Origin of the sequence: Oceaniovalibus sp. ACAM 378 (assembly GCF_008085915.1) — a bacterium.
Taxonomy (GTDB): Bacteria; Pseudomonadota; Alphaproteobacteria; order Rhodobacterales; family Rhodobacteraceae; genus Oceaniglobus.
The window spans coordinates 1-57,671 of the sequence record NZ_VSJK01000001.1 but is presented as its reverse complement, the minus strand read 5'-3'; the positions used below and the strand labels follow the sequence as shown (position 1 = coordinate 57,671).

The 57,671-nt window shown below is 61.6% G+C and carries 50 protein-coding genes (1 of these 50 running past the window's edge); 40 read left to right on the top strand and 10 right to left on the bottom strand.

Annotated features, from left to right (window positions below):
• The 4 genes in view from bcsA to FQ320_RS00235 are tightly spaced (each overlapping or abutting the next) and all read left to right on the top strand, a layout consistent with a single transcriptional unit that may run on beyond the window.
• Nucleotides 1-331: the 3' portion of a UDP-forming cellulose synthase catalytic subunit gene (gene bcsA / locus FQ320_RS00250; protein WP_148468879.1), read on the top strand. Its footprint begins 2,006 nt before the window's first position; 331 of the gene's 2,337 nt are visible here — the last part of the coding sequence; the start codon falls outside the window, past its left edge; it ends in the stop codon at nucleotides 329-331.
• Entirely contained in the window at nucleotides 328-2,733 is a 2,406-nt protein-coding gene (locus FQ320_RS00245; protein ID WP_148468877.1) for a cellulose biosynthesis cyclic di-GMP-binding regulatory protein BcsB, read from the top strand. Before bcsA ends, FQ320_RS00245 begins: the two co-directional genes overlap by 4 nt.
• A complete protein-coding gene (locus FQ320_RS00240; RefSeq protein WP_148468875.1) occupies nucleotides 2,730-3,857 on the top strand; it encodes a glycosyl hydrolase family 8 in 1,128 nt (375 codons plus the stop codon). The genes FQ320_RS00245 and FQ320_RS00240 overlap by 4 nt, the downstream gene beginning before the upstream one ends.
• Nucleotides 3,854-5,362 carry a hypothetical protein gene (locus tag FQ320_RS00235; protein ID WP_148468873.1) on the top strand — a complete coding sequence of 503 codons (1,509 nt, stop codon included), beginning with the start codon at nucleotides 3,854-3,856 and terminating at the stop codon, nucleotides 5,360-5,362. The genes FQ320_RS00240 and FQ320_RS00235 overlap by 4 nt, the downstream gene beginning before the upstream one ends.
• A gap of 61 nt (nucleotides 5,363-5,423) precedes the next feature.
• Here FQ320_RS00235 and FQ320_RS00230 read toward each other — a convergent pair whose 3' ends face one another.
• The 5 genes from FQ320_RS00230 to FQ320_RS00210 form a co-directional block, all read right to left on the bottom strand.
• Nucleotides 5,424-5,972 (bottom strand): EF-hand domain-containing protein, encoded by a 549-nt coding sequence (locus FQ320_RS00230; protein WP_148468871.1) that lies wholly within the window; start codon nucleotides 5,970-5,972, stop codon nucleotides 5,424-5,426.
• 217 nt (nucleotides 5,973-6,189) lie between these two features.
• A complete protein-coding gene (gene trpE, locus FQ320_RS00225; protein WP_148468870.1) occupies nucleotides 6,190-7,701 on the bottom strand; it encodes an anthranilate synthase component I in 1,512 nt (503 codons plus the stop codon).
• 11 nt (nucleotides 7,702-7,712) lie between these two features.
• Entirely contained in the window at nucleotides 7,713-9,563 is a 1,851-nt protein-coding gene (locus tag FQ320_RS00220; protein ID WP_187393722.1) for a peptidyl-prolyl cis-trans isomerase, read from the bottom strand.
• Nucleotides 9,564-9,733: 170 nt separating this feature from the next.
• The gene (locus tag FQ320_RS00215) at nucleotides 9,734-10,912 is read right to left on the bottom strand and encodes an aminotransferase (RefSeq protein ID WP_148468866.1); all 1,179 of its coding nucleotides are present in this window, start codon (nucleotides 10,910-10,912) and stop codon (nucleotides 9,734-9,736) included.
• A gap of 120 nt (nucleotides 10,913-11,032) precedes the next feature.
• Nucleotides 11,033-11,593, bottom strand: coding sequence for a YSC84-related protein (locus tag FQ320_RS00210; RefSeq protein WP_148468864.1), 561 nt, complete (start codon nucleotides 11,591-11,593; stop codon nucleotides 11,033-11,035).
• 183 nt (nucleotides 11,594-11,776) lie between these two features.
• Here FQ320_RS00210 and FQ320_RS00205 point away from each other — a divergent pair, with 183 nt between their 5' ends.
• Nucleotides 11,777-12,511 carry a Hint domain-containing protein gene (locus FQ320_RS00205; protein ID WP_187393721.1) on the top strand — a complete coding sequence of 245 codons (735 nt, stop codon included), beginning with the start codon at nucleotides 11,777-11,779 and terminating at the stop codon, nucleotides 12,509-12,511.
• 98 nt (nucleotides 12,512-12,609) lie between these two features.
• Here FQ320_RS00205 and hemB read toward each other — a convergent pair whose 3' ends face one another.
• Complete coding sequence (gene hemB, locus FQ320_RS00200; RefSeq protein WP_148468861.1) at nucleotides 12,610-13,602, bottom strand: porphobilinogen synthase; 993 nt, start codon at nucleotides 13,600-13,602, stop codon at nucleotides 12,610-12,612.
• A 211-nt stretch (nucleotides 13,603-13,813) separates the two neighbouring features.
• On the opposite strand from hemB, the gene FQ320_RS00195 reads away from it, so the two are divergent.
• Both FQ320_RS00195 and mfd read left to right on the top strand, forming a co-directional pair.
• Nucleotides 13,814-14,341 carry a component of SufBCD complex gene (locus FQ320_RS00195; protein WP_187393720.1) on the top strand — a complete coding sequence of 176 codons (528 nt, stop codon included), beginning with the start codon at nucleotides 13,814-13,816 and terminating at the stop codon, nucleotides 14,339-14,341.
• Between the two features lie 287 nt (nucleotides 14,342-14,628).
• Entirely contained in the window at nucleotides 14,629-18,090 is a 3,462-nt protein-coding gene (mfd, locus tag FQ320_RS00190) for a transcription-repair coupling factor (protein ID WP_148468859.1), read from the top strand.
• Between the two features lie 9 nt (nucleotides 18,091-18,099).
• Here mfd and FQ320_RS00185 read toward each other — a convergent pair whose 3' ends face one another.
• Both FQ320_RS00185 and FQ320_RS00180 read right to left on the bottom strand, forming a co-directional pair.
• Nucleotides 18,100-18,498 (bottom strand): plastocyanin/azurin family copper-binding protein, encoded by a 399-nt coding sequence (locus FQ320_RS00185; protein WP_187393719.1) that lies wholly within the window; start codon nucleotides 18,496-18,498, stop codon nucleotides 18,100-18,102.
• A gap of 77 nt (nucleotides 18,499-18,575) precedes the next feature.
• Nucleotides 18,576-19,580 carry a GlxA family transcriptional regulator gene (locus tag FQ320_RS00180; protein ID WP_148468855.1) on the bottom strand — a complete coding sequence of 335 codons (1,005 nt, stop codon included), beginning with the start codon at nucleotides 19,578-19,580 and terminating at the stop codon, nucleotides 18,576-18,578.
• Between the two features lie 198 nt (nucleotides 19,581-19,778).
• Between FQ320_RS00180 and FQ320_RS00175 the strand changes: the two genes are divergently transcribed.
• Nucleotides 19,779-21,146 carry a class II 3-deoxy-7-phosphoheptulonate synthase gene (locus FQ320_RS00175; RefSeq protein ID WP_148469473.1) on the top strand — a complete coding sequence of 456 codons (1,368 nt, stop codon included), beginning with the start codon at nucleotides 19,779-19,781 and terminating at the stop codon, nucleotides 21,144-21,146.
• A 130-nt stretch (nucleotides 21,147-21,276) separates the two neighbouring features.
• Here FQ320_RS00175 and FQ320_RS00170 read toward each other — a convergent pair whose 3' ends face one another.
• Nucleotides 21,277-21,933 (bottom strand): PAS domain-containing protein, encoded by a 657-nt coding sequence (locus FQ320_RS00170; protein ID WP_148468853.1) that lies wholly within the window; start codon nucleotides 21,931-21,933, stop codon nucleotides 21,277-21,279.
• Between the two features lie 207 nt (nucleotides 21,934-22,140).
• On the opposite strand from FQ320_RS00170, the gene FQ320_RS00165 reads away from it, so the two are divergent.
• Genes FQ320_RS00165 through FQ320_RS00150 form a run of 4 tightly spaced genes read left to right on the top strand, consistent with a single transcriptional unit; the run spans nucleotide 22,141 to nucleotide 25,411 of the window.
• Nucleotides 22,141-23,040 carry a YicC/YloC family endoribonuclease gene (locus tag FQ320_RS00165; protein WP_148468851.1) on the top strand — a complete coding sequence of 300 codons (900 nt, stop codon included), beginning with the start codon at nucleotides 22,141-22,143 and terminating at the stop codon, nucleotides 23,038-23,040.
• 4 nt (nucleotides 23,041-23,044) lie between these two features.
• Nucleotides 23,045-23,683 (top strand): guanylate kinase, encoded by a 639-nt coding sequence (gmk, locus tag FQ320_RS00160; protein WP_148468849.1) that lies wholly within the window; start codon nucleotides 23,045-23,047, stop codon nucleotides 23,681-23,683.
• Nucleotides 23,680-24,201: a gamma carbonic anhydrase family protein gene (locus tag FQ320_RS00155; protein ID WP_148468847.1), complete on the top strand. Its 522-nt coding sequence runs from the start codon at nucleotides 23,680-23,682 to the stop codon at nucleotides 24,199-24,201. Before gmk ends, FQ320_RS00155 begins: the two co-directional genes overlap by 4 nt.
• A 25-nt stretch (nucleotides 24,202-24,226) precedes the next feature.
• On the top strand, nucleotides 24,227-25,411 hold the full coding sequence (locus FQ320_RS00150) for a PLP-dependent aspartate aminotransferase family protein (protein WP_148468845.1): 1,185 nt from the start codon (nucleotides 24,227-24,229) through the stop codon (nucleotides 25,409-25,411).
• On the opposite strand, the gene FQ320_RS00145 is transcribed toward FQ320_RS00150, so the two are convergent.
• On the bottom strand, nucleotides 25,377-25,748 hold the full coding sequence (locus tag FQ320_RS00145; RefSeq protein ID WP_148468843.1) for a hypothetical protein: 372 nt from the start codon (nucleotides 25,746-25,748) through the stop codon (nucleotides 25,377-25,379). The genes FQ320_RS00150 and FQ320_RS00145 overlap by 35 nt on opposite strands.
• Before the next feature lie 224 nt (nucleotides 25,749-25,972).
• Between FQ320_RS00145 and FQ320_RS00140 the strand changes: the two genes are divergently transcribed.
• The 28 genes from FQ320_RS00140 to FQ320_RS00005 all read left to right on the top strand — a co-directional run.
• Nucleotides 25,973-27,019: a cell wall metabolism sensor histidine kinase WalK gene (locus FQ320_RS00140; protein WP_255509311.1), complete on the top strand. Its 1,047-nt coding sequence runs from the start codon at nucleotides 25,973-25,975 to the stop codon at nucleotides 27,017-27,019.
• Nucleotides 27,020-27,142: 123 nt separating this feature from the next.
• Nucleotides 27,143-28,180, top strand: coding sequence for a substrate-binding domain-containing protein (locus FQ320_RS00135; RefSeq protein ID WP_148468842.1), 1,038 nt, complete (start codon nucleotides 27,143-27,145; stop codon nucleotides 28,178-28,180).
• A 66-nt stretch (nucleotides 28,181-28,246) separates the two neighbouring features.
• On the top strand, nucleotides 28,247-29,704 hold the full coding sequence (gene pstC / locus FQ320_RS00130) for a phosphate ABC transporter permease subunit PstC (RefSeq protein ID WP_148468840.1): 1,458 nt from the start codon (nucleotides 28,247-28,249) through the stop codon (nucleotides 29,702-29,704).
• Nucleotides 29,701-31,047, top strand: coding sequence for a phosphate ABC transporter permease PstA (gene pstA / locus FQ320_RS00125; protein ID WP_148468838.1), 1,347 nt, complete (start codon nucleotides 29,701-29,703; stop codon nucleotides 31,045-31,047). The genes pstC and pstA overlap by 4 nt, the downstream gene beginning before the upstream one ends.
• Before the next feature lie 47 nt (nucleotides 31,048-31,094).
• Entirely contained in the window at nucleotides 31,095-31,856 is a 762-nt protein-coding gene (gene pstB, locus FQ320_RS00120) for a phosphate ABC transporter ATP-binding protein PstB (protein WP_222861557.1), read from the top strand.
• A 9-nt stretch (nucleotides 31,857-31,865) separates the two neighbouring features.
• Nucleotides 31,866-32,579: a phosphate signaling complex protein PhoU gene (gene phoU / locus FQ320_RS00115; RefSeq protein ID WP_148468835.1), complete on the top strand. Its 714-nt coding sequence runs from the start codon at nucleotides 31,866-31,868 to the stop codon at nucleotides 32,577-32,579.
• Between the two features lie 4 nt (nucleotides 32,580-32,583).
• Nucleotides 32,584-33,273: a phosphate regulon transcriptional regulator PhoB gene (phoB, locus tag FQ320_RS00110; RefSeq protein ID WP_148468834.1), complete on the top strand. Its 690-nt coding sequence runs from the start codon at nucleotides 32,584-32,586 to the stop codon at nucleotides 33,271-33,273.
• A 383-nt stretch (nucleotides 33,274-33,656) separates the two neighbouring features.
• Nucleotides 33,657-34,916, top strand: coding sequence for an ABC transporter substrate-binding protein (locus FQ320_RS00105; RefSeq protein ID WP_148468832.1), 1,260 nt, complete (start codon nucleotides 33,657-33,659; stop codon nucleotides 34,914-34,916).
• A gap of 148 nt (nucleotides 34,917-35,064) precedes the next feature.
• Entirely contained in the window at nucleotides 35,065-36,495 is a 1,431-nt protein-coding gene (locus FQ320_RS00100) for an aldehyde dehydrogenase family protein (protein ID WP_148468830.1), read from the top strand.
• Nucleotides 36,496-36,644: 149 nt separating this feature from the next.
• The gene (locus tag FQ320_RS00095; protein ID WP_148468828.1) at nucleotides 36,645-37,544 is read left to right on the top strand and encodes an AraC family transcriptional regulator; all 900 of its coding nucleotides are present in this window, start codon (nucleotides 36,645-36,647) and stop codon (nucleotides 37,542-37,544) included.
• A gap of 111 nt (nucleotides 37,545-37,655) precedes the next feature.
• Complete coding sequence (locus tag FQ320_RS00090; RefSeq protein WP_148468826.1) at nucleotides 37,656-38,666, top strand: branched-chain amino acid ABC transporter permease; 1,011 nt, start codon at nucleotides 37,656-37,658, stop codon at nucleotides 38,664-38,666.
• A 1-nt stretch (nucleotide 38,667) separates the two neighbouring features.
• Nucleotides 38,668-39,717, top strand: a complete 1,050-nt coding sequence (locus tag FQ320_RS00085; RefSeq protein WP_148468825.1) for a branched-chain amino acid ABC transporter permease — start codon at nucleotides 38,668-38,670, stop codon at nucleotides 39,715-39,717.
• Nucleotides 39,714-40,508 (top strand): ABC transporter ATP-binding protein, encoded by a 795-nt coding sequence (locus FQ320_RS00080; protein WP_148468823.1) that lies wholly within the window; start codon nucleotides 39,714-39,716, stop codon nucleotides 40,506-40,508. The genes FQ320_RS00085 and FQ320_RS00080 overlap by 4 nt, the downstream gene beginning before the upstream one ends.
• Nucleotides 40,501-42,636, top strand: a complete 2,136-nt coding sequence (locus FQ320_RS00075; RefSeq protein WP_148468821.1) for an ABC transporter permease — start codon at nucleotides 40,501-40,503, stop codon at nucleotides 42,634-42,636. Before FQ320_RS00080 ends, FQ320_RS00075 begins: the two co-directional genes overlap by 8 nt.
• 2 nt (nucleotides 42,637-42,638) lie before the next feature.
• Nucleotides 42,639-43,463: a phosphoenolpyruvate hydrolase family protein gene (locus tag FQ320_RS00070; RefSeq protein ID WP_148468819.1), complete on the top strand. Its 825-nt coding sequence runs from the start codon at nucleotides 42,639-42,641 to the stop codon at nucleotides 43,461-43,463.
• Between the two features lie 36 nt (nucleotides 43,464-43,499).
• Nucleotides 43,500-46,703, top strand: coding sequence for a flotillin family protein (locus FQ320_RS00065; protein WP_148468817.1), 3,204 nt, complete (start codon nucleotides 43,500-43,502; stop codon nucleotides 46,701-46,703).
• Entirely contained in the window at nucleotides 46,704-47,141 is a 438-nt protein-coding gene (locus tag FQ320_RS00060) for an SRPBCC family protein (protein WP_148468816.1), read from the top strand.
• 1 nt (nucleotide 47,142) lies between these two features.
• Complete coding sequence (locus FQ320_RS00055) at nucleotides 47,143-47,589, top strand: SRPBCC family protein (protein WP_148468814.1); 447 nt, start codon at nucleotides 47,143-47,145, stop codon at nucleotides 47,587-47,589.
• Entirely contained in the window at nucleotides 47,586-48,377 is a 792-nt protein-coding gene (locus tag FQ320_RS00050) for a xanthine dehydrogenase family protein subunit M (RefSeq protein ID WP_148468812.1), read from the top strand. Before FQ320_RS00055 ends, FQ320_RS00050 begins: the two co-directional genes overlap by 4 nt.
• Nucleotides 48,377-48,859, top strand: coding sequence for a (2Fe-2S)-binding protein (locus FQ320_RS00045; RefSeq protein WP_148468810.1), 483 nt, complete (start codon nucleotides 48,377-48,379; stop codon nucleotides 48,857-48,859). The genes FQ320_RS00050 and FQ320_RS00045 overlap by 1 nt, the downstream gene beginning before the upstream one ends.
• A complete protein-coding gene (locus tag FQ320_RS00040; RefSeq protein ID WP_148468809.1) occupies nucleotides 48,856-50,778 on the top strand; it encodes a xanthine dehydrogenase family protein molybdopterin-binding subunit in 1,923 nt (640 codons plus the stop codon). Before FQ320_RS00045 ends, FQ320_RS00040 begins: the two co-directional genes overlap by 4 nt.
• 1 nt (nucleotide 50,779) lies before the next feature.
• The gene (locus FQ320_RS00035; RefSeq protein ID WP_148468807.1) at nucleotides 50,780-51,844 is read left to right on the top strand and encodes a xanthine dehydrogenase family protein molybdopterin-binding subunit; all 1,065 of its coding nucleotides are present in this window, start codon (nucleotides 50,780-50,782) and stop codon (nucleotides 51,842-51,844) included.
• Nucleotides 51,845-52,726: a MoxR family ATPase gene (locus tag FQ320_RS00030; protein ID WP_148468805.1), complete on the top strand. Its 882-nt coding sequence runs from the start codon at nucleotides 51,845-51,847 to the stop codon at nucleotides 52,724-52,726. It begins immediately after the preceding gene.
• Nucleotides 52,723-53,829: a VWA domain-containing protein gene (locus FQ320_RS00025; protein ID WP_148468804.1), complete on the top strand. Its 1,107-nt coding sequence runs from the start codon at nucleotides 52,723-52,725 to the stop codon at nucleotides 53,827-53,829. The genes FQ320_RS00030 and FQ320_RS00025 overlap by 4 nt, the downstream gene beginning before the upstream one ends.
• The gene (locus tag FQ320_RS00020) at nucleotides 53,826-54,701 is read left to right on the top strand and encodes an amidohydrolase (protein WP_148468802.1); all 876 of its coding nucleotides are present in this window, start codon (nucleotides 53,826-53,828) and stop codon (nucleotides 54,699-54,701) included. The genes FQ320_RS00025 and FQ320_RS00020 overlap by 4 nt, the downstream gene beginning before the upstream one ends.
• Before the next feature lie 11 nt (nucleotides 54,702-54,712).
• The gene (locus FQ320_RS00015) at nucleotides 54,713-55,561 is read left to right on the top strand and encodes an N-acyl homoserine lactonase family protein (RefSeq protein ID WP_148468800.1); all 849 of its coding nucleotides are present in this window, start codon (nucleotides 54,713-54,715) and stop codon (nucleotides 55,559-55,561) included.
• Between the two features lie 27 nt (nucleotides 55,562-55,588).
• The gene (locus FQ320_RS00010; RefSeq protein WP_148468798.1) at nucleotides 55,589-57,193 is read left to right on the top strand and encodes an isochorismatase family protein; all 1,605 of its coding nucleotides are present in this window, start codon (nucleotides 55,589-55,591) and stop codon (nucleotides 57,191-57,193) included.
• Nucleotides 57,194-57,341: 148 nt separating this feature from the next.
• Nucleotides 57,342-57,671, top strand: a 330-nt coding sequence (locus tag FQ320_RS00005; RefSeq protein ID WP_148468796.1) for a helix-turn-helix domain-containing protein, incomplete at its 3' end; no start/stop codon positions are given.

The window sequence follows — 57,671 nt, the reverse complement described above, 5'->3', positions numbered from 1 at the left end:
GATTGTGGCCGAACAGGATCTGTCGGCCCGCGAAACCGTCGCCACCCTGATTTTTGGCGAAAGTGAAAACTGGCGCCGTATCCGGGGCGAAAGCCAGGGGAGCAAAGGGATGATCGCGGGGTTCGGCTATGCCTTCTGGCTGTTCCTGACTGGATTTCCGAAACTGCTGAACGATCTGGCGCGCGAACCCGCCCGCCGCGCCGGTCTGGCAAGCCGCCCGGTGCGCGAAGAGAAACCCGCGCATCTGCTGGCCTTTGGTGTCGATCTGGAGGCGGAAGTGCGCGCTGCGGCCCATGCCGCCCGAACCGCGCCCGTGGAGGTTCAGGGATGACTGACGTGCACAATATGAAGGTTGCAAAGTCCGGAACGTCCGCAAAGGGCAGGGCGTTGTCCGCGACCCTGTGCCGGGTCTGTGTCGCAGGGGGTCTGATGTGGGGCGGACTGCCGCTGTATGGCCAGACGGCGGAGCAGGTCTCACAATCCGCTGACGAGGTGCAATTGATTGATCTCGGGGCGGTTCTGGATGCGCCCGAAACTCTGCAGGCACCAAACGACCGGCCAGAACGCCTGGCTGCACGTCCTGCGGTGGAAATGCCCGATGGTCCGTTGACGGTTCCGGAATATGCCCGTTCGGGCCAGACTGCAGCCAATGATGGCGCCGGTGGCGACACTGGCGCGATCCGGATTCCCGACCACATCCTGTTGCCGATGCGCGCGGTCATTCCAACCATCGACGGCATTCAGCGGTTATCAGGCGAAGTGCAGGGCGAGCGGTTCTTTGTCGATCTGCCTGCCGGTTCGACCTTGGAGTCTGGCGACGGATTGCACGATCTTGTGCTGTCCTATCGCATCGCGATCAACGTGCTGCCCGAGCAATCGGAACTGCGGGTCCGGGTAAACGGCGTTGAAATGCCGCCGATCCAACCGCATGCCTTTGAAGGGTTCGAATCCGTTGTCCTGAGCGACGCGCCGCTGGTCGAGGGGCGCAATGAAATCACGATCACCGTGCACCATTCGCACCGCATCTTCTGCGGCCCCGATGCAACATTCGCCGTCTGGACCGAAATCGACACGGCCACCAGCGGCGTTCGGTTGGCGCGCAATGCGATGCCCGGTGATCAGGCCGGGTTGGCGATGGCGTTGCGCGCTCAACTGGGTGTGCAGGGCATTGTTCCGGTGCGGGTCGTCGATCCCGCCGATGCCGGGCTTCTGGGGGCGCTGACACGGCGTCTGTCTGGGGTGCGCGACGGGGTGCCGGTCGTGCTGACGCCGGAACCGGCCTATGGTGTGGTCGATGGCCCGGCGCAAGGGGCGCGGGTGACCCTGCTGCCCAGTGGCATGTTCGGCGGCTTGCCAACAGCCGAGGTGCGCCACGGCGCTGACGGTGCAATGGTTCTGGCCCTGTCGGCGGGGCTTGACGGGCAACTGCCCGATCTTGACCCGCTGCTGCCACGGATCGCGGCGCCGAAGGATATCGCAACTCTGCTTCCGGGAACCGCGGTGCGATTGGACGATCTGGGGTTTACCGATCGCGCCACTTTCAACCGGTACTCGCAACAGACCCTTGCGTTCCGGATGCCGCGCGACTGGCTGTTGCTGGCCTCGCAAAAGGCAGCTCTGAACCTTGTTTACGGGTTTTCTGCCGGATTGCCCAAAGGCGCGCTGATGCTGGTCAAGGTGAACGACACGACTGTGCGTCTGCTGCCGCTTGACAGCAAGGGCGGCACGATTCAGCCACCGTTGGAAATCGGATTTCCCGCCCGGTTGCTGCATCCGGGTGCCAATGCATTGCGGTTTGAGACGATCGTGCCTGGAGACCCGCCCGATCTGCCATGTCCGCCGGTCACCGCTCCGCTGATGCAGATCGAGCCCGAGTCGACACTGCTGGTGCCCGCATCGCCGCGGATGCGGATCGACGGAGTGGATGCGGCGCTTGTCGATGTCCGGCCCGATCAAATTCGCCCGGTGCCCCGTGACGGAGACGATCCGGTGGCCGAGGCTCTGGTGGTGGCGCTGGCCTCGACCCTGCGACCGATTGACGGCACCGAGCGGCACGAAGCTGCAAGCCTGACCGTGACCGATTCCGCCGGGTTGGACCGGCTGGGGATCGAAAGTCTGGGCGAAGCCGGTATTCCCGGATTGACCCGGCGCGATCTGGACCGGTTGTTTGCCGCCAGCGGACCGGGTGTTGGACCGACGCCCGCGACTGACGATGCAAATCCCACTCCGGCTGAACCCGGCCCCGAAGCGACCGAAGCACCGGGGCTGACAGAACGGGTGCGTACAATTGCGGCCGGAATGACCGGGCGCGTGACGCAGCTGGCCAAACCCGGCGACGGACCCGTTGACCGCTGGCTGGACGGACGCACGGCCAAGGCGGTGCTGATGATGCCCGACGCGGATATGCCGGAATCGCTGTCGCTGATCGTTGCCAAGGGCACGGATCCGCAACAGATTGCTGTGCTGCTGTCACAGGCAAGGATATCGCCGAACGGGCCGCGCGGGCGACTTTCGGTCCTGTCGCCTGACGGGCAGTGGAACAGCTGGAACGACACCACCCACCCGCCGGTTCTGGAAGAGCCGCTGACGGTTTCCAATTTCCGGGCGGTCGCGGGCAACTATGCCTCCTGGTCGCCGGTCCTGTTCGGAGCGGTCTTGTTCGTGCTGACCCTGCTGTCGGTCGCAATGGCCCTGATATTTGTCGTCACGACCAGAGGAAGGCGCAAAAGATGAACCGACGCACGATGTTGCACCGGATGGCCGCCACGGCGGGCGGGCTGGTTCTGACGCAAGCAATGACCGGCGCACCTGTCCGTGCCCAGATGTCGGCGGTCGATCTGGCCGGTCCGCAAAACCCCCTTGCCGCTCCTTGGGCGGCGTGGAAGGCGGCGTTTCTGGCCGAGGATGGGCGGGTTATCGACACGCTGCAACAGGGCGCCAGCCACTCTGAAAGTCAGGGCTATGGGCTGTATCTGGCGGCGCTGTTCGGCGACGACGCAGCGTTTGATGCGATTTTTGGCTGGACCGAGGCAAATCTGGCAATCCGGCCCGATGCGCTTTTGGCCTGGCGATGGCTGCCCGAAGGTACGGGCGAAGTGCCCGATCTGAACAACGCCAGCGACGGCGATCTGTTCTATGCTTGGGGGTTGGTGCTCCGCGGTCAGCGCGATGGCAACGCGGCGATGCAGGGACGTGCAGGCGCCATTGCCCGCGATCTGGTTGCCGCCTGCGTGCGCCCGGCCCCCGACGGCTCGGGCCGGCTTGTCCTCACTCCGGCGGCTTGGGGGTTCGACGATGACGACGGGCTGCTGATCAATCCGTCCTATTACATGCCGCTGGCGATGCGCGACGTGGCGCGGGCCACCGGTACGACTGATTTGGCGATCTGTGCGGCGGATGGTGTGGCGATGATGGCGGATCTGGCGCAGGGAAGTTTGATTCCCGATTGGGTGCGGATTGGGCCGGAGGGATTTTCCGCGCCCACCGACCGCCCTGACCACAACGGATACGAGGCGATGCGCGTGCCGTTGTTCCTGTGCTGGTCCGGCAATCGCGACCATCCTGCCGTCGCACAGCAAGCCCGCGCCTATCAGCGTGCGGCGCCGGAAATGCCCGGATCAACAGCCGGGCAAGACCATGTCACTGTATTTGACCGCGCCACAGGCCAGGCGGTCGAAACCAGCCCTCATGTCGGGTATGGCGCGCTGGCCGCGCTGTTGGACTGTGCCACGACACCCGACCGGGGCGCTCCGATCCCGTTTTATCGAACGGTCGACCAGCCATACTATCCCGCAACTCTTCACCTGATGGTCCTGATCACCCAGATCACCATCGCCCCTGAATGTGTGCCGATATGATCCATATGAAAAATGCCCGCCTTGTGCCCTTTGCCCGAAGCCGTCCCGGTCGTTTTGCCGGGGTTGCGGCGGCCGCGCTGTCCCTGATGCTGACCGCCGCTCCGCTGGCCGCCCAGACCGCGCCGGGCACCGAAGATCTGCGCGCCCTGCGGTTTTACGTCCAGAAGAACGAAACCGCAGCGGTCCAGGCTGAGATCAACCGGTTGAAGGCGGCGTTTCCCGGCTGGGTTCCGCCCACCGACCTCGGCGATCTGAGCCAGCAGGCACAGAGCGGTCCGACAACTGAAATCGCCGACATCTATGCCCGTCTGGGGCGCGGCGATATCGAAGGCATGCGCCGGGTTGTGCAAAAGACCCAAGCGCGGTTTCCCGGCTGGCAGGTGCCGCCGGATCTTGCCCGCGCCATCGAATTGGCCGAGGCGCAGGTGGCCTTTGACCGCGCGGTGAACGCCCGCGACACGGGGCAGGCGGTGCGGCTTGGCAGCCAGACGCCTTCGCTGTTTCGGTGTGACCGGATCAACAACGCCTGGAATCTGGCCGAGCTTCAGTCCGCATCGGGCAATCCGGCGCGTGCGCTGGCTGCGTATCGCCAGATTGTGGCAACCTGCACCACGGTGCCTGATCTGGTCGCCACGATCGAAAAGGCCGAAGCGGTGACCAGCGATGCCGAACTGTCCGGGCTGGTCGGCGTGGCGCGGCAACGATTTACGGCCCATGGCGCGACGTTCACAGCGCTTGAGCGGCGGCTTTTGGCCGGGCGGGGGCGGGGCACGGCACCTGCGACGGCATCCGTGCCCGTCGTGACACCAACGCGCCCCGAGACCCGCAAGGCTGAACCCACCGCGACCACAGCGCAACCGGCGGCACTGGTCGCCACAGCGCAACCAACGCCCGTGGCCGCACCTGCACCACCGGTCAGCGCCGTGACATCGCCCGTTCGTTTGCCGCGTTCGGGCGACAGCCGGGTGGCGCAGACCCGCTCTGCGGCAGGGGCGGGCAACTTTGCCGATTGCCTTGCCCGGTCGGCGAATCCGCAGTCGCTCGACATTGCCTATGAACGGTCGTGGTGCGCATACAATCTTGAGCGGCCGCTGGAATCGCTGGCCTATTTCGCGGCTGCGGCGCAGGGCGGGCTGGGCGGAACGCTAACTCGCGATGCGCGGTTCGGCATGGCGTTGTCGATGCTGAAGTTGTCAATGACCGATGACGCGGCCCGGATCGCCGCCGAGACCGACCTGACGCTGGAACAACGCCGGGATGTCGAGGTGATCATTCTGGATCAGCGCGGCGTGCGCGCCTATGAGGCAAAGGATTATCGCAGCGCCGTTGATTATTTCGATGCGCTGGAAGGATTGCAGGGCGGACTGCGGCGCGATCTGGCGATCCTGCGCGGCTATGCTCACCTGAATCTGGGCGACCGTGAGATGGCCCGGGCAGAATTTCAGGCGCTGCACGACGTCCTTGCGACAGCAGAAACCCGTTCTGCCCTGAACGCGGCGCGCTAATTGCGGGCGCTCTGGTGATGGATGGCTGCGGGCGGTGCGATTTCCGCCCGCAGCCCTGCCTTCAGCGCTTCTTGAGGGTCAGGGCACCGTCGCCGTCGCGGTCCATACGATCCACGATGTTGTTCAGGTTGGTGTCGACTTCCGCGGCATCGATCTGGCCATTGCCATCAGCATCAAGCCGCTGGAACGCCCGCACCATCCGCGTGCGGGTGAATTCGCGGTACAGGGTATCGAATTCTTCGATGGTCAGCGCGCCGTCGCCCGAAGCGTCGGCACCGGTGATCTTGCCCGCGAGATAGCTGTCGATTTCGGCCCGGGTCACTGTTCCGTCATCGTCTGCATCAACCTCGGCAAACAGTGCGCCAAGGCCTTCGTGGCCCCCGAATCCGCCCATCATTCGCTGGCCACGATGGTGCTTTCCGGCGCGATCACCCCGATCGCCCTTTGCGGCGTGATCACCCCGGTCGCCCTTTGCGTGGACCTTGTTCATCGGCGCCTCTGTGGCACCGGGTTCTGCAACGGGCGCAGTCTGGGCAGTGGCGACCATGGCGCCCGACCCGAAAATGATTGAAACGAGAGCCGCTGCGGGCAGGATTTTACTGCTGGTCATTTTTCAGTCCTTTTCCTGATTGTTCCGGGAAACGAGATTGTTTCGACGAAACTGATCCAGACTGTGATCGCAGGGAATGGCCGTCAGCGCGATCCGGGCATTGTCGCCGAATGTCGCCGCCGGGGCTGTTGACACATATTGCGACAAAGTTTCCGCCGGTGCGATGTCAGGGCTTGCCGGGGCGCGTGATCCGCCGCCCTCGCAAGCCCCGCTCCGGTCAGCCGTTCGAATTGCCCGCAAAGCGCCCGGCATCTTCTGCTGCGCGCCGGATGGCATTCGATTTGTTGACGGTTTCGACATATTCGGACTCGGGGTCGCTGTCGTAAACCACGCCGCCACCGGCCTGAATGTACAGGATTTCGTCCTTCAGCACCGCTGTGCGCAGGGCGATGCACATGTCCATGTCGCCCCCGGCGCTGAAATATCCGACGCCGCCCGCATAGACGCCGCGCTTTTCTGGCTCCAGCTCGTCGATGATCTCCATCGCCCGCACCTTGGGCGCGCCGGAAACCGTCCCGGCTGGCAGCCCGGCGAGAAGTGCTGACAGCGCGTCATGCTCGGGTGCCAGTTCGCCCACCACGTTGGAAACGATGTGCATGACGTGGCTGTATTTCTCGACGATGAACTGTTCCGTAGGCCGGACAGTGCCGATCTTGGCGACACGGCCCACATCGTTGCGCCCGAGATCAAGCAACATCAGATGTTCGGCGCGTTCCTTTTCGTCGGATAGCAGATCGGCCTCATAGGCGCGGTCTTCTTCCGGGGTGGCACCGCGCGGACGGGTTCCGGCGATGGGTCGAATGGTGACTTCGCCATCGAACACCCGCACCAGAATCTCGGGCGATGCGCCGATCACCTGAAAATCGCCAAAGTTGAAGTGGAACATGAACGGCGAAGGGTTGGTGCGTCGCAACGACCGATAAAGCGCAAAGGGTGGCAGGGTGAAAGGCACCGACCACCGCTGTGACGGCACCACCTGAAAGATGTCGCCTTGCCGCACATACTCTTTGGCCTTTTCGACCGCCGCCAGATATCCCGCATGGGTAAAGTTCGATGTCAGTTCCGGTGCGGCCAGCTCTTCGCCGAAATCGCGGGATTCGCCGCGCGGACTGCGCTCCAGATCGCGGATCGCATCCATCACCCGCTCGGCCGCCTGCGCATAGGCGGCGCGGGCCGACAGACCGCCACCGGCCCAGGCAGGCGAAACCACCGTCACCTCGCCTTTGACCCCGTCCAGAACGGCCACGACCGAAGGGCGCAGCATTACCGCATCGGGCAGGTTCAGCGGATCGGGGTTCACATTGGGCAGGTGTTCGACCAGTCGGATCATGTCGTATCCGAGATACCCGAACAGCCCGGCAGCCGAGGCGGGCAGGGATTCAGGCAGAGCGATTCGCGATTCCGCGATCAAAGAACGCAGCGCGGTCAGCGGATCACCGTCGCAGGGGGTCCAGCCATCGGGATCGAACCGCGCCGAGCGATTGATCCGGCTGGTCGTTCCGTGACATTCCCAGATCAGATCCGGTTTCAACCCGATGATCGAATAGCGTCCGCGCACTTCGCCGCCCGTAACAGATTCCAGCAGGAAGCTGTCCTTCTTTGCCTCGCCCAGCTTCAGCATCAGCGAAACCGGCGTGTCGAGATCGGCGGCAAGGAGCGCATGCACCACCTGATTCTCTCCGGCCTCATATGCCTTGGCAAAATCTTCGTAACTGGGCGAAAGCTGCATGGTGGATGGCCTCAGGGGAATTGTGCGTGAACCGCGTTGATTGCGGTCTGGTTCATTTCGATTCCGGCTTGCCCCTGAATGGCGATGGTGAAGGCATCGACCATGTCCTGAGCATAGCTTTGCGCCGTCTGGGTCGCAAACCCGGCGCGGATCGTGACCGCTTCGGAGGACTCGATGTCGGGGGCTGTCACCGCGTCAAGCCGGACAAGCACCGCGCCGGTTTCGTCTTCGATCACCCGGGCCTCGCCCGGTTCCATGTCGAAGACGGTGGTGACCAGCGCCTCGGGCGTGTCCTCGATGAAGGTGTCACGCAGGGCATCGGTATGGGTTTCTGGCGCGACGGTACCGGCAAACATTCCTTCGCCACCCTCCACTGCGGTTTTCAATGCCTCGGCCTGAGCGGTCAGCGCCTTTGCAGTCTCGGCGTCCTCCCAGCCTTGGATCACCTGCACCTTTACCTCGTCGAACGGTTGCAGGGTGGGCGGTACGATTTCGTCCAGCCGCAATGCAAAGATGCCGCCATCGTCCAGATCGGTCACCTCGGGGAAATCACCGATCGCAGCAGCGGTGGCCGCCGTGCGGAACGCGAGATAACCGGCGATGGGTTCTTCGCTGGCATCCGACAACAGAACTTCGCCCAGCTCCAGCGGTGTGTCCTGCGCCACCTGTTCCAGTGTCGCGCCTCCGGCCAGCAGATCGTCAACCGGATCAATCTGCGCCTGCACCTCGCGGCGGGCGGCACCGTCGGCGAATTCGATCAACAGATCGTCGCGGGCTTCCTCATAGGTGACTTCTTGCGCCGCCAGTATGGCATTCACCCGGAACAGCGCCGGGCCCAGATCTGTGTCGGCCGGACCGGCAACACCGGGTTCGTCAAGCGCGAACACCGCATCCGCCGCCGAGCCAAGCTGTGCGCGCGACAGATCACCCAGATCGATATCGGCTGGTTTGAGACCGCGTTCGGTCACCAGATCGTCAAAGCTCACAGCGCCGTCATTCAGCCGCGCCAGTGCCGCCTCGGCATCCTCTTGCGTTCCAAACACCAGACGTTCGACCAGCCGCCGCTCGGGCTGAACGAATTCATCGATCCGTTCGTCATAGAGGGCGCGCAGGGCTTTCTCGTCGATCTCGACCATATCGGCCATCATGGTGGGCGTGACCCAAGCATAGGTGACGCGCCGCCGTTCGGGCAGGGTGAACATTTCGGGGTTGTCGGCATAGAACGCCTTGAGCGCCGCGTCGTCGGGCGCGGGCAGGGGCGTCGTCAGATCTTCGGGGCCGAACATGACATAGGTGAAATCGCGGCTTTCGCGGGCATAGGCGTAGAGGGTGTCGGTGAACTCGGCCGGAGTTTCGATCCCGGCCACCACCGCGCCCTGCAACAGGGTGCGTGCGGTTTCGGCGCGGATTGTCGTCTCGAACTCGGCGATCGTCTGGCCGTTCTGACGCAGCGCAAATTCATAGGATTCCCGGTCGAACTCTCCGGACAGACCCTGAAATGCGGGCACCCGCAGAACTTCGCGGCGCACGGCTTCGTCACCGACCGACAGGCCCAGCCGGTCTGCCTCGTTTTCCAGCGCGACGGTGGCCACCACCTGTTGCAATACGGCCTGGTCCAGCCCGAAGGACTGCATCTGTGCGAAGGTAAACCGTTGTCCGGTCTGCGCCTCAAGGGTCCGCAATTCTTGTTGCAGCGCGCGGGAATACCGGTCGATGCTGATCTCGGTGTCGCCGACGCTGCCGATGGTGCGGATCTGTCCGCCGAACCCGCCTGCGCCGAACCCTGCCAGCGCAACGACAAGCAACAGCAGGATCGCCCCCACCGCGATGTTGGAAAACATGCCTTTACCGCGTTTGGCCATGGGGCCCCCCGTTCTGTTCACCCCGCCGGATCGGGGCGTTGCCATCCCTATGACAGGACGCGCGAACGGGCAAGCGCCTGTGCGCCTTTCACCGATCAACCCGGACCTCTTTGGTGGTCAATTATTCCGAAGGGGCGCGTATGCGGTGATTGCCGCGCCCCTGACCGGTCTCAGTACTTCACTGTCTTTAGCCGATCGAACAGAGTTCCGATCCCGGCCCGGTCGATATTGGCAAACGCAATCCGCAATTGCCGCGCCCCGTCGGCATCGCCCTTGGGGGTGAACATCGTTCCGGGCAGCAACAGCACCCCGGCGTCCTTTACCAGTCGCTGCGCCAACACGTCCGAGGTCAGATCGAACGGGTGTTCGACATAGGCAAAAAAGGCACCGCACCCCAGCAAACGCCAACCCTCAAGCGCAGGAAACCCCTGTTCGATGGCCGCGCGCCGGTCCAGTATCTCGTCCCGTTCGCCTGCAAGCCACTGGCGCAGATTTGTCATGCCCCACAGTGCTGCATGCTGGCCCAACTGGTTCGGGCAGATCGTGACCGAATCTAGAAACTTTTCGACCTCGGCCAGACGCGCGGGGGATGCGGTCACCGCGCCCACCCTATGTCCGGTCAGGCGATAGGCCTTGGAGAACGAATAGAGCTGGATCAGAACCTCGTCCCAGTCGGGATCGGTAAACAGATCGTGGGGCGCACCGCTGCGGGAATCGAAATCGCGATAGGTTTCATCGACGATCAGCGACAGACCGCGCGACCGGGCCAGCGTGGCAAAGGCGCGGAGCGTTTCAGCCGGGTATTCCGCCCCGCCCGGGTTGTTCGGCGTGACCAGAACAATGGCCCGTGTGCGTGGAGTGATCAGCGCCGCGCAAGACTCGGCATCGGGGATCAACCCGTCACCCGTGGGCAGCGGCACGGCGCCGATACCGTTCATGTCCAGCCACATCTTGTGGTTGAAATACCAAGGCGTTGGCAGGATCACCTCGTCGCCGGTGGCGGCGAGCGTTGAAATGATCGCCGCGAATGCCTGATTGCAGCCCGAAGTGATGGCCACCTGTGCGGGTGCGATCTTGCCGCCATAGGCCGAGGTCCATTCCTTCGCCACGGCATCGCGCAATGCCGGCAGGCCCAGAACCGGGCCGTACAGGTGTGTTTCGGGCAGGTTGACGATCATGTCGGCCATGGCGGCGCGCATCTCGGCGGTGGGCGGGGCCGTGGGGGCCGCCTGCGAGACGTTGATCATCGGGCGATCGGGGGGGAATTCAACGCCGTCCAGCCATCGCCGCGCCTCCATCACCGGAGGCGGAAAGGTGGCGGCCATATTCGGGTTCAGGATCAGTGTCATCTGGCAAGCTCCGGTCGGGCAGGATTTTGCCCGACCCTAGAGCGCTGTCGCAGTCAATGAAAGTGGTCGATTAACGGGGCGAAACAGCCGCAATCGCCTGACGTGCCGCCGAAGCCCGGTTCAGGGAATGATACGGCTGTATTTGGTGCCTTTAACGGTCGCTCCGGCAATCAGTCCGGCTTGTCCGAAGATCACCGCGATCACTGGCGCAAGAGATGTGGTGGTGTCGGCAGACAGGTTGCCCGCCTGATCATTCACCGCATATTGCACATCTGCACCTGCCGACCATCCGGGCGAGTTGCGGAAATTATACAGCGAATCGTTGGTCATGAAGAACAACACATGGGCATATTGCTGTGCGCCGATCTGAAATCCGACGCTGGCCTGAGTGGCCGAGTAATAGTCGATGGTCGATCCCGCCACTTGCAAGGCACCGCGCCCGTAAGAGCCGCCAATTCCAAAACCGGCCTCGGTGACCAGCGGCATCACCAGAACGCCCGCCGCCTTGTCGCGCAGATCCTGCGTCGCCGGATAGGTGCGGTAGAGATGTTCGAGCGAACTCGAAACGCGCGCATCGATTGTTGCGGGGCCGCGACTGTTCAGACCGTTCGAACAGGCCGCCGTCAGAGCGGCGCCCGACGCCACGCCCGCAAGAACCATGCGGCGGGAATATATTTTCATGGGATGTGACCCTTTTACTGCCGGTTTACCTCGAATGACGGTCTGTCCCGACCGTTCGTGCGCATTTATATGCAGATATCGGTGCAATGTCACGGAATCATCCCGCACGGGCGGGAAATTGCCGAAATACCGGGCGGGAGTGAATTCGCATTTGCAGTAACCAAGTGGTCAGGAAACTCTGCAATGCTTGGCCCGGGGCGAAACGGTTCGGTCCTGCAACTGGGCTGTACCATGTCGGATACTAGTGATTCTCTGTCGTCGGACCCTCTGCCTGTCGCGCCGACTGCGGGTTGGCGGATGATGATCGACGTTCCCGGGGGGCGGCGGCGGATCGATCATTTGCGCCCCGGCGATCCCGTATCGGTTCAGGGCGGGCCACCCCTGCCGGTGATCTGGCACGGTATCGAACGGGTGCATTCAACCGCGACAGAGGGAACGGAGTCCGGCCCGGTACATAGTCAAACTGTTGGAGTGAATCTTCCGACCTCCGGTCATCTGCAGGGCTGTATCCGCATTGCTGGCCGCAGTGCGGATCTGTTCCTGGCGCCGCGCCGGTGTCTGGTGCTTGTCCTGAAATCGGGAGAAAGGGTGTTGGTCCGCGCGCGGCATCTGGCCCATGAAACCGCAATTGCCCGGATTGTGCCGGCGCCTGCGGACATCGTCCATCATCTGATCCTGCTGCAAAAGCATGCGATCATCACGGCCAATGGCGTCGCTCTGGAAAGTTTCTTCCCCGATCACGCGGCTCTCTCGCGGTTGGCTGTGGCTGAACAATCGGCATTGCGCGGGCTGATCGGCATCTGGGGGTCCGCAGACGGCTATGACTCACCCGTGCTGCGGGTTTTGTCGCGCACTGAACTTGCCGAAGCGGTGGCGCAGGGAGAGGTGACGTTGCCAGACGTCAGGCAGATCGGATGAATCCGCGGGCTTCTTTGCGTCATCCGCCGACCGGGGACTGGTCAGCAAAGTCGGATGTTGCTTATGGCCGGGCAGGGCCATTGTGCTGATCGCAGGCTTCAGCTTGGCAACAACCGCGCCATGGCCGGTGCGAAATAGGTCAGGATACCGTCGCAGCCCGCACGTTTGAACGCCGTCAGGGATTCGATCATCACCTGTTCCCCGTCAACCCACCCCTGTGCCGCAGCCGCCTGAATCATCGCGTATTCGCCGCTGACCTGATAGGCAAAGGTCGGCGCGCCAAACCGGTCTTTGACCGCGCGGCAGACATCAAGATAGGGCAGGCCGGGCTTTATCATCACCATGTCGGCCCCCTCGCTCAGATCACGCTCGACCAGACGCAGCGCCTCGGAGACATTGCCCGGATCCATCTGATACGTCTTCTTGTCCCCGGTCAGCGCGCCGGACGCGCCCACGGCATCGCGGAATGGGCCATAAAACCCGCTGGCGTATTTCGCGGCATAGGACATGATCGTGACGTTCTGGTGCCCGGCCCGTTCAAGCGCGTTGCGGATCGCGCCGATCCGCCCGTCCATCATATCGGAGGGGCCAAGAATGTCGGCGCCCGCGTCAGCCTGTGCCAGCGCCATCTTGACCAGCGCCTCGACCGATTCGTCGTTGACGATAACACCGTCGCGCACAATTCCGTCGTGGCCGTTGATATTATAGGGGTCAAGCGCGACGTCGGTCATCACCGCGATTTCCGGCACGGCCGCCTTGATCGCGCGGATCGCACGGTTCGACAGGTTGTCGGGGTTCCACGCCTCTTCGCACAATCGGGTTTTCAGCGATGGATCAGTATAGGGAAACAGGCAAATCGCGGGAATGCCCAGATCCGCCGCATCCCGCGCCGCCTTGACCACCAGATCCACCGACATGCGGGCAACGCCGGGCATCGACGCGACGTCCTCGCGCACACCCTCGCCATCGCGCAGGAAAACCGGCCAGATCAGATCGTGCACCGTCAGACGATGTTCGGCGGTCAGCGCACGCAGGGCGGCATGGGATTTCAGGCGGCGAAAGCGGGCGGCGGGATAGGCGGCTGTGGTCATGGCTGATCTCGTGGCTGTGTCCGGCCTTGGGTGGCACGGATGTCGCCCCGGCTCAAGTCCGATGCTGCTCTGATGCGGGCCTGATGTGAGGCTTTCGGGGCAAAGTTGCTGGAGGTTGCTGCGGCAGCGGCCAGACGGGTCTGTCATTGATCTCTGGTATTCGCAGGATTGCGCCTCTAGTGTCGCGGCGAATTTCAAGCAGGAGATGCCGGTGAATTGGTACTCGGTCGTCTTTGAACTGATCGACATGCGATCCTTCTCGAATCTTTGGTACTGGATCGCGCTGGCAACGGTTTGGTCCACCGCATCGCACTGGGTTTTGGGCGTGCCTTTCGACATGGTCACACGGGCGCGCCGCTTTGGCGGACAGGCTGAAACCGACCTTGATGCATTGGCGCAAATCAACGTCAACCGACTGTTAAATATCGCGCGGGTGTCCGGGCTGGGGCTGATATCGCTCGCTTCGATGGTGTTGACCGCACTGCTGACACTGGCGTTTTGGTACGGTGTCGAATTCGCTCAGGCGATTGTGCTGATGGCATTGCCGTTGACGGTGGTCTGGGCGTTGTCCGTGTCAGCGGCCAAGGCGATTGATGATCAGAGCGCCACGGGCGAGGCATTGCAGAAGCGCCTGACACGCCACCGTCTGTGGACGCAGCTGATCGGGATTGTTTCGATTTTCTTTACGGCGATGTGGGGCATGTACAAGAACCTTGACGTCGGGCCACTTGGGGGCTGAAACCGGTAAGTCAGGGGCCGAGCGGCCTCAGACAAATCCGCGTGATATCAAGACGCTTGCGCCCGGTGGCGTCAATCAGCGTTGCGATCTGCGGCTCTGGCCGTCGAAGGTCCTTGTTCAGCCAATAAGCCTTGCGGATCACGTCGCACTTGAATGATCGGCCTTGCCGATGCGAAGCGCGCGGCGGGCTTTTGGGCTGTGCCTCATCGGACGGAACCTCTGCCGATGGTGCGCCGGGGGCGGCTTTGTGGATTGACTGTGGCAGGCGGGCTGTTACCTGAGACGCCATGCAAACACCGGCCAGACCCGAAACCGCTCGTATCACCGTCTCAGGCGCCCCCGAAGGGTTCGACGCCCGTCTTCTGGCCGATGAACTGGCGAAATCCTCCGGTGCTGTCGTGCATGTGGCGCGCGATGACAAACGGATGGCGGCGATGCGCGCGGCGCTGGCGTTCTTTGCGCCGCAAGCGACGGTGATCACCTTTCCGGGGTGGGATTGCCTGCCCTATGACCGGGTGTCGCCCAACGCCGATATTTCGGCCACGCGGATGGCGACGCTGGCGGCGCTGGCGCATGGGATTCCGGGGCGGTTCATTCTGCTGACCACGCTTAATGCGGCAACCCAACGGGTGCCTGCCCGCGAAATCCTGCGCCAGGCGGCGTTTTCGGCCCGCGTGGGCAACCGCATCGACGAGGCCGGATTGCGCAATTTCCTTGTGCGCATGGGGTTCACCCAAGCGCCCACGGTGATGGAGCCGGGTGATTATGCCGTGCGGGGGGGGATCATCGATGTCTGGCCGCCGGGCGAAACCGGCCCCGTTCGGATGGATCTGTTCGGTGATGTTCTGGACGGCGCGCGACGGTTTGATCCGGCCACCCAGCGCACCACAGAAAAACTGTCGGTGATCGAACTGGCGCCTGTGTCCGAGGTGATCCTTGACGAGGCGGCGATCACCCGGTTCCGGCAGAATTACCGGATCGAGTTCGGCGCGGCGGGCACCGACGATCCTTTGTACGAAGCGGTCAGCGCCGGGCGCAAACACGCCGGGATCGAACATTGGCTGCCGTTCTTTCACGAGCGTCTGGAAACTCTGTTCGACTATCTGCCCGGTGCCACCATCACGCTGGACGATCAGACGACGGCGGCGCGGCTTTCCCGCTGGGACGGGATCGCCGACCAATACGACAACCGGCACGAGGCGCTGACCAACAAGAAGCGGGTAGATTCTGTCTATAAGCCCGCACCTCCGGGTCTGCTTTATCTCGACGATGCCGCTTGGGGTGCGGTCACTGCGGCCCACCGGGTGATCCAATATAACCCGCTGCCGCAGCCAACCGGACCCGGCGTGACCGATGCGGGCGGACGGATCGGGCGCAATTTCCTGTCCGAGCGGCAACAGGAAAGCATAAGCCTGTTCAAGACGTTGTCCGACCACATTAATCTGCGTGGCAAGACCGATCAGGTTGTCATCGCGTCTTATTCCGATGGTGCGCGTGAACGGCTGACCGGACTGCTGGAGGACGAAGGTCTGGGCGGCACGACGCCGATCACCGATCACCGCGATATCCCCGAGGGCCGGGGTGGTGTGTATCTGGTCGTCTGGGCTCTGGAGCACGGGTTCACCGCCAAGGGTATAACCGTCGTAAGCGAACAGGACGTTCTGGGCGACCGGTTGATCCGCAGCACGAAAAAACGCAAGCGCGCCGATAATTTCCTGACGGAAACGCAGTCGCTGTCGCCGGGTGATCTGATCGTTCATGTGGACCACGGTGTCGGGGTTTATCGCGGCCTTGAAGTGGTCAAGGCGCTGGGTGCCGATCACGAATGTATCCTGCTGGAGTATGCTGGCGGTGACCGGCTTTACCTGCCGGTGGAAAACATCGAACTGCTGTCGCGCTATGGCCACGAGGAAGGGCTGCTCGACAAACTTGGCGGCGGAGCGTGGCAGGCCAAGAAGGCCCGCCTGAAACAGCGGATCCGCGATATCGCCGACCGTCTGATCCGCGTGGCTGCCGAACGGATGCTGCGCAAAGCGCCGATCATGGAGCCGCCGGATGGCATGTGGGATGCGTTCTGCGCGCGTTTCCCCTATCAGGAAACTGACGATCAACAGTCGGCGATTGACGAAGTGCTCGGTGACCTTGCGGCGGGCATGCCGATGGACCGGCTGATCTGCGGCGATGTCGGTTTCGGCAAGACCGAGGTGGCGATGCGCGCCGCCTTTGTCGCGGCGCTGTCGGGGCATCAGGTGGCGATCATCGCCCCAACCACGTTGCTGGCACGCCAACATTTCAAGGGGTTCGCCGAACGGTTCCGGGGGTTCCCGGTCGAAGTGCGGCAGTTGTCGCGCTTTGTGTCGCAGCGCGACGCGGCGCTGACCCGTCAGGGCATCGCAGACGGAACCGTCGATATCGTGATCGGCACCCATGCGCTGCTGGCCAAATCGATCAATTTCCGAGATCTTGGCCTGCTGGTGATCGACGAGGAACAGCACTTTGGCGTCAACCACAAGGAGCGGTTGAAGCAGATGCGCACCGATGTGCATGTGCTGACCCTGACCGCGACGCCGATTCCGCGCACGCTGCAACTGTCGCTGACCGGGGTGCGCGATCTGTCGGTCATTGGCACGCCGCCGGTCGACCGGTTGTCGATCCGGACCTATGTATCCGAGTTCGACACGCTGACCCTGCGCGAGGCGTTGTTGCGCGAACACTATCGCGGCGGACAGAGCTTTGTTGTGGTGCCGCGCATCGCCGATCTGCCGGAGATGGAGCAGTTTTTGCGGGATCATGTGCCCGAGGTCAGTTTCGTCATCGCCAACGGCCAGATGGCTGCGGGCGAACTCGATGACCGGATGAACGCCTTTTACGACGGAAAATATGACGTGCTGCTGGCCACGACCATCGTCGAATCCGGCCTCGATATTCCAACCGCCAACACGATGATTGTGCACCGCGCTGACATGTTCGGGCTGGCGCAGCTTTACCAGATCCGCGGCCGGGTCGGGCGGTCAAAAACCCGCGCCTATGCTTATCTCACCACAAAACCCCGGGTGAAGTTGACGGCTGCGGCTGAAAAGCGGCTGAGGGTGCTCGGCAGTCTCGATACTCTGGGAGCCGGGTTTACACTGGCGTCACAGGATCTGGACATTCGTGGCGCGGGCAATCTGGTCGGCGAGGAACAGTCGGGTCAGGTGAGGGAAGTTGGCTATGAGTTGTACCAATCGATGCTGGAAGAGGCGATTGCCAAAATCCGGTCGGGCGATCTGGAGGGGCTGACCGACACAGACGGCCAATGGGCGCCACAGATCAACCTTGGTGTGCCGGTCCTGATCCCGGAAGAATATGTGCCGGATCTTGACGTGCGCCTTGGGCTGTACCGCCGTCTGTCGCATCTGACGACCAAGGTCGAATTGGAAGGTTTCGCCGCCGAGTTGATCGACCGGTTTGGGCCGCTGCCGAAAGAGGTGAACACGCTTCTTCTGGTCGTACGGATCAAGGCCGAGTGCAAACGCGCCGGGATCGCCCGGTTGGATGCCGGGCCCAAGGGCGCGACGATCCAGTTCCACAACGACAAATTCGCCAATCCGGCCGGTCTGGTAGAGTTCATAACTGCAGAGAAGGGCGAGGCGAAAGTGAAGAGCAACAAGATCGTCGTGCTGCGCGAATGGCAAAAGACCGGCGACAAGATCAAGGGCGCCTTTGGCATCGCTCAGGATCTTGCCCGTCATGCGCGCGCCGGAAAGTAATGGTTTTGGTCAGGGCGTGACGGTGATTTCGCCCTTCATCCCAAGCCCTTGGTGCGGATCGCAATAATAGCGATAGGTGCCGGGCACGTTGAAGGTGTGGCGAAATACCCCGCCTGCCGGAAGATCGGCGGAAAATCCTGCTGCGCCCGCCGGAATTGCCACATCCGCAGGGTATTCGGCAGTCGCGGGATCGCCCGACACCGTATGATCCAGGATCGAGCTGTTGCGCCATTCGACTGTCGCACCTGCCGGGATGGTCAGACGTTCGGGCGCAAACTTGAGCGTCGTCGTCAGCTCGACCACCGCGTCTGTTCCGGGGGCGGGAGGCGTGGTATTTGCCGGTCCGTCCGCGCCGCAGGCGGTAAGGACAAGCATCAGGGTTATCGTCTGAAATACTTTCGGTAGCATTGCGTGACCCATCTGCGGCGGAATGCCGCACCAAACCAAGACGCAGCGCATCACATTGGTTCCGCTTTGTGCCCCGATCAGCCCGAAATTCGCGTCGTCTGAATTCCACGTTCGCGATAGGGCGTGGTTTCATAATGGGCGCGGTAACATTTGGAGAAATGCGACGGGCTGGTGAAACCACAGGCCAGCGCGACGTTGATCACGCTCATATCGGTCTGCATCAACAGGTTGCGCGCCTTTCCCAGCCGCAGCTCCATGTAATACCTCTTGGGCGAACGGTTCAGATACCGGCGGAACAGCCGTTCCAGCTGGCGCGTGCTCATCCCCACGTCGCGGGCCAGGATGGCCGGGCTGATCGGATCCTCAATATGGGCTTCCATCATCTGTATGACGCTGGACAGTTTGGGATGGCGCACTCCGATTCGTGTGGGCACCGAAAGCCGCTGGGTGTCCTGATCCGTGCGGATCGAAGAATAAATCAGTTGATCCGCCACAGCACTGGCCAGCGCATCACCGTGATGATCCGCAATCAGTTTCAACATCAGATCAATCGAGGACGTGCCCCCGGCAGTGGTGTACCGGTTCCCGTCGACCACAAAGACCGATCTGGTCAGCGTTACGTCTTCGAACTCTTCGGCGAAACTGTCCTGATTTTCCCAATGGATCGTCGCGCGTTTGCCATCCAGCAACCCCGCCTTGGCCAAGGCATATCCGGCGGTGCACAATCCGCCGATAATCACCCCGCGCCGGGATTCACGCCGAAGCCAGTTCAAAATCCGCTTGGTCGTTGCCTGCGCCACATCGATGCCGCCGCAGACCAGAGCGATATCGTCACGCCCCAGCTCTGCAAGATCGGAATCGAGCTGGAACGCAGTGCCCGCCGAACAGCTCACCGTTGCGCCGCCTTCGCCGGTCAGCGCCCATGTGTAAAGTTCCGCGCGTGCCAGACGATTGGCGACGCGCAGGCAGTCCAGTGCGCTTGCAAAGGACAAAAGCGTAAAATTGTCGAGCAGAACAAAGACCACATGGCGCGGTTTACGCCCGACCGTGTCTACATCGACGCTGTATCGACTCACTTCCATACGTCTGACCCGATCCTGAGGGTGGCCGGAGCGAAACAGGTTTGTTCCACGCATTCAAGGCGCGATGTGCGAAAAGCGACGCGGCGTGGGTCGTATTGCGCGGGATTGCGGTTTTCTTCGCCGGTGGGCCCGCCTATAAGACCGGGCACATATGGCGGCGGTGCACCGGGCACCCCGCGAGGAAACGGAGCGGTGACGATGACCCAGTGGCAGAAATCCGATTGGCGCGGCAAACCCCGGGTGCAGATGCCCGACTATACCGATCCTGCCGCTCTGGCGGCGGTCGAGCAACGGTTGGGGCGGTTTCCTCCGCTGGTCTTTGCCGGTGAGGCGCGGACATTGAAAAAGTCTCTTGCCGCTGTCAGCCGGGGCGAGGCATTCCTGCTTCAGGGCGGTGATTGCGCCGAAAGCTTCTCGGAGTTTTCCGCCGACAACGTGCGCGACACCTTCAAGGTGATGCTGCAGATGGCGATGGTTCTGACCTTTGGCGCCAAGGTTCCAACGGTAAAGGTCGGACGCATGGCCGGCCAGTTTGCCAAACCACGCAGCACCCCGACCGAAACCGTCAACGGTGTGGAACTGCCATCCTATCGCGGTGACATCATCAACGGGTTCGAGTTCACCCCCGAGGCGCGGATTCCCGATCCAAACCGAATGCTTGACGGCTATACTCAGGCGGCGGCGACGCTGAACTTCCTGCGCGCGCTGTCAAAAGGTGGCTATGCCGACATCCACCGGGTCCATTCTTGGACATTGGGGTTCACCGATTCCGAAGAGGCCGAGAAATATCGCGACATGGCCAACCGGATTCAGGATTCTCTGGATTTCATGACGGCTGCGGGTCTGACCAGCGCGAACAACTCTGATCTGTCGACGGTCGATTTCTATACCTCGCACGAGGCGCTGTTGCTGGAATACGAAGAGGCACTGGCGCGGGTCGATTCGACCAGCGGCAAGGTTCTGGCCGGGTCCGGGCATCTGATCTGGATCGGCGATCGCACCCGTCAACCCGACGGCGCGCATGTGGAATTCTGCAAAGGTGTGCTGAATCCCATCGGGATGAAATGCGGACCGTCCATCACCGCCGACGAACTGAAGCGTTTGATGGCCACCCTGAATCCGGAAAACGAGGCGGGGCGTCTGACCCTGATCGCGCGTTTCGGTGCGGGAAGCGTGGGCGACCACCTGCCCAAGCTGATTAAAGCGGTGCAAGAAGAAGGCGCCAATGTCGTCTGGAGCTGTGATCCGATGCACGGCAACACGATCAAGTCCGACAGCGGGTATAAAACGCGCCCGTTCGAATCCGTGCTGCGCGAGGTGCAGGAGTTCTTTGCGGTGCACACGGCAGAAGGCACTGTGCCGGGTGGCGTGCATTTCGAAATGACCGGACAAGACGTGACCGAATGCACCGGTGGCGTCCGCGCCGTGACCGATGGCGATCTGTCCAGCCGTTATCACACGGCTTGCGATCCGCGTCTGAACGCCTCTCAGGCGCTGGAACTGGCGTTTCTTGTGGCCGAACAACTGGGCAGCCGGCAGGCCGAACGCCAACAGGCGGCAAGCTGAAAGGGCCAGTCTGACAAGGTCAGCCTGAGTCCGTTTGAAAGAAGGCGGTGTGATAAGAGGCGATCCTCTTTCACACCGCCAGAACCCTGGATCCGGGTCAGATACTTTGATCCGGAATCAGGTTTTAACCTCAGGTTTTAACCACTGTCAGATGCGGGCGCGCGTGACCGGTTGTCCGTTTGCGCACCCGTTGAAGGACCGCGGGAATGTCCGGCGTCGTCACACCGTCGGGCCGTTGGCCGTAACCGATCAGCGTCTGCCGGTTGTCGGACGTGATGGTGAATCGGTGCGGCGGCGATCCGGCGGTGGCACTTGCCGAAAGACAGCCGATGGCGCGGGTGACCTGTCCGTGATCATCGCGCAGGGGCAGAAGCAACATGCGCGCCGCCGTCGACCGCTGCAACATTCCGCGCGGGCGGGTCAGCCATAGATCGACCCGGGCCGGTTCGCTGAACACCGCCTCGACGGCCTCGGCGATCTCGGTCCGTGCGCCGGGCAGGAAAAAGCAGGTCAGCGGCATCCCCCGCACCTCCATCCCCATCAGATCGGACAGGTGCATCCCGGCCAGCCGGAACCGCGCCACGCCGGGCGCCACCCGTTCGACCAGAAACGTCCGGTCCAGCGCGCCGACAATGCCGCGCGGATCGATCTCCGAGCGTTGCGGCATGATCCGCCCCTTGCACAGGCTCTGCCAATAGGCCTCAAGCTCGGAAAAACAGGTGGCCGCTTTGGGGTTTGCTGCGAACAGCGGAACGACCGGGGCATGTGGGGGGTCTGATTGTGCCATGGTCTGCCTTTCATCCTGTCTGTCGTAGGTGCCTGTCGTCAACGCTGGACGCCCGGCCGTTCAATGGTTGTCCGGACGGGTGCCGGATCGGTCGTGTTGTCGGTGGCGCGGGGGTCTGATACCGCTGTCACAGTTCCCGGCGCTGACCCAACCATAGCCCGGATTTTGCCACGAATCTGTCACTTTTTGTCTGAAAGGTTAATATTCATGCTGCATTCGATGACCGGTTTCGCGGCGGGGCAGGGCGGGTTCGACGGCTGGACATGGACCTGGGACATGCGCGCAGTCAACGGGCGTGGGCTGGATATTCGGTTACGCATGCCCGACTGGATCGACGGACTTGAATCTGCCGCCCGCGCGCAGGTGCAGAAATCGGTTTCCCGCGGCAACGTGACGCTTTCGCTGCGACTGACGCGGCATGGCGAAATTGTGGCGGCGCGGATCGATGCGGCTGTTTTGGACCGGGTTCTGGCGCAGATCGCCGAGATCGAATCGGCTGCTATGGCCCACGGGGTGAACATCGTCGCGCCCAGCGCCACGGACATTCTGAATCAGCGCGGCATCGTCGACACATCCGGCAACAACGGTGACACGGGCAACACCGCAGCGCTGGCTGCTGCGCTGATTCGTGATCTGACCGGGGTGATCGCCGGTTTCAACGCCATGCGCGGCGCCGAAGGGCGGGCGCTGCAAGGTATTTTGACCGCGCAACTGGATCAGATCGAGATTCTGAACAAAGAGGCGAAGGTGCTTTGTGCCGCCCGTGCCGATCAGATGCGTGCGGCCCTGCGCGATGCTCTGGCGCGGGTGATGGACAACACCGAGGGCGCAGATCCCGACAGGGTCGCGCAGGAACTGGCAATCGTCGCAGTCAAGACCGACATCACCGAAGAGCTGGACCGCCTGACCGCCCATGTTACCGCCGCCCGCGATTTGCTGGATCACGCGGGGCCGGTGGGGCGCAAGCTGGATTTCCTGATGCAGGAATTTAACCGCGAGGCGAATACCCTGTGCTCCAAGGCGCAGAACATCGAACTGACGCGCGTCGGCCTTGCGCTCAAGTCCAGCATCGACCAAATGCGCGAACAGGTTCAAAACGTGGAGTAACACTGTGGCGCGACGCGGTCTTCTTATTATCCTGTCATCGCCGTCAGGTGCCGGAAAATCGACACTGGCACGGCGGTTGATGACCTGGGATCCGTCGATCCGGTTTTCGGTGTCGGCAACGACCCGTCCCCCCCGCGAGGGCGAGGTTGAGGCGGAGGATTATTATTTCGTCGGTCAGGATGCGTTCAAAGCCTTCGTCAAAGAGGACGAGATGCTCGAACATGCTCAGGTGTTCGGCAACTATTACGGCTCGCCCAAGGGTCCGGTCGAAGCGGCGATCAAGGACGGGCGCGATGTCTTGTTCGATATTGATTGGCAGGGTGCGCAACAGATCTCGAAATCCTCGCTGCAACAGCATGTCCTGTCGATCTTCATCCTGCCGCCCAGCATTCCCGAACTGCGCCGCCGGCTTGAATCGCGCGGTCAGGATGACGCCGATACCATCGCGGGCCGGATGGAAAAAAGCTGGGATGAAATCAGCCACTGGGACGGTTATGATTACGTTCTGGTCAACGGCGACCTGGACGAAACCGAAGCACGGCTTAAAACAATCATCGGTGCCGAACGGCTGCGCCTGTCGCAACAACCCGATATCGTGTCCCATGTGCGCGCGTTACAAAGCCAATTCGAGGAGAGATCATGACCATCTATGCACTTGATGGGCTGGCGCCGGAGATTGCCGGGGATGTCTGGGTTGCGCCGGATGCGAACATCATCGGCAAGGTGCGTCTGCTGCCCGGCAGTTCGGTCTGGTTCTGCGCCACCCTGCGCGGCGACAACGAAATGATCGAGTTGGGAGAGGGCAGTAATGTTCAGGAAAACACTGTGTTGCACAGCGACCTTGGGTTTCCGCTGACCATCGGCGCCGATTGTACCATCGGCCACAAGGCGATGCTGCACGGCTGTACCATTGGCGACGGAACGCTGATCGGCATGGGCGCGACGGTGCTGAACGGCGCGGTGATCGGCAAGGGCTGTCTGATCGGGGCGAATGCGCTGATCACCGAGGGCAAGGTGATTCCCGACGGCAGTCTGGTGATGGGTTCGCCGGGCCGCGTGGTGCGCCAACTGGACGATGCGGCAATCGCGGCACTGCTGGGATCTGCCGCAGGATACCGCGCGAACGCCCGCCGCTTTTCCACTGGCCTGCAAGCCGTTTGACCCCAATTCACACCAGAGGTCCACAATGATCAAGCCCCCCGCCACCCTTGTTCGCCGCACCCCATGGCCCGCCGGTACGTCACGAGCGGTGGGCACTCCGCTGCAACCCTCGGTGGTTTATTCCAGCGACAGCCCCGACGCCTTGGATGATCTCTATGAAGGTCGCGCGCCGGGCTATTCCTATGCACGCGAAGGCCACCCGAACGCCGATGTTCTGGCCACCAAGATCGACGGAATGGAAGGCGCGACTGGCGGTTTCATCGTTGGATCGGGGATGGCGGCCGTCACAGCAGCGATGTTCGGCCTGCTCAAGGCGGGCGATCATGTGCTGGGGGGCAATCAGCTTTATGGCCGCTCGATGCGGATGATGAGCAATGAACTGCCGCGTATGGGCATCGAAACATCGCTGGCCGATCCGAGTGACGCCGAGGCGATGGCCGCCGCGATCCGCCCGAACACCCGGATGATCCTGATCGAAGTGGTCAGCAATCCCACCCTGCGCGTCGCCGATGTGGCCGGCATTGCGCGGGTGGCAAAAGATGCCGGTGCGCTGCTCGTGGTGGACAATACCTTTACCACGCCGCGCGGGTTCCGACCGTTTGATCATGGCGCCGATATCGTGATCCATTCGGTGACGAAACTGCTGGCGGGACATTCCGATGTGACACTTGGCTATGTCGCGGCCCGCGATCCTGACCACAACGCGGCGATGCGGGGCACGGCTGTGACCTTGGGCCTGACGCCCAGCCCGTTTGACTGCTGGCTGGCCGAGCGTGGGCTGTATTCGTTCGAACTGCGCTATGACCGGGCCGAAGAAAATGCGGCACGTCTGGCCGATCATCTGGCCACCTTGCCGGGGATCAGGCGCGTGATCTATCCCACGCGGCCCGACCACCCCGACCACAATCGCGCCGTTTCCCTGTTGAACGGCCGCGGCGGATGTATGGTGACATTTGAAATCGAAGGCGGGCGGGCACAGACCAACGCGCTGGTGCGGGCGGCTGAAAACATCGCCTTTGCCCCGACGCTGGGCGATATCGGCACGACGCTCAGCCATCCGGCCACGTCGTCACACCGGGCGCTGACGCCCGAACGGCGCGCCGAACTGGGACTGGGAGAGGGTGTGTTCCGGGTGTCTGTCGGCGTTGAACCCGATGATCTGCTGCTCGCGGAATTTACCGCTGCAGTGCATGCCTCGCAATCGGTCTGAGACTGATCGGGAAAGCAGGTTGCAACACAACCGGATCGCCCGGATGGAGTCCGGCGATATCGAGCCCGGTGAAGACCGCGCGCAATTCGTCGATGACGATCGAGGGACAGGGCATGGCGTCTACCAGAACCCGAAACCGTCCACGAAACTCGCGAAACGCCAGAAGCCGCGCAACGTCCAGACAATCGAACTGGCCCGACACCGCTCGGGTCAGTATCAATCCAGGGTGCTGGCGCAGGCGCAGGGCCGTGTCCAAAGCGCCGAGGTCAGAGGGTGTAAGCCTTGCAGAATCGGGCAGTCTCAGACCCGAACGGCCAAGATCGTCAGCATCGCCCACGAACAACCGGCCAGCGCTTCCGGTTGCGGGCGCAAGGCGGGGCCGGATGGCTAATCTCTCTGCAACTGATACCTGCGACGACACTGGCATTCACCTTTCACCGGACCCAAAATGCGGTGGATCACCCTTGAAAATCATTGTCGATCATGTCGAAAGTGTGGCAGTCGGCATGATCTCGCTCGCTCAGGGCGTATCTGCATGTCAAGTATGCGGAAAGGCAAAAAGTGCAGGTTGATGTCGAACATGTTCTGACCGTGATCGAAGCACTACAGCCGCCGACCGTCTTCGTCGATCACGACAACCGTATCACGATTTCCAACCGTCCGGCCCGCGATATGCTGGGCGGCGCTTTGGCCGGGCGACATTATTTCTCGGTGCTGCGTCAACCGGTTATCCTTGATGCCATTGATTCGGTTCTGCGTGGCGGCGACAGCGCAGCGGCACCCTTCATCACCGGTCAGGATGCGGGCGAAACCATCTGGCAGGCCAGCGCACGCGCCCTGATTGTGGCCGGGCAGCGCGGTGCTCTTGTCAGCTTTGAGGACACCACCGCCACCGAAGAGGCGGGCCAAATGCGGCGCGATTTTGTCGCTAACGTCAGCCATGAATTGCGCACGCCGCTGACCGCTTTGATCGGGTTTATCGAAACGCTGGGCGGTGCGGCGCGCAACGATCCGGCGGCGCGCGACAGGTTTTTGTCGATCATGGCGCGCGAGGCAAACCGGATGAACCGGCTGGTGCAGGATCTGTTATCGCTCAGCCGGGTCGAAAGCGAAGAGCGTTTGCGCCCCACCGTGCGGCTGAATCCCGGCGATCTTTTGCGTTCGGTTACTGTGAGCCTTGGGCCTTTGCTGGAAGCGCAGAGCGTGACGATCAACCTGGAAGGCTGCGCCGATCTGCCCGATCTGCCGGGTGACGGCGACCAGTTGTGCCAGGTGTTCACCAATCTGATCGAAAACGCGGCGAAATACGGCGGTTTTGGTGGGACGGTTACCATCACCGCGACCCAGATCGACCACGAGCCAAGCATGCGCGGCCCGGCGCTGCGGATTGATGTGCGCGACAGTGGCGAAGGGATCGATCCGATCCACCTGCCGCGCCTGACCGAGCGATTTTATCGGGTCGACGCGCACCGGTCACAGGATATGGGCGGCACCGGGCTTGGGCTTGCCATCGTCAAACATATCATCAACCGGCACCGCGGACGGCTGAAGATTGAAAGCAAACCGGGGCAGGGCAGCACTTTTTCGGTCTTTCTGCCGCTGGGCTGACGGCATTCCGGTCATTTGTCATCAAACTGTTACATGCACGTCACAAAAGGTCAGCACAGCGCGCCTAGACCCCGACGCATGGATCGTGACTGCACGGTCCGAACCGCATGACAGGAGCTTTCCATGCCATTCGTGAAACTTTCCGTTTCAGCCATCGCCCTTGCTGCCGTTTCCGCAACTGCCGCCGTCGCCCGTGATCAGGTGCAGGTTGCCGGGTCTTCCACGGTTCTGCCCTATGCCACCATCGTCGCCGAAGCCTTCGGCGAGAATTTTGACTTTCCGACCCCGGTGATTGAATCCGGCGGATCTTCGGCAGGGTTGAAAAAATTCTGCGAGGGCACCGGCGAAAACACCATCGACATCGCCAATTCATCGCGCCCGATCCGCGAGAATGAGATCAAGGCCTGTGCCAGCGCCGGCGTCACCGACATCATCGAAGTGCGGTTTGGCTATGACGGTATCGTCTTTGCCAGCGACATCAACGGCAATTCCTTCGCCTTTACGCCTGAGGATTGGTACAGGGCACTGGCCGCCGAAGTTGTCGTTGACGGCGCGTTGCAAACCAACACCGTCACGTCCTGGGATCAGGTGAACCCCGAACTGCCCGCCCAGCCGATTGCAGCGTTCATTCCGGGCACCAAGCACGGAACGCGCGAAGTGTTCGAAGAGCAGGTGATCTTTGCCGGCTGCGAGAACAGCGGCGCGCTGCAAGCGATGCAGGACGCGGGCATCGACGAAGACACCGCCGAGGGCAAGTGTATGGCGATCCGCACTGACGGAGTTTCAGTCGATATTGACGGTGATTATACCGAAACACTGGCCCGGATCGACAGCAACAAGAACGGCATCGGCGTGTTCGGCCTGTCGTTCTATGAAAACAACACCGACAAGTTGCAGGTCGCGACCATGGGGGGTGTTACACCGTCGACTGAAACTGTGTCGTCGGGGGAATATCCGGTGTCGCGGCCGTTGTTCTTTTATATCAAGAAAGCGCATATCGGCGTGATCCCGGGTCTGAAAGAATACGCTGAATTTTTTGTCGCTGACGAAATCGCCGGACCAGACGGCCCCTTGGCCGAATATGGTCTGGTGAGCGATCCGGAACTGTCAGACACCCAGACCATGATCGCCGATGAACAGGTGATCAGCCCGGCTGGATAAGCCCCAACCAAAGCGCGGGGCTGGCGCAATACGCGTCGGTCCCGCATTTCCAATCCGGGAGACAACATGCCGCTGCTCTGGCTTTTTGCAATACTGCTGGCGCTGACGCTGGCCGGGTACGGTGCCGGGCGTCGCCGGGCAGTGGCCAGTGCCGGTGGCGATATCCGCCGTCTGCATTCGCGCCCGATCTATTATGGATTGAATGTAGCGCTGGCGGCGCTGGTGCCCGCGCTGCTGGTGTTGTTCGTATGGCTTTTGATCCAGCCGGTCGTGGTGGAAAGCCGGGTGTCCGGGCTGATCCCCGAAATCGCGATTTCCGACAGCACAACTCGGTCACTGGTGATGAGCGATGTGCGTCGTCTTGCCGATGGGCTTGACGCTGTGGTTGAACAGGGCGAAATCGGCAGCGATGCGGTGCAGGGCTTGCAGGTGGGTGACGAAATCCGCGCCCTGCTGGGGCGGGCGGGTGTTGCCTTGGCTTCGGATGTTCAGCCTGCGGTGCTTGCGGCGGCGCAGCGGTATCGAATGATTTCAGCCCGTGGCGATCTGGCCCGGAGTATCGCAGTTTTGCTGCTGGCGGTGGCCGGTCTGGTCTTTGCCCTGTCGCGCATCAGTCGCGATTTTCGCGCCCGCAACAGGGTTGAACGTGCGGTTCTGGCGCTGCTGATCGGCGCGGCCTCGATCGCGATCCTGACCACGGGCGGCATCGTGTTGTCGATGCTGTTCGAAACCGTTAACTTCTTCGGCCAGTATCCGGCGCGCGACTTTTTCTTCGGCACCACCTGGTCACCAAATTTTCGCGGCAATTCGCAACTGGGCATCCTGCCGTTACTCTGGGGGACGCTGTACATCAGTTTCATCGCGCTGCTGTTGGCGGTGCCTGTCGGGCTCTTCTCGGCGATCTATCTGTCGGAATACGCCGGCCCCCGGGTGCGGACGCTGATCAAGCCGCTGATTGAGGTTCTGGCCGGGATTCCCACCATCGTCTATGGACTGTTCGCGCTGGTCACGGTCGGTCCGCTGTTGCGCGATTATTTTGCCCAGCCGCTGGGGCTGGGGTCGTCGGGGTCCAGCGTGATGACCGCGGGCCTTGTGATGGGGATCATGTTGATCCCATTCGTTTCGTCCCTGTCCGATGATGTCATCAATGCCGTGCCGCAGACGATGCGCGACGGCAGCTATGCCCTTGGTGCCACGAAATCCGAAACCATCCAGCAGGTGATCGTGCCCGCAGCCCTGCCGGGCATCGTTGGCGCGATCCTGCTGGCCGCATCGCGGGCGATCGGTGAAACGATGATTGTGGTGCTGGGGGCAGGGGCGGCGGCCAAACTGGACCTGAATCCGTTCGAGGCAATGACCACAATAACCGTCAAGATCGTGTCGCAACTGACCGGCGACACGGATTTCGCATCGCCGGAAACCATGGTCGCCTTTGCGCTTGGGCTGACGTTGTTCGTCATCACCCTTGCGCTGAACGTCGTCGCGCTGATCATCGTGCGCAAATACCGGGAACAGTACGAATGACCGATATTGCTCTGGGCCGCGCGTTGCGGCTGAAAACCTCGCTGCTGGATCAATCGTCCCGCACCCGCAAACGCAATTTCGCCGAAAAGCGGTTCGAGCTTTACGGGATGGCCGCGGTCGCCTTTGGCCTGCTGGCGCTGGTTGTGCTTTTGACCACGATCCTTGGCAACGGGCTGTCGTCGTTTCGTCAGACCTTTGTGACGTTGCAGATCGAACTGCCCCAAGCAAAGCTGGACAAGTCCGGCACAGGCGATCTGGAGGCGATCAAAAAAGTGTCGACCTTCGGTTATGCGCCGCTGATCGATACGGCGCTGGAACAGACGATGGCGCAACTCGGCATCACCATCGACGGGTTGAGCGCCAAGCAAGCCGCAGGGATCATCTCGAAAGAGGCACCGGCAAAATTGCGCGATGCGGTTATTGCGAACCCGGCATTGATCGGCACGGTGCATGAATTCCGCCTGCTGGCGAATGGCCGAATCGATGGATATTACAAGGGCGCCGTCACCATGGTCAGCGCCACACGCGACGCCAATGTATCGCCCGAACTGCTGATCCTTGCCGATGCGCTGAAGGCGGCGGGGCTGCTCGCAACTTCGCTGAACCCCGGGTTCATCACCGACTCAGACGCATCCGATCAGCGCCCCGAGGCGGCGGGGTTGGGCGTGGCGATCCTGGGCTCGCTTTATATGATGATGATCGTCCTTGTGCTCGCCCTGCCGATCGGGGTGGCGGCCAGCATATACCTTGAGGAATTCGCTCCGAAAAACCGCTGGACCGACGTGATCGAGGTGAACATATCCAACCTTGCCGCCGTGCCGTCGATTGTGTTTGGCATCCTCGGGCTTGCCATATTCATCAACTTTGCCGGGTTGCCGCAAAGCGCACCCATCGTCGGTGGGCTGGTGCTGACGCTGATGACCCTGCCCACCATCATCATCGCCACCCGGGCATCGCTGAAATCGGTCCCGCCGAGCATCCGCGACGCAGCCCTTGGCGTGGGCGCCTCAAAGATGCAGGCGGTGTTTCACCATGTCCTGCCGCTGGCAGCGCCGGGCATCCTGACCGGGACGATCATCGGGCTGGCGCAGGCTCTGGGCGAAACTGCGCCGCTGCTGTTGATCGGCATGGTGGCCTTCGTCAAGGAATTTCCCGGTGCTCCGCCCGAAGGTTTCTTTGATCCGGCCAGTGCGCTGCCGGTGCAGATCTTCAACTGGACTCAGCGCGCCGACCCGGCCTTTGTCGAACGTGCATCGGGTGCCATCATCGTTCTGCTGGTCTTTCTGATCGCCATGAACACCGTCGCGGTTCTGTTGCGCCGTCGCTTTGAACGCCGCTGGTAAGCGGGCTTGCCGTGAATGAACCGAAAGCCATCGAAAGAGACACGACCATGGACGAGATCAAGATTTCCGCGCAAGACGTCAACGTTTTCTATGGCGAGACCCATGCGCTCCAGGATGTGAACGTCAAGATCCGCGACAATACCGTGACCGCCTTTATTGGCCCGTCGGGCTGTGGGAAATCGACTTTTCTGCGCTGTATCAACCGGATGAATGACACGATCGAGATTTGTCGCGTCAAGGGCGATATCCTGATTGACGCTGAAGACATCTATGACCGACAGGTCGATCCGGTCCAACTGCGCGCCAAGGTCGGGATGGTGTTTCAGAAACCCAATCCGTTTCCAAAATCCATCTATGACAATGTGGCCTATGGGCCGCGGATTCACGGGCTGGCCCGCAACAAGCCGGAACTGGATGAAATCGTCGAGAAATCCCTGCGTCGCGCGGCACTTTGGGACGAGGCCAAAGATCGGCTTGGCCAGCCGGGCACCGGGTTGTCGGGGGGGCAACAGCAACGCCTGTGCATCGCCCGCGCCGTTGCAACCGCACCCGAGGTGCTGTTGATGGACGAACCCTGCAGCGCGCTCGATCCGATTGCTACAGCGCAGATCGAAGAGTTGATTGATGAGTTGCGCCAGAACTATTGCGTCGTCATCGTCACCCATTCGATGCAACAGGCCGCCCGTGTTTCGCAACACACGGCGTTCTTTCACCTTGGCCATCTTGTCGAATACGGCGAAACGGGCCAGATTTTCACCAACCCTCAGGACAAACGCACCGAAAGCTATATCACCGGGCGGATCGGGTAAGGAGACATCATGCAGGATCTACACATCGCCTCGGCCTTTGACCGCGATCTGGAAGACATCACCGCGCTGATCATGAAAATGGGCGGGCTAGTGGAATCGGCGATCCTGAACAGCGCCAATTCGCTGGTCGACCGGGATGTCGAACTGGCGGCAAAGGTGCGCGCAGGCGACAAGGCAATCGACGCGCTTGAAATACAGATCAACGAAGAGGCCGCGCGCCTTATCGCCCTGCGCGCACCCGTGGGCGGCGATCTGCGCACGGTGCTGAGCGTGATGAAAATCTCGCACAATCTGGAGCGCTGTGGTGATTATTGCAAGAATCTTGCAAAACGCACCACCGTTCTGGCCGAAATGCCGCCGATAGGGGGATCTTCAAACGCGATCCGCCGGATGGCGCGTGAGGTTGAAAGGATGCTCAAGGATGTTCTGGATGCCTATATCCAGCGCGACACCGAACTGGCTGCCGATGTCCGCGCCCGGGACACCGAGATCGATCAAATGTATAATGCGCTGTTTCGCGAATTCCTGACGCATATGATGGAGGATCCGCGCAATATCACCGCCTGCATGCACCTGCATTTCATTGCCAAGAATATTGAACGGATGGGCGATCACGTCACGTCGATTGCCGAACAGGTGATCTATGTGGTTTCTGGTGAAATTCCCGATGAGGATCGCCGCAAGCTGGATCGCACCTCGTTTGTCGGCAAGGTCGGGGGTTAAGCGGATGGGAGCCAGTCGCCCACGCGTTCTGATCGTCGAGGATGAAGCCGCCCAACGCGAGGTTCTGGCCTACAATCTTGAGTCGGAAGGGTTCGTCGTGTCACGCGCCGCAACCGGGGATGAGGCGCTGTTGCTGGTGGCCGAAAACCCGCCAGACCTGATCCTGCTTGACTGGATGCTGCCCGGCGTATCGGGAATCGAGATCTGCCGCCGCCTGAAAATGCGCACCGACACCCGCGCAATCCCGGTCATCATGCTGAGCGCGAACGGCGAAGACGTGGACAAGGTCCGCGGTCTGGAGACCGGCGCAGACGACTATATGGCCAAACCCTATTCGGTTATCGAACTGATGGCCCGGGTGCGCGCACAACTGCGCCGCACCCGGCCCGCTGCGGTGGGGGGGCGGTTGGAGTTTGACGATATCCTGCTGGACGCCGAAACCCATCGGGTGACGCGGGCCGACGCGCCGTTAAAGCTGGGGCCGACTGAATTCCGCCTGCTGTCCACGTTTATGGAAAGACCGGGCAGGGTATGGAGCCGCGAGCAACTGCTTGACCGGGTCTGGGGCCGAGACGTCTTTGTCGACTCGCGCACCGTCGATGTTCACATCGGGCGGCTGAGAAAAGCGCTGTGCCAGAACGGCGGCGAAGACCCGGTGCGCACAGTGCGCGGCGCAGGATATGCTTTGGGGTGAGGCGCGCCCGGAAAGCCGTCCAGTGGACGGATTTCAGCGCCGAACGCGCGGAGCGCCGGGGCAGCGCGCCCGGAAAGCCGTCCAGTGGACGGATTTCAGCGCCGAACGCGCGGAGCGCCGGGGCAGCGCGCCCGGAAAGCCGTCCAGTGGACGGATTTCAGCGCCGAACGCGCGGAGCGCAGGGGCAGCGCGTCCGGAATAATCGGGCAGGTGAGCTTTAGCACAATCTGGGCCGGGCACCGGGCAGGCGACCCGAAAGCCGAAAAACAGACTGAGGGTTACGCCGGCGCACTGTCAGAGATCAGTTCAGCCGCCCGCTTACCCCACCATGGGGCCGCGTCCCGGCGCGACGAACGCGGGCGCCTCATATGGGAGGAATTGCAATGAAAAAAACCTATCTCGGGACGATTTCCGCACTTGCGTTGATGACCACAGGCGGCATGGCTTTTGCTGACGCGCACAGCGGTCCGCTCAAGGTTGGCATTCTGGTCACGCTTGAGGGCACCTATGCCGTCCCCGGCGAAGACGGCGTGCGCGGCATCAAGCTGGCGATGGAGCAGGCCGGAAACATGGCCGGCGGTCGCGAGATCGAGCTGACGACCGTGTCCACCGACACCACCCCCGACAGCGCCGTACGCGGTGCGCGCAAACTGGTCGAGCAGGACGGCGTCGATATCGTGATCGGGCCGCTTTCTGGTTCCGAAGGCATCGCAATCCGCGACTATTCAAAAACCCAGCCGGATGTGACCTTCATCAACGGTATCTCGGGGGCGCAGGAAGCGACCTATGTCGACCCCTCGGAAAACTTCTTCCGCTACAACATGGAAGGCGCACAGTGGTCGGCCGGTCTGGGCGATTATGTCGTCAACGAAAAGGGTTACAAGACCGTCGCGACAATCGGCGAGGATTATTCTTTCATCTATACTCAGGTTCTGGGGTTCGCAATTGGGTTCTGTCAGGCGGGCGGGGAAATCACCGAACGCTTCTGGGTGCCACTGGGGACCAAGGATTTCGGCTCGATCATCGCATCGCTGCCAGATGACGTCGATGCGATCTATCTGGGGCTGGGCGGCGGCGATGCCGTCAATTTCCTGAACCAGTATCAGCAGGCAGGCGGCGAGGCGAACCTGATTGGCGGCACAATCATGGTCGATGGAACCGTGCTCAACTCGAAAGGGTCGGCAAAGGATGCGCTGATCGGTGTTCCCTCCTCCGGACCTCAGGCCGATACTTATGACGGCGAAAAGTGGGTCGCCTATGTCGATGCCTACAAAGAGATGTTCCCGGATGGTTTCCCGACGCCGTCGCTGTTCGCCACCGGTTACTACAACTCGACCAATGCGATGCTTCAGTGTGTCGAGCAGGTGGGTGGCAATCTTGGCGAAGGTCAGGCCGATTTCCGCGACTGCCTGAAAAATCTGCAACTGGATGCGCCGAACGGCATGATCACGCTGGACGAAAACCGTCAGGCGATCGGCACGAACTTTATCACCGAGGTTCAGGAACAGCCCGATGGCACGCTGGCCAACAACGTGGTCAATGTGGTGGATGGTGTCGATCAGCGTCTGGGTCTGAGCAAAGAAGCCTTTGACGCCATCGGGCTTCCCAGCCGCGACGCGCCCGAGTGCAAGACGTCCTATTGATCGATTGAACTGACCGGATTCCGGGCGGCGCCTGCCAGCGCCGCCCGGAATTGTATTTTATCTCAAAAGCTTGGCGACCTGCCGCTGGTCTTCCGTCCCTTACGCGGCTGGATTGGAATGCGGTGCAGCGGTTGCCGAAGGAAACACCTTGAAACCTCTGCTGATCGGCGGCGAATGGGTCCGCACTTCCCACGGGGTCGATGACATCAACCCGTCGGATACGACGGATATCATTGACAGTTTTGCTCAGGCGGGCGTGGCGGAAACCCAGACTGCTATCGCCGCCGCTGCGGATGCGGCACCCGGCTGGGGTCTGTCGAACCCACAGGACCGCCATGATATCCTGCGCCGCGTGGGAGATGAGATCATGGCCCGGGCAGATGAGTTGGGCCATCTCCTGTCGCGCGAAGAGGGTAAAATCCTGTCCGAAGGCGTGGCTGAAGCGGTGCGCGCCGCCCGTATCTTCCACTTTTTTGCGGGCGAGGCGCTGCGCCTGAGCGGCGAACTCCTGCCCTCAACCCGGCCCGGTGTGACGGTGGAACTGACCCGCGAACCTGTCGGCGTGGTCGGGGTGATCGCGCCATGGAATTTCCCGCTCGCCATCCCGGCATGGAAGATCGCGCCGGCCCTTTGTTACGGCAATACGGTGGTGTTCAAACCCGCCGAACTCGTTCCCGGCTGCGCCCATGCGCTGGCCGAGATTCTGCACCGCTCCGGAGTGCCTGCGGGTGTATTCAACCTGCTGATCGGCAAGGGCTCGGTGGTTGGGCAGGCGATAATCGACGATCCGCGGATCGACGCAATCACCTTTACCGGCAGTCAGGCAACCGGCGAACGGGTGGCCCGCGCCAGCCTGCCGCACATGCGCCGTATCCAGATGGAAATGGGCGGAAAAAACCCGCTGGTCGTGTTGGATGACTGCGATCTGGACCGCGCCATCGCCTGTGCGCTGGACGGTGCGTTCTTTTCCACCGGGCAGCGTTGCACCGCCTCGTCCCGCCTGATTGTGACCGAAGGCATCCACGACCGATTTATCTCCGGATTGGCCGATGCCATGGCGCGGCTGAAGGTGGGTCATGCGCTGCACGATGGCACCGATATCGGCCCGGTGGTCGACGCGACCCAGCTGGAGCAGGACCTGCGGTATATTGAAATCGCCCGCCGCGAGGGCGGTCATCTGCGGCACGGCGGCGAGGTGCTGCGGTCGGACACGCCGGGGTTCTTCCTGTCGCCCGCGCTGATCACCGGCACGACCGCCGACATGACGATCAACCGTGAAGAGGTTTTTGGTCCCGTCGCCAGTGTGATCCGCGTGCGTGATTATGATCAGGCGCTGGCGGTGGCCAATGACACGCCGTTTGGTCTGGTGGCGGGGATTTGCACCAGCAGCCTGAAACATGCCAGTCATTTCAAACGGATGGCGCAGGCCGGTATGGTGATGGTCAACTTGCCGACGGCCGGTGTCGACCCCCACGTACCCTTTGGCGGGCGCAAGGCCAGCAGCCATGGACCGCGCGAACAGGGCTCGTGGGCGCGCGAATTCTTCACCCAGGGCAAGACGGCCTATATTCATCCCTGATCACTGTCGGTCTGGCGTTACGCCGTTGTTGACGTAACAATGAGTATGATTCTTGAACTCTCGGGTTCTGCCCGAGATGGGTGCCCATGTGGCACTGAAACCCGCGACATTCGCCGTAAGAGCGGAGCGCAGACCGGGAGGACGATAAGATGAGCCATGCGGTATCCGTGTCACACGGAGCCTTCGGGCGTGCGACCCTATATCGGTTGGATCGCCCGATAATCAACCATGCGCACCGCGAAGGTCATCTGGTGTTCTGCATCGGCGGAGCCGACGGTTCGATGACCGTGGCCGATGCGAAAGTGCCCGCCACCGCGCTGACCGCCTGTGCGATCAACCCGTGGGAGCCGCACAGCTGGGACGGCGCCGACATCGACCCCGGCGCCGAGGTGATGAGCCTGACCCTGTATATCAAGCCGATGTGGTTTCTTGAGAATTCGGAGTCGGCTGAATTCGCGCTGAAATTCGGGCGTCCTGATATCGCGATCACACCTTTCATTGGCAATCTGATCAAGCGCCTGACCGCTCACATGCTTGAGGATGAGGACAACAAGGGCTTCGACGACCTGCTTTTTGCCCTGACAAGGGAATGTTTCGAACAATCCTGGGCCCGCGCACCGGTGAGCAATCTGAACCCAGCCTTTCAACGGTCCAGCGATTTTCGGGTGCGCCGTTCGCTGCGCCTGATGCAGGATCGGATGACCGACGATCTGGACATCGAAGGGATTGCCCGTGCGGTGGGCCTGTCGCGGCCGCACTTTTTCAAGCTGTTCAAACAACAGATGGGCGTCACGCCGAATATCTATCTCAACACGCTACGGGCCGAACAGGCGATCGAGGATTTGCTGACAACCGACAAGACGGTCACCGATATTGCCCATGATCTGGGGTTTTCGTCACAGGCCAGCTTTACCCGGTTCTTTTCCTCCAACGTCGGCATCGCGCCCAGCGAATACCGGCGTGTGGCAAATTGTTCGCCCGCCGCTTTTCCGATGATTGGCCACCCGGAAAGACTTTCGGGTATGCCGGTTGGCGCTGTGTCGATCTAACATCGCCGCAGGGCCCGGGAACAGGGCGCGGGAGGATTTGATGACAATGGGATCGCGAAACGCGCAGCAATCGGGATCGGGGCAGCGAAGCCGCCGGGAATCCTGCACCGGATGAGGCTCTTTGCCACCCGCCATCCGGTCTGGGCCGCGATTATCGCCGTGGTCGCGGCGATTCTGCTGTGGATGATCTTTGCGGTCTGGCCTGACGGGCTGGAAGACGTGATCGGCCGCAAAAAGGTGTTTCTGAACGCATTGTTCAATGGCATCACCTTGGGCGGGCTGTATTTTCTGGTGGCCAGCGGGTTCACCCTGATCTTTGGACTGATGCGCAATGTCAATCTGGCCCATGGCTCGCTCTATCTGCTGGGGGGCTATGTCGGATATTTTGCCGCCGAGGCGACGGGATATTGGTTGCTGGCCTTTCCGGTTGCCTTTGTCGTCGTCGGGTTCTTCGGCATCCTGCTGCAAGTTCTGGTCTTCCGGCGGATGGAGGGCGAGGATTTGCGCCAGACGCTTGTCACCATCGGGATTTCCATCGTCGTGGCTGACTTGATGCTCTGGGGGTTCGGCGGCGATTTTTATAACATTACACCGCCGCAGTGGTTGTCGGGCCCGATGGACACATTTTTCGTGACCGCCGTCAAATCTTCGGGCGAACCGGTGTTCATGAAGTATCCGATGGTGCGCATCGTGATCTTTGCGGCTTCGGTCGTCGTCGGGGTGGCGATGTGGCTGGCGCTGAACAAGACGCGCATCGGTATGATGATCCGTGCCGGGGTCGATGACCGTGACATGCTGTCGGCGACGGGTGCGCGGATTCAGATCGTGTTTGTCGGCGTCTTTGCCTTTGGCGCGGGGCTGGCCGGGATCGCCGGCGTGGTCGGCGGCACCTTCCAATCCATCGCCCCGGGGGAAGATATCCGGTTCCTTCTCGCAAGCCTCGTTGTGGTGATCGTCGGTGGCATGGGGTCGATCCCCGGAGCGGCTCTCGGCGCATTGCTGATCGGATTGGCCGAACAATTCGGATCGGTATATTTCCCCACCTATGCCGTGGTGCTGACTTTTCTGATCATGGTTGTCGTGCTGGCCTTCCGCCCGCAAGGCTTGTTGGGGCGCGCCTGATATGGTGGCTATCGACTCTCCTCGCACCACGACCACGGACCTGCGTCGCCGGATTGCGTCCGTCCCACCCGCCTATTGGGTGCTTGGCATCCTGCTGCTGATCATACCGGCATTTGCCAGCGATTTCGTGATGTTCCAGATCATGGGCTGGACGTTCATCCTTGGTCTGATCGCGCTGTCGCTGATGTTTCTCGGCGGTTATGGCGGCATGGTTTCGCTGGCACAAATGGCATTTGCGGGGTTTGCGGGCTATATGGTCGCGATCTTTGGCGACAGTGCGATCAGCGGCATATCGCAGGGCTGGCCGTGGTGGATCGTGATCCCGCTTGCGCTGTTCCTGACGGTTATCTTTGCTACCGCGGTTGGCTGGCTGGCTGTGCGGACCGAGGGTATTTACACCATCATGATCACGCTCGCCATCGCGGCAGCGTTCTTCTATTTCACCCGGCAGAACTATGAGCTGTTCAACGGGTTTCAGGGGTTCAACTCGGTCCTGCCGCCAGAGCTGTTCGGGATCGACTGGCGCGGCCCCGAGGCGTTCTATTACCTTACGATGTTCTGGGCCGTTACCGGGTTTGGCGCGGTGCTTTATGTATCGCGTGCGCCGTTCGGGCTGGCGTTGCAGGGGGTTCGTGACAACCCGCGCCGCATGGCCGCGCTGGGGTATAATGTGACGGCACACCGGGTTGCCGCCTATGCCTTCGCGGCGGTGATTGCCGGAATTGGCGGCATTCTTCTGACCTGGCAGTCGGCGCAGATCTCGCCCGGAACCGTAGGAATCCAGTCTGCCATCGACATTCTGGTGATCGCGGTGATCGGCGGGCTGCGTCATCCGATCGGCGCTTTTATCGGTGCTTTCATCTTTGTACTGCTCAAGACTTTTGCGGTGGATGTGCTGATCGCGCTTGGGCTTGGGGGTGAACGGTTCCAGCTGCTGATCGGGATGGGGTTTCTGATCATCGTATTCTTTTCACCCGACGGCCTGCTCGGCCTGTGGGAAAAGCTCAAGGCAAGCCGTCGCCGCGATCCATTGACCGGGGGCCAGAGATGAGCGTTTCCGCCACCAATATCTCCGACAGGATGGCCGCCACCGGCACCGCCAATGCTTTGGAACTGCGCGGGGTCAGTAAAATGTTCGGCGCGCTTGAGGCTCTGGGCGACATCGACATGACGGTCAAGCCGGGCGAGCGGCGCGCGGTTCTGGGCAGCAACGGTGCGGGCAAAACGACTCTGTTCAACTGCATCACCGGCGATTTCCCCCCGACCACAGGCTCGATCCGGTTCTTCGGCGAGGATGTGACCGGCTTTCCCGCGCAAGAGCGTATTCGCCGGGGGTTGCGCCGTACCTATCAGATATCGCTGTTGTTTACCGGTCTGTCTGTGATCGACAATATCTATCTGGCCTGCCGGGGCGTGTCGCGTGGGCGGTTTTCCCTGCTGCGTCCCCGCCGCAATGACGCTTTGATGCAATCGGCCGAGGATCTGGTGCGCGTTGTCCACCTGGATGATGTGCGTGACACGATGGTCAGCAATCTGTCCTATGGTCAGCAGCGGCAGTTGGAAATCGCGATGGCCCTGTCGGGCGCGCCGCGCTTCATCCTGTTCGATGAACCCGCGGCAGGGCTGTCGCCCACCGAACGGCGCGAGCTGGTCGATATCCTGACCGGCCTGCCGGGCCATGTGGGATTTATCATCATCGAACATGACATGGATGTCGCGCTGCGCGTGTCCGACCGGGTGACGATGATGCACAATGGCCGCATCTTCAAAGAGGGCAAACCGGCCGAGATCGAGGAAGATCCCGAAGTGCAGGCGCTGTATCTTGGGGGTGGTCATGGCTGAGCGGGTCGGAAATATCCTCGAGGTCAAGGATCTCAACGTCTACTACGGTCAGTCGCATGCGTTGCAGGGGGTGAACCTGACGCTGGGCCATGGCGTGCTGTCGGTGGTCGGGCGCAACGGCATGGGCAAGACGACGCTGTGCCGCGCGATCATGGGGTTGGTGCCCACGGCGGCAGGCTCGATTTCGCTGGCCGGTCAGTCCCTTACGGGGCTTTCCCCGGCCGAGGTCGCGCGTCTTGGTGTCGGATATGTGCCACAGGGACGGCGTCTGTGGAAATCGCTGACCGTCGATGAACACCTGCAACTGGTGGCGAAAAAGGGCGGCGCATGGACCCCGGAACGGATCTATTCGATCTTTCCTCGTCTGGCCGAGCGTAAATCCAACGGTGGCGGTCAGCTCTCGGGCGGCGAGCAGCAGATGCTGGCCATCGGGCGCGCGCTTTTGCTGAACCCCCGCCTTTTGGTGATGGACGAACCGACCGAAGGTTTGGCACCCGTCATCGTGCAACAGGTTACCGAAATGCTGATCCGGCTGGGGCAAGAGGGGGATATCGACGTTCTGGTGATCGAACAGAACATCGGCGTCGCCTGTTCCGTGGCCGAACGTGTGGCGATCATGGTGAATGGCAAGATCAATCGCGTGATGGACGCGGGATTGCTGGCCGGTGATCGTGAACTGCAACAGGCCCTGCTGGGGGTGGGCCGCCACGCCCATGACGAAACCCCCGACGACACCCAGCGCCAGGCGGAACATGCACCCAAAGGTCCCGCCAAGGTCTATCTGTCGAACCCCAAAACCCCGACACGTTGGAGCGCGACTGTCCCGGTGCATGTTCTGGAGCATTCGGCACGCACAGTCACCGAAGTGGCGACCAAGCGATTGGAACAGGCACCCAGACCCGATGCGCGCGGTGGAATTGTCTATGTCTGCGGCACGTTTGACACCAAAGGGGACGAGTTGCGGTTTATGCGCGACATCGTCAAATCCCATGGCGTACGGGTGGCTCTGGTCGATTTGTCGACCCGCGGCAGACCCTCGGGCGCCGAAATTCCGCCTGCCGTGGTTGCCGGATTCCATCCGCGCGGCGCGGCGGGCGTATTTACCGGTGATCGCGGTAGCGCGGTGGCAGGTATGACAGTGGCATTCGAGCGTTGGGCGCGCAGCCGGGGCGACATCGCAGGATTTCTGGCGGCTGGTGGGTCGGGCGGCACCGCGATGGTTGCACCGGGGTTTCGTGTGCCGCCAGTGGGCGTGCCAAAGTTGATCGTTTCCACCGTGGCCAGTGGAAATATCGCACACTATGTCGGGCCCAGCGACATAACGATGATGCACTCGGTCGCCGATGTGCAGGGTCTGAATTCGATCACCCGCGAGGTCCTGGGAAACGCTGCAAACGCGGTGGCCGCCATGGCAAAGGCGCGAAGTGTGCCCAGACCGGCGATTGACAAGCCTGCCATCGGGTTGACCATGTTCGGCGTCACCACCACCTGCGTGCAACAGGTTGTCGCACAGCTCGACGATTTCGACTGTCTTGTTTTCCACGCCACCGGGACAGGCGGAAGGGCGATGGAAAAACTGTTATCATCCGGTATGTTGTCGGGCGTTCTTGATCTGACCACGACCGAGGTTTGCGATATGATCGCGGGTGGTGTGTTCGGGTCGGATGAAACCAGATTCGACGCCGCCATAGCATCGCGTCAGCCGTTCATCGGGGCCTGCGGCGCGCTTGACATGGTGAATTTCAATGCACCTGATACGGTGCCTGAGAAATACCGCGGCAGGTTGCTGTATGAACATAATCCGCAGATCACATTGATGCGCACCACGGTTGAAGAAAACGTCGCAATGGCACGTTTTATTGGCGAAAAAATCAACCGGATGAACGGTGTTGTGCGGTTTTTCCTGCCCGAGGGCGGAGTTTCAGCCTTGGATGCTCCGGGGCAACCGTTCTGGGATCCTGCCGCCAACCGCGCCCTGTTCGAGACATTGGAAAAGACGGTTAACCAGACCGCGAACCGACAGTTGGTGCGCGTGCCGCATCACATCAATGATCCGGCCTTTGCCGATCTGGTGGTCAAGACTTTCCGGTCTTTCCACACCCAGCCCATACGCGCCAAAGGAGCCTGAAGATGCATGACCGCACCGAACTTATGAAGAAATTCCGTGCCATGCGCGACGCGGGCACACCCATTGTCGGTGGCGGCGCCGGGACCGGCCTGTCGGCAAAATGCGAAGAGGCGGGGGGGATCGACCTGATCGTCATCTACAACTCGGGTCGGTATCGTATGGCCGGGCGCGGATCGCTGGCGGGGCTGATGCCTTACGGTGACGCGAACGCCGTGGTGATGGAAATGGCGGGCGAGGTTCTTCCGGTGGTCAAACATACGCCGGTGCTGGCCGGGGTCTGTGCCTCGGACCCGTTTCGGCTGATGGACAAGTTTCTGGATCAGATCAAGGCCGCGGGATTTTCGGGGGTGCAGAACTTTCCCACTGTCGGGCTGATTGACGGGACGTTTCGCGCCAATCTGGAAGAGACCGGAATGTCCTTTTCTCTCGAGGTCGACATGATCCGCATGGCCCATGAAAAGGACATGCTGACAACGCCTTACGTGTTTTGCGAGGATGACGCCCGCGCGATGGCCGGGGCAGGTGCCGATATCATCGTCGTCCATCTGGGCCTGACGACCGGCGGGTCCATCGGCGCGGAAACCGGCGTGACGCTGGAGCAGGCGCCGGGACTGACCGATGCCTGGGCGAAGGCGGCACTGGAGGTGAACCCCGATGTTATCGTGCTTGTACATGGCGGCCCGGTGGCGATGCCCGAAGATGCCGAATACGTCCTGAAGAACACGAAGCACTGTCACGGGTTCTATGGCGCTTCGTCGATGGAGCGTCTTCCGACCGAGATAGCACTTACTGAACAAACTAGAAAATTCAAGAATATCAGCCGCTAGAGCGACGGAATTCACCCAGTACATGAGGATTAACACATGACCGGACAATTGATAGGACAGCTCATCCTGTGGCTGATCATGGCGGTGATCGTCATCTTCATCCTGTATTGGGTGATGAACTGGCTGTATCGCCGCTCGACCAAGGAAATCGCCTTTGTCCGCACCGGATTCCTGGGGGAAAAGGTGGTGATCGACGGCGGTGCTTTTGTCTGGCCGATCATTCACGACATCACGCCGGTCAACATGAATTCGCTCGATCTGAACGTGACCCGGGAAAAGGACCGTGCGCTGATCACCAAGGACCGGATGCGCGTGGACATCGAGGCGTCGTTCTATGTCCGCGTGGCGCAGACGCGGCAGGCGGTCACCCTCGCAGCCTCTACCCTTGGGCGCCGGACGTTGGAGCCCGAGCGGATTCACCAGTTATTGTCTGGGAAATTCGTGTCGGCGATGCGCGCGGTCGCGTCGGAAATGACGATGGAAGAACTGCACGAACAGCGCGGCGAATATGTGCGCCGGGTGCTGGCCTATGCGCAGGAGGGGTTGGATAAAAACGGGTTGGAACTGGAAAGCGTTGCGATCCTGGATATCGATCAGACGGATATCGAATATTTCAATCCTTCCAATCGGTTCGACGCCGAAGGTCTGACTTCGGTGATTGAGGCGATCGAGGGGCGACGCAAGCTCCGGAATGACATCGAACAGGATACGATGATCAAGATCCGCACGCGCAACCTTGAAGCCGAGCGGCAGAGCCTTGATATTGAACGTGAATCGGAATCGGCCCGGCTGGATCAAGAGCGTGATATCGAATTCCGTCGCGCCCAGCAGCGTGCCGACCTTGCCCGCGAACGTGGCGAACGGGAAAAGGAGGGGGAAGAGGCGACCCTGCTCAGCCGCGAGGCCATCGAACGTGCCCGGATCTCAAACGAAGAGCAGATCGCCGAAGCCCGAATTGCCTCGGAACGGAAAATCCGACAGCATGAAATTGAACGCCAGCGGGTGATCGACGAGGCCGAGATTTCAACCCGCGAAGTCGTCGAAAAGGCGCGCATCCTGCAGGAACGTACCCTGACCGAGGCGCGGATCACCAACACCCGCGACACCGACGCAGCCGAGATTTCCGCCCGCGAATCCATTGAAAAGGCGCGTATTGCGCAGGAGCGCAGCTTAACCGAGGCGCGGATCGAGAAGGATCTGCAAACCCAGAGCAGCGAGATCAATCGCAAACGCATCATCGAAGCGGCCGATCTTTCTGCTCGCGAGGTGATCGAAAAAGCCAAGATCGCGCAGGAGCGGGAAATCACCGAGGCGCGGATTGATTCAGAACGCAACACCCGAGAGAAGGAGATTGCGCGCAACCTTGCCATCGAAGAAGCCGAGATCGCCAGTCGAGAGGCATCAGAACGGCTGCGCATCGCCCAGGAGCGGACGATCAGCGCCGAGCGCATCAGTTCGGACAGGGAAACCCGCACGCTGGAAATCGAACGCAGGAAAGCGCTTGAAGCTGCTGAAATCGCAAGTGAACAAGCGATTGAGGCTGCGCGGATCGCCCGTGAAAAGATGCTTGCCGCTGAACGGATCGAAAGCCAGCAGGCCACTCGTGCGTTGGAAATTGAACAGCGTCGCGTGTTGGACAAGGCCGAAATCGAAGCCTCGGAAATGACCAGCAAGGAACGGATTGCGCAGGAGCAGCGCGTGCGTGGATTGGAAATCGCGCGCAACGAGGCCATAGAACAGGCCGAAATCGCGGCGCGCGAGGCTGTGGATAAGTCCCGCATCGCCACCGATGCCCGTACCGCCGTCGAGAGGATTGAAAGCGAAGAACGCACGAAAGAGCGCGATCTGGCTCGCGAACAGGCGGTTGCATTTGCTGAAACCGCCAAACAGGAAGCGGTCGAGGCGAAACGCATCGCCAAGGAGAAAAAGCTGGCCGCCGAGCGCATTGCCTATGAACAAGACATGCGCGAGCGTGAGATTGCCCGCAACCGCGCCATCGACGTGGCCACAACAACCGCTCAGGAAGTGGTCAGTGCCGCCAAGATCGCTGAATCCGTTCGCACCCGGGCGGCCGAAATCGCCCGTGACGCTGAAATCCGCAGTCGCGAGATTGAGAAGCACGAGGCGATCGAGGCGGCTGAAATCTCATCCCGCCGGTTGATCGACGGTCAGCGGATCGAGAAAGAGTCCGAGACGACCATCGAGAAGATTGCCCGCGACCGCAAGATCCGGGATCTGGAGATCCAGCGGAACCAGGCGTTGGATGCTGCCCAGATCGCTGCGGATCAGGCCATCGAGGCCGCCCGGGTTGCCAAGACCAAAACGGTAGACGCCGAAAGGATCGGCGCCGAGCAGGAGTTGGAGGCGAGACGTTTGGAGCGCCGCCGTGCGCTGGAACAGCTTGAAATCGCTCGGGTTCAGGCCTTGAACGAGGCCGAGATTGCCAGTCAGGAAGAGATTGAGCGGGCCCGTATCGCGTCGGAACGCGGGCTGGATGATGCCCGCATCGGCCACCAGACCGAGCGTCGGCGTCTTGAAATCGGCCGCGAAAGGGCCGTGGAAGAGGCAATTATGGAAAAAGCCATCGCGCTGTATCAGAAGTCGCTGGATCAATCCGCTGCCGCCATTGAGGCCGACAATGCCCGCGCCCGCGCCGTCGAGGCCGCAGAGAAGGTCAAGACCGCAGGCGAGCGTGAAGAGGCGTCGCGTCGCAAGGTTGTCGGCGTGACAGCGGCCGAACTGGAGGCGGAAAAGACCCGCATCAAGGCCGAGGCCGACAAGATCCGCAGCGCAGTCGAGGCCGAGGCGCAGAAGCTGATCAACGAGGCCGAGAACGTTCTGACCGAAGGCGCGCGCACCTCGCTGTTCAAGCGCAAGATGCTCGAGCATGTGGAAGGCATCGTCGCCGCCAGCGTCAAGCCGTTGGAAAAGATCAACGATATCCGGATCATGCAACTGGGCGGCAGCGGCACACAGGGGCTGAACTGGGCCGATGGATCGCCGGGCGGCAGCGGCGGCGGCGGTTCAAGCCCGACGGACGAGGTGATGAACAGCGCCTTGCGCTACCGTGTGCAGGCGCCGATGGTCGACAGTTTGCTGGCTGATATCGGGCTGGACGGTGCGAATATCGGCAAGTCCGACATATTCCGCAATGCCTCGGACATGACGCGCGCGGCAAACGAGATGGCCCGCGCCAAGTCCTCAAAACCGGCGGGCGAAAAGCCCGGGGAGAAATCGTAAATGGCACGTGTTTTCATCAGTTCCGTCATCCCCGCCGAGGCATCGCGCGTCTGGGAAAGGATCCGCGATTTCAACGCCATGCCAAAATGGCACCCGCGCATCCGCGACAGCCGGATCGAAGACGCCCTGCCGGGAGACAAGATCGGCTGCATTCGAAACTTTCACCTTCAGAATGGTGATATGATCCGTGAAAAGTTATTGGGACTAAGTGATTACGATACGTTCTTCACCTATTCCATGGTTGAGGGCCCAATGCCCCTGTGGGACTATATGGCGACGGTTCGACTGACCCCCGTGACCGATGGCCTACGGACATTTGCCGAATGGTCGGCAGAATTCGAGTGTGAGGCGAAGGATGAAGCCGATCTGATAAGCGGGATCGGGACCAATGTGTTTCAGGGCGGTTTCGACGCGCTGAAACGGCATTTTGGGGGCTGAGATGGTCACCGTCATCCGCAGCACTATTCTGGCGGCGCCGATTGAGGCGGTGTGGGATGTGGTGCGCGATTTTAACGGCCATGACCGCTGGCATCCCGCCGTGGCAACAAGCGCCATCGAGCGGGGCCGCGACAGTGACCGTGTCGGATGTGTGCGTGCGTTTCGGCTGGCTGACGGGTCGGAGCTGCGCGAGCAATTGCTGAGCCTTTCGGACGCTGAAACCACCTTCAGTTATTGCCTGCTGGATACGCCGATTCCGCTGCTGAACTATGTCGCGCATTTGCGGCTGATCCCGGTGACCGACAGCGATCACACCTTCTGTGATTGGCGCAGCCGCTTTGACACCCCCAAGGGGCGCGAGGCCGAGCTGGCGGCGATGGTGGGCGATAACATTTACTCCGCGGGGCTCGACGCAATCCGCACGCATATGGGGCTGGAGGGCGCATGAGCTTGAGTGTTGAGACATATCCGACCCTGCGCGAAGCATCGCAGGCGATCGGCGATCGGGCGCGCTATATCGGCGGTGGGACGCTGTTGATGCGGGCTGTGAACTATGGCGATCAAAGCTTTGATCGGATTGTGATAAGTCGCGAGATCGACCGAACCATCCGCAATGAGGGGCAGGGGGTGAGGATCGGCGCGGGGGCGACGATGGCCGACGTTCTGGCGTCGCGTGATGCAGGGTTTCTCCATCCTGTGGCGCGGGTCATCGGTGGTCCGGCGGTGCGCAACATGGGGACGGTCGGCGGCAATCTGTTCGCCGCGGCGCCCTTTGGTGACTTCGCCACCGCACTGCTTGCGCTGGATGCAACGGTGCAAATGGCTGACGGGCAAAACCAGCCGATGGAGAGCTTCCTGTCGGGGCGTGACCGGGCGCGCGGGTTGGTGGTGGCCGTCACTGTGCCACGGGTGTCCGAGCGGGAATTCCGCTTTGCCAAGATCAGCCGCGTGAAACCGAAAGGTGCGTCGATGATGGCGATTGCCCTGTGGCTGCGCGGCTCGGGCCGGATTGACGAGGCGCGGATTGCCTTTGGCACCATGGGGCCGACTCCGCTGCGGGCGAAGGCGGCGGAACAGGCGCTGCGCGGGCGCGACCTGACCGAGCCGGGGATCGCCGCGGCTTTGGCGGTATGTTGTGACGGGTTGCAACCCGCCGATGATCCGCTGGCAACCGCGTGGTATCGCCGCGCAGTCGCGCCGGTGCATCTCAAACGACTTTTGTTGGAGACAAGGTGATGGCCAAAGTACCGCTGACCTTCACGCTGAACGACGCCGAAATCGGGGTGTTTGTAGTTCCCGGCAGCAACCTGTTGGACGTCTTGCGCCGGGGCGCGGGCGATCTGACGCCAAAAGAGGGCTGTGCTCAGGGCGCCTGTGGCGCCTGCACCGTGCTGATTGACGGGGTGCCGCATCTGTCCTGTCTCACCCTCGCCGAAATGGCCGAGGGGCGGCGTATCTCGACCACTGGCGGGCTGGCGGTCGGGCCGGAACTTCACCCGCTGCAGACCGCCTTTATGGAGGGGTTCGCCGCGCAATGCGGATTCTGCACTGCCGGTATGTTGATGTCGGCCAAGGCACTGCTTGACCAGACACCAAATCCGACAAGGGATCAGGTGATTGAGGCGATCAGCGGCAATCTGTGCCGGTGCACCGGATACGAACCCATCGTCGACGCCATCCTGACGGCGGCGGCAAAGATGCAGGGGAGAACCGCATGACCACCGTCGAATTCCGCAAGGATCTGTTCGCCGACGAACGTGACGACACACTGCACGAAATCGGCAAGCCGACGATACGGCAGGATATTCTGGGCCATGTCACCGGGCGCACGCCGTATTTCGACGACCATCTGTTTGACGGGTTGCTGCACATGCGCGCGGTCCGCTCGCCGCATCACCACGCCCGCATCCGCAATATCGACACCTCTCGCGCTGCCGTTATGCCCGGTGTGCGGCGTGTGGTGACGGCCCGCGATGTGCCGGTGAACTTGAACACGCTGCTGTCGCTGATCAATTTCGGTCGCGATGATGAACCGCTGTGTGCCCATGACAAGGTGCGGTTTCTGGGGGAGACTGTCGCCTGGATCATCGCCGACACTGAACGGCAGGCGCGCGATGCGGTGGCGCAGGTGCGGGTGGATTATGATCCGCTGCCGCATGTTTTGGATGTCGAGGAGGCGCTGAAGCCTGGCGCGCCCCTGGTGAACGAAGTCTATCCCAACAACACCTTCGATTATCACGGCAAGTACGATCATCAAAAGCTGCGCTTTGGCGATGTGAATGCCGCCTTTGCCCGCGCCGATCACATTGTCGAGGCCGAGTATCAGATGTCGCCGATTGAACAGGCGCCGATCGAGACTTGCGGCGCGATTGCCGCTCCCGAACAGAATGGCCGCTATGTCTGCCATACCAACACGCAGGCGCTGTTCTTTTCGCTGGGCACCACGGCCAAGCTGCTGGATATGGCGTCGTCGCGGCTGCATTTCATCGGCGGAACGTCGGGGGGCGGATTTGGCGGCAAAGTGGATTCCATCGTCGAACCTACCGCCGTTCTGGGTGCCGTTCTGACCGGACGACCGGTGCGTTTTACCTGGGACCGTTACGAGGAAATGCAGGTCGGCGCACCGCGCGGCGGTGAACGCTGGCGGATCAAGGACGGGGTAATGGCCGACGGCTCGATCATTGCCCGCGAATTCACCGGGTTCTTCGATTCAGGCGCCTATATGCGGCTGTCGCCCTATGCGATCATCAAGGCGGCAGGGCATCTGCCGGGGCCCTATTCGATCCCGAATATTGCCGCCAACGTCTTTTGCGTCGTGACAAACCGCACACCCGCTACGGCGATGCGGGGCTTTGGCATCACTGCCGCCGATTTCGCCATTGAATGCCACATGGACCGGGTGTCCGAAGTGACCGGAGTCGACCCCATCGCGCTGCGGCTGAAGAACGCATACCGTGACGGCGACATGAAGGCGCACCGGCGGGTGGCAAAGAACACCGCTTTGATCGAGTGCTGTCAGGTGGCAGCGGGAAAGGCAGGTTGGCCGTTGTCGGCGGATCTGGCCGCGATGACATCGCTTGGGGGCGGGCAGGGTGACCGTGCGCTGATCCCCGAAACCGCGACGGACGAAGAAGGCCGGATTGGCGAGCGCCGTGCAGGCCGCGCGCCTGACACCGCGCCGTCGAAACGACCGACTGGACGGGTGGCAGCCGGGCAGGCGGGCCAGGCGGTTGTCGCCGTCCCGGTCCAGAATGAGGACATGCAAATCGAGGTCGACAGGATCGGCCACGCCATCGCGGCCAGCCACGGCGCACCGGTAGCCAGTCCTGCGCCGACCTATGCGCGCCAAGCGATTGCGCCGCAAAGGACAGGTGCCGACATCGTGCCACCAAGGCCCGCAGCACCCCCGCAGGCTGCTCCTGTTGCAGCGTCACGGGCTGCGCCACCCGCCTATGCGCCACCGTCACAGCAGGCGGCGCCATCCGCCTATGCGCCACCGCCTGCCGCACCGACACCGCCTGCGTCACCGCAGGCCGCGCCACCCGCCGAAAAACCCTATCAACCTGATCGTCCGTTCAGCAGGGGGGTGCGCAAACCCGGCACCTCACCCTTCCTGTCCGGCACGCGGAGACGCTGAGATGGCCATTCACCGGGGGCGCGGTTTCGCCTGTATCAACTATCCCATCGGCATGAACCTTGGCGGTGATCCGGCACAGGCGTTGGTCCATTCCACGCCCGACGGTAAATTCATGGTCGCTCTGTCGGCGATCGATCTGGGGCAGGGGATGAAATCGGTCACCCGCCAGATCGCCGCCGAAACTCTGGGTGTGCCGGTCGAAGATGTCTATGTCGATACCGCCGACAGCGACACCGGCCCGCATGATATGGGGTCTTTCGCCTCGCGCGGGACCCACCGGGTCGGCAACGCAGTGATCCGCGCCAGCGCCGAGGCGCGCAAACAGATGATGGAGGCGGCGGCTGACGAATTGGAGGTCAACGCCGCCGATCTGACCACCGACGGGCGTGGGAATATCCACGTCAAGGGCGCGCCAAGCCGCAGTATCACCGTGGCCGACACAGCCACTGCTGCGCAATTCAAGCAAGGGCGCACGCTGTCGGGGCGCGGTATTTTCCTGATCCCCCCGTCCGATGCGGATCCCGATACCGGAGAAATGACCCCGGTGACCTGTTTCGCCCATGCGGCATTGGTGATCGACGTGATCGTTGATGACGAAACCGGCGAGGTTGAGGTGACCGAGATCAATTCGGCTTATGAGGTCGGTCGGGCGCTGAACCCGAGGCTGGTGGAACAACAGTTGATCGGCGGGGCGTGGATGGGCGTTTCCCACGCGCTTTATGAAACCACCGAACCCTATTACCCCGACCGCTCGCACGGGCCCGAGGATTTCAACACCTACCTGATGCCCGGACCCGGCCAGATCGTGCCGCACCATATCGCGGTGCTGGAACGCCCGGCCGAGGACGCGCCATTCGGTGGCAAGGGGCCGGGCGAAATGTGCGCCAATCCGGTTCTGCCCGCCATCGCCAATGCGATCTATAACGCCGTTGGTGTGCGGTGCGACCGGTTGCCGATCACGCCGGAAAAGGTGTTGCGCGGGTTGCAGGCGAACGGCGGAGCCCGCCCGCAGGGTGGCAATAATGGCGCGACGCAGGGCGGCAGTATGCCACAGGGTCAGCGCTAAATGGCAGTCCGCCCCAACATTGCCGGGCTCGGAAGCCCCGATGCGTTGCAGCGCGCCCTGATCGACGCGCAGTATCTGGCCGACGATGCCCTGGCCACGGCCAGTTATCTGGCGCTGGCACTGGGCAAGCCGATGCTGCTTGAGGGCGCGCCGGGTGTTGGCAAGACCGAGGCGGCCAAGGCTCTGGGTGGGGTTCTGGGGCGGCAGGTGATCCGGCTGCAGTGTTATGAGGGCATCGATGCGGCGGCGGCGCTCTATGAATGGAACTATCCCCGGCAGATGCTGGCGATACGGCAGGCAGGCGACGAACAAGTGGATCTGTATTCTGAGGATTTTCTGTTGGAACGTCCGCTGCTGACCGCTTTAAGAAACCCCGCCACCTCGTTGTTACTGATCGACGAAATTGACCGGGCGGATCATGAGTTCGAAGCGTTTTTGCTGGAATTCCTGTCGGATTTCACCATCTCGATCCCGGAAACTGGCACCGTGCGCGCCACACAGCCACCGGTTGTCGTGCTGACCTCGAACCGCACCCGTGATCTGCACGAGGCGCTGCGCCGGCGCTGTGTCTATCACTGGATTGATTATCCCGATCCGGCACTTGAGGCCGAGATCGTCATGGCCCGGGCATCGCAGGTGGCGCGCGCAACGGCGGATGCAGTGGTTGCATCGGTCAACGCCCTGCGCGGCGAGCCTTTGGCCAAGCCACCGGGTGTGGCCGAGACAATCGAATGGGCCGAGGCGGCGACGCTGCTGAACACCCAGGGCGCGCGCTGGCCCGATGCATTCCGCCGTGCGATTGGCGTGGCAATCAAGGATCACGATGACATGGCCTTTCTCGCGCCGCGGCTGGATCAACTGCTCCCCGGAGAGGCGGCATGACTGAGCTTTTGCCCCGTGCCCTCGCCCCGTTCATTGCGTTGCCGCAGGCGCTGCGTCGTGCGGGAATGCCGGTGTCGCCCGATCAAACGGCAGGATTTATTGCGGCTGTGGGCCTGTTGGGTCCGCGCGACATGACCGATATCTGGCGGGCCGGGCGTGCGCTTTTCTCGATCCCGCCGGAACGGCTGGAGGAATACGACGCGCTGTTCCGGGCGATCTTTCTTGGGCAGACGGTTGCCGCACCGGGCGAGGGCGACGACGACAGTGTCGAGGCGTTCGAGCCGACCGGCGACACCCATGACATCGAAGCGGGCGACGACACAGAAGCAGGCGGCGATGCCGTGGTCGCCGAACGGTTGGGCCGACGCGACATCGCGGCAGACGATGCCGACCGCGCGCTGGCGCGGCTGCGGCGCGAGGCTCCGGCGGCACTGCCTCGGCGATTGTCCTATCGCCGCAGGCGGGCGAAACGCGGCGATGCACCCGACCTGCGCCGCACCCTGCGCGACGCTTCCCGCCACGGCGGTGAGGTGACGCACCTGTTCACCACCCGGCGCAAGACCCGGCAACGGCGCATCCTGTTGTTGATCGATGTTTCCGGATCGATGAAGGATCGCACCGAACCGACGCTGCGACTGGCTCATGCGGTGATCCAGGCGGCCGACCGGGCCGAAGTGTTCACCCTTGGCACCCGGCTGACGCGGATCACGGCGCCCCTGCGCCTGTCTGACCCGGATCGCGCGCTGAGCCGAGCGGCGGCTGCGGTGGCGGATTTCGATGGTGGCACAAGGATTGGCGAGGCGCTGACGGCGTTTCTGGCCGTGCCACGCTTTGCCGGATTTGCCCGGGGCGCAGCGGTGGTTGTGCTCTCCGACGGGCTGGAACGGGGTGATCCGGCTGCCATGATCGATGCGGTCGCGCGGCTGGGGCGAAGTGCGTGGCGGCTGGACTGGCTGTCGCCGCTGGCGGGAGATCCCGACTACAGCCCCGAAACCGCTGGAATGAAAGCGATTTTGCCAATGATCCATTTGGCCGACGGGGCAGGGACCGCAGCCATCACCAACCACATTTTGACCATGGCACGTGAAAGGCGGACGGCATGATCGACGCACATCACCACATCTGGCTGCAAAAGGATCTGCCCTGGCTTCTGGGCCCGGAACAGCCAAGGATATTCGGGCCTTACCGGGCGATCATGCGGGATTATACGATCCACGAGTATCAGGCCGATCTGGCCGGAACCGGCATCACGAAATCGGTCTATGTTCAGGCAAACTGGGCACCAAACTGGTTCATGGACGAAGCCGCCTGGGTACAGGGCGAAGGCGAAGCCTCTGGAATGCCCGATGCCATCGTCGGATATGCCGATTTCACCACGGGCGATGTGCGCGATCAACTGGACCGGCTGAAACCCTATGACCGGATGCGCGGTATCCGTCAGCAGTTCCACTGGCACGAGAATCCGACCTATTGTTTCGCCGCCAATCCGGATTTGTGCCGCAATCCGACCGTGCAGAAAAACATCGCGCGGTTGGGGGATTACGGCTGGAGCTTCGATCTTCAGGTGTTCCCGTCGCAGATGGCCGGTGCGGTCGAACTGGCCAACGCCTGTCCGCACATCACGTTCATTCTGCAACATGCCGGAATGCTTGAGGATAATTCTGATGCGGGTCGCAGGGAATGGCGCGATGGCATGACAGCGCTGGCCGATTGTCCCAATGTGGTGACGAAATTATCGGCCTTCGGCACGTTCATCCACCGCAACGATCCTGATTTCATCGAAGACATGATCGTCAGCACCGAAAACATCTTCGGCGCGGACCGCTGCATGTTCGGATCGAACTTTCCCATCGAAAAGCTCTGGACCAGTTACACAGAACTGTTCAACGCCTTCAATAAGGGCGCCAAGTCACTGAGCAAGAAGAAACAATCCGCAATTTTCAACGACACGGCCGCCCGTGTCTATGGCATCTAGGGAGGGCGCATATGGCCTTGCAAATCCACGTTCTTGATTACGGCGATATCGAACTTGAGACATCGTTTCTGGTGCTGGGCCACGAATGCGGTCGGGTCCGCCGGGTGCCGGTCTATGGGTTTTTGATCACCGGGGGGGAACATCCCGTATTGGTCGATACCGGCTATCGCGACAATGCGATCATGGAGTCGCTCGGCATGCGCGGGTTGCAGTTTCACGACAACCTGATCGAAAATCAACTGGTGAGACATGGGCTGCGGCTGGGTGATATCCGTTATATCCTGCACACCCACCTGCATATCGACCACGCCGGGCAAGACGACAAGTTTCCGATGAACACCACCGTTGTCATCAACCGGCGCGAGATGGAGTTTTCGGTCAGCGGCATCATGTTCCCGCAATATCCCAAACCCGATATCAAACATCTGGTCGACCGGATCTATGAGCCCGAGGCGATGCGGTTCCTTGATCTCGACATCACCGGCGGCGAAGAGATCATTCCGGGCGTCTGGTGCGAATATGCAGGCGCCCATACCGAAGGGTCGATGAACGTGATCGTTGAAACGGCGGAAGGTCTGGCCTGTATCTGCGGCGATGTGATCTATGATTTCAACGATCAGATCGTGAACCATGTCCACACGAACAATTGGATGGAGCCCCGGGTGACTGGCAACCACAGCCAGTCAAAGCGCGAGGAAAAGGGCGCGATCAAGAAACTGCTGAACAACTATACGTTCCTGCTGCCGATCCACGACAAACCGGCAAAGATCGAACGGCAAAAGGTTGTCGGACGGCTGGGTATGACGGTGCCCGGGCCGCTGACCCAGACCCTGCCCGACCGGCCCTGGTTTCCGGTCTGATCCGCACGTACCGAGAAAGGACGCCCCATGGCCCATACCGCCATTGCCGACAGTTTCCGCTCCCTGATCGACGAACATGAACCCATCCGCCAGATCGGCACCGGGTACATCTTTACCGAGGGGCCGCTCTGGCATCCGGTGGACCAGTCACTGATCTTTTCCGACATGCCGGGGGATGTGCGGCGACAGTATGTGCCGGGGCAGGGCGTGCGTGAAATCGCGCGCCCGTCAAACAAGGGCAACGGCATGACCTATGACGCCGACCTGAATCTTCTGGTCTGCGAACATTCGACATCGTCGGTGGTGCGCATCACCCCCGACGGCACGCGAACGGTTCTGTGCTCGCATTTTCAGGGGCGCGAGTTGAACAGCCCGAACGATATCGTCGTCGGCAAGGATGGCGCAATCTGGTTCACCGATCCCACCTATGGCCGGTTGGAACATTTTGGCGTGCCGCGCCCGACACAGCTGGGATTTCAGGGTGTATATCGTCTTTCGCCCGGTCACAGGGCCGGTGATGAACCTGAACTTGTTGTGGACAACTACCTGTTTTCGCAACCAAATGGGCTTTGCTTCTCGCCTTGCGAGCGCTGGATGTGGGTGAACGATACCGATCAGGCAAACATCCGCATGTTCGATGTTATCTCTGGTCGTCTGGAGAACGGCCGGGTTTTCGCGGGTGGCATCAAGGATGCGTTGAAACCCGGTTTGCCCGACGGAATGAAGGCTGACCTCCACGGCAATATCTATGTCACGGCACCCGGCGGCGTCTGGGTCTATTCGTTCCATGGCGAGCTGATCGGCAAAATTGCCTGTCCTGAAATGGTGGCGAACCTGCATTGGGGCGGTGCCGATTGGAGCACACTTTACCTCTGCGCCACGACTTCACTTTACGAATTACAAACGAAAACAAAGGGTCGCGACGAACCTTTCATGTATCCCAACCCGGTCCAACGGCGCCCACAACTGCAAACCCAACCGCAAACCATGCCAAGACCCGGACTGATCACCGTGCCGCTCAAGGACCGTATCATCGGATCGCGCAGCGCTCTGATCCTTCAGGATCTGCAGAACGATGTGATCATGGAGGGTGGCGCTTTTGCGGCCAGCGGATCGCCTGAACATGCCCGGACCCAGAACGTTCTGGCCAATGCCGCGCGACTGGCGACGGCGGCCCGGGCCAATGGCGTGATGGTCATCCATGTCTGGATGGTCTGTGAACCGGGGCATCCGTTCCTCGCGCAACACGCGGCCCTGATGCAAAGCCTTAAAAAGGAAAAGGCTTTGGTGCGAGGTACTTGGGGCGCGAGACCAGCGCCGGGAGTCGAGCCGCAATCCGGTGATTTGATCGTTGAAAAGATGTCGATGAGCGGATGGGAAACCACGCGCCTTGAAAGCTATCTGCGCCATGGCGGCCGCGACACGATCATCAACTGCGGCGCCTGGACCAACATGAGCGTTGAACACACGGCGCGGACAGGAGCCGACAAGGGATTTCACATCGTCGTTCCCGAAGATGCCTGTTCGACGATGAATGAAGACTGGCACCGGGCATCAATCAACTTCGCCATGCAGAATGTCGCAACAGTGAGCACCACAGATGCCGTAATCGCCGCGCTGACACGGGAATGACGTGACAAAACAAAACCGTTTCTGGGATAGATGGTCAATAGATATACAACATAATACCGATTATGAGATATATGGATATAGCCGGGGCACATTCTAAACTGGGTTGCGACAAATCCCCTATCTTGCTGGAAAGCAAGGAGAACGGAAGATGGGCCACACAGAGTTAGGATTACGTGAGAGACGCACTATAGAAGACATGTTGAATGCAAAGATGTCGGTGGACAAGATTGCTGCTGAGATTGGTAGGCATCGTTCAACCGTGTTTCGCGAGATCAAGCGGAACAGATATATTGATGACGAGCTGCCAAAGCTGAACGGCTATTACGGGGTGACTGCACAAAGGTCTGCCGGCGACCGGCGCGCGCGTCGGCGCAAGCTGGTGCGGTTTATTGAACTGCGAGATGCCGTGATCAAACAGCTCAAGGCAGGCTGGTCTCCGGAACAGATCGCGAGTCGACTTAAGTTTGACGGCCAAGCA

What these genes read in the sequence shown, in the direction of transcription:
- FQ320_RS00245 (WP_148468877.1), top strand. Translation starts at nt 328, where the DNA reads ATGACTGACGTGCACAATATGAAGGTTGCAAAGTCCGGAACGTCCGCA.
- FQ320_RS00240 (WP_148468875.1), top strand. Translation starts at nt 2,730, where the DNA reads ATGAACCGACGCACGATGTTGCACCGGATGGCCGCCACGGCGGGCGGG.
- FQ320_RS00235 (WP_148468873.1), top strand. Translation starts at nt 3,854, where the DNA reads ATGATCCATATGAAAAATGCCCGCCTTGTGCCCTTTGCCCGAAGCCGT.
- FQ320_RS00230 (WP_148468871.1), bottom strand. Translation starts at nt 5,972, where the DNA reads ATGACCAGCAGTAAAATCCTGCCCGCAGCGGCTCTCGTTTCAATCATT.
- trpE (WP_148468870.1), bottom strand. Translation starts at nt 7,701, where the DNA reads ATGCAGCTTTCGCCCAGTTACGAAGATTTTGCCAAGGCATATGAGGCC.
- FQ320_RS00220 (WP_187393722.1), bottom strand. Translation starts at nt 9,563, where the DNA reads ATGGCCAAACGCGGTAAAGGCATGTTTTCCAACATCGCGGTGGGGGCG.
- FQ320_RS00215 (WP_148468866.1), bottom strand. Translation starts at nt 10,912, where the DNA reads ATGACACTGATCCTGAACCCGAATATGGCCGCCACCTTTCCGCCTCCG.
- FQ320_RS00210 (WP_148468864.1), bottom strand. Translation starts at nt 11,593, where the DNA reads ATGAAAATATATTCCCGCCGCATGGTTCTTGCGGGCGTGGCGTCGGGC.
- FQ320_RS00205 (WP_187393721.1), top strand. Translation starts at nt 11,777, where the DNA reads ATGCTTGGCCCGGGGCGAAACGGTTCGGTCCTGCAACTGGGCTGTACC.
- hemB (WP_148468861.1), bottom strand. Translation starts at nt 13,602, where the DNA reads ATGACCACAGCCGCCTATCCCGCCGCCCGCTTTCGCCGCCTGAAATCC.
- mfd (WP_148468859.1), top strand. Translation starts at nt 14,629, where the DNA reads ATGCAAACACCGGCCAGACCCGAAACCGCTCGTATCACCGTCTCAGGC.
- FQ320_RS00185 (WP_187393719.1), bottom strand. Translation starts at nt 18,498, where the DNA reads ATGCTACCGAAAGTATTTCAGACGATAACCCTGATGCTTGTCCTTACC.
- FQ320_RS00180 (WP_148468855.1), bottom strand. Translation starts at nt 19,580, where the DNA reads ATGGAAGTGAGTCGATACAGCGTCGATGTAGACACGGTCGGGCGTAAA.
- FQ320_RS00175 (WP_148469473.1), top strand. Translation starts at nt 19,779, where the DNA reads ATGACCCAGTGGCAGAAATCCGATTGGCGCGGCAAACCCCGGGTGCAG.
- FQ320_RS00170 (WP_148468853.1), bottom strand. Translation starts at nt 21,933, where the DNA reads ATGGCACAATCAGACCCCCCACATGCCCCGGTCGTTCCGCTGTTCGCA.
- FQ320_RS00165 (WP_148468851.1), top strand. Translation starts at nt 22,141, where the DNA reads ATGCTGCATTCGATGACCGGTTTCGCGGCGGGGCAGGGCGGGTTCGAC.
- FQ320_RS00155 (WP_148468847.1), top strand. Translation starts at nt 23,680, where the DNA reads ATGACCATCTATGCACTTGATGGGCTGGCGCCGGAGATTGCCGGGGAT.
- FQ320_RS00150 (WP_148468845.1), top strand. Translation starts at nt 24,227, where the DNA reads ATGATCAAGCCCCCCGCCACCCTTGTTCGCCGCACCCCATGGCCCGCC.
- FQ320_RS00135 (WP_148468842.1), top strand. Translation starts at nt 27,143, where the DNA reads ATGCCATTCGTGAAACTTTCCGTTTCAGCCATCGCCCTTGCTGCCGTT.
- pstC (WP_148468840.1), top strand. Translation starts at nt 28,247, where the DNA reads ATGCCGCTGCTCTGGCTTTTTGCAATACTGCTGGCGCTGACGCTGGCC.
- pstA (WP_148468838.1), top strand. Translation starts at nt 29,701, where the DNA reads ATGACCGATATTGCTCTGGGCCGCGCGTTGCGGCTGAAAACCTCGCTG.
- pstB (WP_222861557.1), top strand. Translation starts at nt 31,095, where the DNA reads ATGGACGAGATCAAGATTTCCGCGCAAGACGTCAACGTTTTCTATGGC.
- phoU (WP_148468835.1), top strand. Translation starts at nt 31,866, where the DNA reads ATGCAGGATCTACACATCGCCTCGGCCTTTGACCGCGATCTGGAAGAC.
- phoB (WP_148468834.1), top strand. Translation starts at nt 32,584, where the DNA reads ATGGGAGCCAGTCGCCCACGCGTTCTGATCGTCGAGGATGAAGCCGCC.
- FQ320_RS00105 (WP_148468832.1), top strand. Translation starts at nt 33,657, where the DNA reads ATGAAAAAAACCTATCTCGGGACGATTTCCGCACTTGCGTTGATGACC.
- FQ320_RS00095 (WP_148468828.1), top strand. Translation starts at nt 36,645, where the DNA reads ATGAGCCATGCGGTATCCGTGTCACACGGAGCCTTCGGGCGTGCGACC.
- FQ320_RS00090 (WP_148468826.1), top strand. Translation starts at nt 37,656, where the DNA reads ATGAGGCTCTTTGCCACCCGCCATCCGGTCTGGGCCGCGATTATCGCC.
- FQ320_RS00085 (WP_148468825.1), top strand. Translation starts at nt 38,668, where the DNA reads ATGGTGGCTATCGACTCTCCTCGCACCACGACCACGGACCTGCGTCGC.
- FQ320_RS00080 (WP_148468823.1), top strand. Translation starts at nt 39,714, where the DNA reads ATGAGCGTTTCCGCCACCAATATCTCCGACAGGATGGCCGCCACCGGC.
- FQ320_RS00075 (WP_148468821.1), top strand. Translation starts at nt 40,501, where the DNA reads ATGGCTGAGCGGGTCGGAAATATCCTCGAGGTCAAGGATCTCAACGTC.
- FQ320_RS00070 (WP_148468819.1), top strand. Translation starts at nt 42,639, where the DNA reads ATGCATGACCGCACCGAACTTATGAAGAAATTCCGTGCCATGCGCGAC.
- FQ320_RS00065 (WP_148468817.1), top strand. Translation starts at nt 43,500, where the DNA reads ATGACCGGACAATTGATAGGACAGCTCATCCTGTGGCTGATCATGGCG.
- FQ320_RS00060 (WP_148468816.1), top strand. Translation starts at nt 46,704, where the DNA reads ATGGCACGTGTTTTCATCAGTTCCGTCATCCCCGCCGAGGCATCGCGC.
- FQ320_RS00055 (WP_148468814.1), top strand. Translation starts at nt 47,143, where the DNA reads ATGGTCACCGTCATCCGCAGCACTATTCTGGCGGCGCCGATTGAGGCG.
- FQ320_RS00050 (WP_148468812.1), top strand. Translation starts at nt 47,586, where the DNA reads ATGAGCTTGAGTGTTGAGACATATCCGACCCTGCGCGAAGCATCGCAG.
- FQ320_RS00045 (WP_148468810.1), top strand. Translation starts at nt 48,377, where the DNA reads ATGGCCAAAGTACCGCTGACCTTCACGCTGAACGACGCCGAAATCGGG.
- FQ320_RS00040 (WP_148468809.1), top strand. Translation starts at nt 48,856, where the DNA reads ATGACCACCGTCGAATTCCGCAAGGATCTGTTCGCCGACGAACGTGAC.
- FQ320_RS00035 (WP_148468807.1), top strand. Translation starts at nt 50,780, where the DNA reads ATGGCCATTCACCGGGGGCGCGGTTTCGCCTGTATCAACTATCCCATC.
- FQ320_RS00030 (WP_148468805.1), top strand. Translation starts at nt 51,845, where the DNA reads ATGGCAGTCCGCCCCAACATTGCCGGGCTCGGAAGCCCCGATGCGTTG.
- FQ320_RS00025 (WP_148468804.1), top strand. Translation starts at nt 52,723, where the DNA reads ATGACTGAGCTTTTGCCCCGTGCCCTCGCCCCGTTCATTGCGTTGCCG.
- FQ320_RS00020 (WP_148468802.1), top strand. Translation starts at nt 53,826, where the DNA reads ATGATCGACGCACATCACCACATCTGGCTGCAAAAGGATCTGCCCTGG.
- FQ320_RS00015 (WP_148468800.1), top strand. Translation starts at nt 54,713, where the DNA reads ATGGCCTTGCAAATCCACGTTCTTGATTACGGCGATATCGAACTTGAG.
- FQ320_RS00010 (WP_148468798.1), top strand. Translation starts at nt 55,589, where the DNA reads ATGGCCCATACCGCCATTGCCGACAGTTTCCGCTCCCTGATCGACGAA.